The organism is Rahnella sp. RcJ3 (assembly GCF_009498575.1).
Classification (GTDB): Bacteria; Pseudomonadota; Gammaproteobacteria; order Enterobacterales; family Enterobacteriaceae; genus Rahnella; species Rahnella aceris.
This window is the reverse complement of the sequence record NZ_QSNX01000015.1, coordinates 1-55771: the sequence shown is the minus strand read 5'-3', so window position 1 is coordinate 55771 and position 55771 is coordinate 1. Positions and strand designations below refer to the sequence as shown.

Sequence of the window (55771 nt, the reverse complement as noted above, 5' to 3'; positions counted from 1 at the left end):
TGACTTAGGAAAACATCATGGAATACAAAATTTCTCCGTCGCTGATGTGCATGAGCCTGATCGACATTAAACAGCAACTCGAGGTGCTGAACCGTCGCGCCGACATGCTGCACATCGACATCATGGACGGGCATTACGTCAAAAATATCACGCTGTCGCCGTTCTTTATTGAGCAGATCCGCCCGCATACGCCGCTGGTTCTGGACGTGCATATGATGGTGGAAAACCCGGCTGACTTTATCGAGCCGATAGCCCTTGCCGGTGCCGATTTTATCTGTCCGCACGCCGAAACCATTAACCGCGACGCGTTCCGCATCATCAACCAGATCCGTTCGCTGGGTAAAAAAGTCGGCGTGGTGCTCAACCCCGCGACACCGGTGGAATACATCCAGCACTACATTCATCTGCTGGATAAAATCACCGTGATGACCGTCGATCCGGGCTACGCCGGTCAGCCGTTCATCCCTGAAATGCTGGAGAAAATCGCGCAACTGCGTGATCTCAAACAGCAAAAAGGCTACCGCTATCTGATCGAAATCGACGGGTCCTGCAACCTGCGCACCTATCAGGATCTGATGGGCGCGGGCGCGGAAGTGCTGATCGTCGGCAGTTCCGGCCTGTTCACGCTGGACAACGATCTGGATGTTGCCTGGGACAAAATGCTCGATCAGATGCGTCAGGCGCGTCACGCAGCCTGAGGGCAGGAGAGCCGTATGCCGCACTTTCTTGGAGTGGATGTCGGGGGCACCAATACCCGTTTAATGCTGATGGACAGCCAGCAAAATTTTCGCGGCTACCACAAAACCCCTACCCAAAGCTGGGCGGGGCAGTCCGATCCGTTACAGGGGCTGGAAAACCTGATCACGGCGTATTTGCAGGAACAGGACCCGCATAATCAGGTGGCGCAGGTGATGCTCGGGCTGCCGGGCATATTGTCCCGCGACCGCCAGACCGTGCTGTCGCTGCCGTTTATCTCCGCGCTGGATAATCAGCCGGTAGCGGCGCTGCTCTCGCAACGTTTACACCTGCCGGTGGCGATGGACAAAGACGTTAACCATCTGATGTGGTGGGATTTAATGCAGCACGGCGCATTGCCGGATGTTGCCGTCGGGCTGTATCTCGGCACCGGGCTGGGCAACAGTTTGTGGATCCACGGTGATTTTTACCACGGCGCGCACGGCGGTGCGGGTGAACTCGGCCACATTCCGCTGGCGGGGAATCCGTTGCTTTGTCCGTGCGGCAAAACCGGCTGCGTCGAAACGCTGACGTCCGGCAACTGGCTGACCGGCTGGGCGCGGCAACATGCGCCGCAAACGCCGTTCGCTGACCTGTTTGTACGTCATGCCGGGCATGTGGATTTAACTGAATTTGTGGCACGTCTGGCGCGCACCGTCGCCAGCGAAATGAACATTCTGGATCCCGAATATCTGGTGCTGGGCGGTGGTGTGCTGGCGATGGAAAACTTCCCGCTGGCCGAACTGGAACAGCAGCTACGCAGCCATCTGCGCAGCCCGTATCCGGCGAACGGTCTGACCATTCATTTCAGCGCCGTCACCGACGAGACCGGTTGTCGTGGCGCGTGTCTGGCCGCACAGCGCGTTTTTCCGTCGCAGCCAGCTCTGGCCGCCGGAACATTTTCCTTCAGGAGAGAGGCATGAACAAAGGCAAGGTATGCGTATTTGGGTCTTTCAACCTCGATATCGTCGCAGGCATGGCGCGTTTCCCCAAACCGGGAGAATCCCTGATTGCCCGCAACAGCATGATGGGCGCGGGCGGCAAGGGCGCCAACCAGGCGGTCGCCGCACTGCGTGCCGGTGCGCGGGTGCATTACATCGGTAAAGTTGGTCGCGATGATTTCGGCATGTTTGCCCGCCGCCATCTCGACAGCGCCGGTTTCGACGCCGTCACGTTGTTCTCCACCAGCGAATGCCCGACCGGCAACGCGCTGATTTATGTCGCCGGAGCCGATGCCGAAAACATGATTGCCGTTGATCCGGGCGCCAACCTGACGGTCACCGACGAAGAAGTCGAACAATGCCGTCCGGCCGTCGCCGCCGCTGATATCCTGCTGACGCAGCTCGAAAATAATCTGCCTGCGATTGAAAAACTGATCGGCATCGCGAAGGAAAATGACACCTACATTATCCTCAACCCCGCGCCGTTCCAGCCGGTGTCCGACCATCTGCTGTCGCAGGTCGATTTACTGACGCCGAACGCCACGGAGTGCACGCTGCTGACCGGCATTGAAGTCCGCGATATTCCCTCTGCCCAACGCGCCGCCCACGCGCTGCACGCCAAAGGAATACAGGCGCTGATCATCACACTGGGCACGCAGGGCGCATTGCTTTCAGTCAACGGCGAAACGCAGATTATCCAGGCCTGTCCGGCGACCCCGGTCGACACCACTGGCGCAGGTGACGCCTTCAACGGCGCGCTGGCCTCCCAACTCGCAGCCGGCGCCACACTCTCCGAAGCCGCACAATTCGCATCCGCGTATGCTTCTGTATGTGTGGAAAGAGCAGGCGCGGCGGCATCGATGCCGACGTATGAAGAAGCGCGGGAGAGGATGGGGGTTGTGGTGGTTTGAAGCGGGTTTTCTTTTGCTCCTGCGAAAGCTGCAGGTTTTTCTTTACTCCTCCCCCTGCGAAGGGGGAGGTTGGGAGGGGGTTTTAAGGGCTTATACCTTCTGTCAAAGCACACTTCAACTTTTTGATTTTGCTTTAATACCCCACCCCAACCCTCCCCTTCGCAGGTGAGGGAGTCGACCGGCGTTATTCCTGCGAGACATCTTCCAGATTTCAAAGTAACTCCCTGTAAATCCATCCAGCCCATTTCATTCGAAAAATGGCAGGAATATAGTCGCTTCGCTGCGGCAAAATCCGTAGCCGGACTTGGAACTCCGAACATCTGGAACTGAAAAAACTTGTGTTTTTTCAGGGGCTACGTGCACACTCAATTCGTGGCTTAGGCAGGGCAATCTTAATGGTTGGCCGGTCGCTAGATCCGGAGTTCCAAACCTGCCTGAGTCACACCTTTAGTTTGGAACCTGAAGGCGTGATGAAATTCAAAATCTAGTACTGGAATAATCATCATGACTGACATGAATACCGAAACCACCCATCCCGAAAATTCCCTCACCGTTTTCCGTGCCCTGATTGCCGATTTGGATCTGAGCCATTTCACCGATCCCCAGCTTTACGATCTCGGCGCTGTCGCGTCTGAATCCGCTGAAGGGCTTTGCCAGGGTTTGCTGTGCCTGAGTGAAGGGCTGGAAAATAGCGAACTGTTGCCGCCGGAAGGCGTTTCGCAGGTGAGCGCCTATCTGAAAGCCTCTGCGCATCTGCTTCCGGCACTGTTTGAGTTGTCAGAGAAGGCGGGGATTGCGTTAACGAAAGCGAAAATGGGGGGGTAATCTTTTGCTCATCCCCATGCAAAAGCTGCGGGTTTTTCTTTGCTCCTCCCCCTGCGAAGGGGGAGGCCGGGAGGGGGTTTTAAGGGCTAACTCTTTTCAAAGCACACTTCAACTTTTTGATTTTGCTTTAATACCCCACCCCAACCCTCCCCTTCGCAGGGGAGGGAGTCGACTGCGTTATTCCTGAGAGACATCTTCCAGATTTTATCTTGAACGTTATTACAACTTTATTTTAACCATATATATAACAATTTACTCACACGTCCAAAATCAATGCGGAGGCATTGGCTGGGATCTAATAAAGATATTCTCAATTTAGATAAAGATTTATTATATTAAATTTGATGATGGTTATTATTGCATATAGTTAAGCGAAAGCATTACTGTGTCAGGCGATTGATTTTTAAATTACAAAGAGGTAGTGTTTGTATGGTGAATTTATTATTTCAATAAGGATATTTAAATGGCAATTCCAGCTTGTTTATGGTTGAAAGATGACGGCGGTGCGGAAATCAAAGGGTCTGTGGATGTAAATAATAGAGAAGGTAGTATTGAGGTCACAGGGTTTTCACATAATTTACGATTGCCAACAGACCCTTTAACCGGAAGCATTACAGCAACGCGTAATCATTCTGCGATGATTTTCCAAAAAGAGTTTGATTCATCATCACCTTATTTATATAAAGCGGTTTCAAAAGGCCAAACTTTAAATTCAGCAGAATTTAAATGGTATCATATCAATGATGCAGGGCAAGAAGTTGAGTATTTCAATATATTTATCGAAGGCGTTAAGGTTGTGAGCATTTCCCCGCAGATGCATGATATTAAAGATCCAACCAAAGAAAAGCACAATCATCTTGAAGTTGTTGAACTCCGTTACGAAAAAATAACGTGGAAACATTGCGATGGGAACATCATGTTCACAGACTCATGGAATGAAAGGGCGTAAATTATGTCCAGACACCCTGTAGAAGGTGTAAATCAACATCCTCCTTATGATATATCTGCAATCATCCCCCCAGGCATATCTATGAGTAATCATATGATAACGGCTCGTTTACACAAAGGTCCATCTGCATTAACTTATATATGGTTCTATAATCAGGTCAGGAATCATGGACCCTGGGACTATAAACAGTTGGGTGGAAAATATGAAAATTTCGGGAATTTTCATTACGGGGTTGTAGGAACAGCAGCAGGTATTTCACCTGGTGTTTTATTAAGAGGTGCTGGCGTGGCTCAAAAATTTTCAGGTACAAATGATCCTGAATGGGATTCTTATGAGGGACCAAACTCCCATTGGGATGATCCTAAAGATCAGACATGGATAAGAGCAGGAATTGATTATGCCAAAAGAACGGGTTTTTAGGAAAATATATATTTTCATCGTGTTGGTTATAGCTTTCCTGGGATATTTAATTAAGGTGGTATTAGATTTTTCACCTTATGAACAAACTATTATACGAAAGGAAAGTATAGGCGAGTTTAATACCCTTTATGTGACTGAAGGTAGTGCGGGTGCAACGACCCAAAATACGTATAAATATTATCTTTATCCATCTGTAAAAACAGAGAAAGAGTTTCTGGCGGATGTCAGAGATTATCCTTCTGTTCTTTTTACTTCAGATTCAAATGTCCAAATGCAATTGAAGGGCAGATATCTCTATTTTACAGTTAAAGGAACTATTTATAGTTTTACCAACCAATCTGATTCTGTCTTTATATACCTCAACTCAACCCCATTTTAGTGGGGTTTTATCCGCATGTTACCGTTCAATCTTAAACCCGACCTCTATTTTGTTCAGTAACAATGCTCATATTTCATTCAAATAACCATCACATTCCCGCCATGTAGCTGACACAAATGCAGGACAGGATAGGCACCTTATTTCGCTGACCGGTACCCTGTAATGCGCCGCACGTTGTTCCCTTATCTGATTTTGCTGCCGACGCTGATTTTTCTGTTTTTATTCACCTATTACCCCTTATTTCAGTCAGCGACGGACAGCCTGTTTGACAGTCGTCTGTCGTCAGACGCGCCGCCGTTTGTCGGTCTGCAAAACTATCTGCGCCTGATCCAGGATTCAGTCTTCTGGCGCGCGCTGCTCAATAATCTGGCGTACATCCTGATGACCGTGGTGCCCGGCATTATTCTTGCGCTGCTGCTGGCGGTTGCGCTGTGGGAAAACACCTCGCTGAACCGCTGGCTGCGTACCGCGTTTTTCTTCCCGATGATTATCCCGCTGGTCAGTGCCGCCACCTTGTGGTTGTTCATTTTCATGCCCGGTATGGGGCTGCTGGATTACTACCTGGCGAAAGCATTCGGGCCGATGAATAACAATTATCTCGGTATGAGCAACAGTGCGCTGATTGCACTGAGCGTGATCGGCGTGTGGAAATTCGCCGGTTATTACATGCTGTTTTTCCTCGCCGGATTGCAGTCGATCCCCGCCTCTGCACGCGAAGCGGCATTGATGGAAGGGGCGTCGCGCCCGCAGGTTTTCTTCTATATCACGCTGCCGCTGCTGCGCCCGACCATCAGTTTTGTGGTCACTATCGCGCTGATTTATTCGATTACCCAGATAGATCACGTCGCAGTGATGACACAGGGCGGGCCGAATAACGCCACTACCGTCTTGCTGTATTACATCCAGAGTCTGGCGAATGACACCCATGATTTAGGCAAAGCTTCGGCGGCGACATTCCTGACGCTGGTGTTGCTGTTTGGTTTTTCGATGCTGAATCTGCGTGTGCTGGAAAGAGGAGCTCACTATGAGCGTTGAAACGTCTGAAGCGCCGGTGATGACCGGTAAAAAATTGCGGGCGGGCGTGCGTTCGCCATCGATGTTATTGCGCGGTGCGCGCCGTTCGACACTGCCGGTTTTACTGCTGTGCGCGGCCTTTTTATGGATGGCGCCTTTCCTGTGGATGCTGTCGTCAGCATTCAGTGAAAGCAGTTTTTCGCCGGATATGGCCTCGCTGTTGCCGCGCTTCCCGCTGACGTTGCAAAACTTCCGTGATGCGTGGGACAGCGCCGACTGGCTGCGGCTTTATGCCAATACTATTTTCTTCTCCTTCGGCACCTTTCTGGTTCAGCTGGTGACGATCACCACTGCCGGTTACGTGTTCGCATATCACGAATTTCGCGGCAAACAGACGCTGTTCTACCTGCTGCTGATCCAGCTGATGATCATGCCGGTGATTATGATGGTGCCGAACATGATGATCCTCAAACAGTTCGGGCTGCTCAATACATTGACCGGCGTGATGATGCCGTATTTCGCCTCAGCGTTTGGCGTATTCCTGATGCGTCAGGCGTTTCTCAGCATTCCCCGTGAAATCGAAGAAGCCGCGCTGATGGAGGGCTGCCGCTGGTGGCAGGTGGTGTTCCGCGTGCTGATCCCGATGTCGTGGCCCGCCATCCTCGCCTTTGCCACTGTCAGCATTACCTATCACTGGAATGAATACCTGTGGCCGCTGATGGTGCTTAACGATCCGGACAAACAGGTGCTGACCGTCGGACTGGTGTCTTTCGCGATGGGTGCGGAATCGGGCGGGCAGTGGGGCTTAATTACTGCCGGAACGCTGATGGTGTGCCTGCCGCTGATGCTGGCGTTCATTATTTTTCAGAAACAGTTCCTGAAAAGCTTCGGCTTCTCGGGCATCAAATAAAGGAGTCATCCATGTTTTTAGCTCAGATTTCTGACATGCACTTTCGCAGCCACGGCCGCAAACTGTATGACTTTATCGACGTGAACGGCTGTAACGCCGAAGTGGTCAGCCAGCTTAACGCGCTGGAAGAACAACCGGATGCGGTGGTGATCACCGGCGATATCGTTAACTGCGGTTTGCCGCAGGAATATGAGGTGGCGCGCCGCACGCTGGGCAACCTGCGCTATCCGTTGTTTATCATTCCCGGCAACCACGACGACAAAGCGCAGTTTCTGGAAGCGCTGCATCCGCTGTGCCCGCAGCTCGGTACCGACCCGCAAAATATGCGTTACGCCATCGATGATTTCCCGATGCGTCTGCTGTTTGTCGATTCCAGCCTGGCCGGAGAATCGAAAGGATACCTGACGCTCGAAACGCTGGCGTGGCTGGAAGGTCAGCTGGAGCAGGGCGGCGATAAACCGACGGCGGTGTTTATGCACCATCCGCCGGTGAAAGTGGGTTCGGCGCAGATGGACGCGATTTCCTGCGAAAACGGCGATCAGCTGCTGGCGCTGATCGACCGTTTCCCGTCGCTGGTTCGCGTGTTCTGCGGCCACACGCACCGCCTGATTTTCACCCAGTACAAACAGGCGATCATCACCACCATTCCCGGCACGGTGCATCAGGTGCCGTATTATCATCACAATCCGGCACCGTTTTATAACCTCGAACCGGCGGCCTGCGTGATGCACCGTCTGGTGGATAACACCGGGCTGGTCAGCTATCTGCATCCGCTGTCGCAATATCCGGGGCCGTATCTGTATGACGCGCAAATCAGTTGCCCGGCGGATGAGCAATGATGTCTGGCATTCGTCTGGAAAATATTACCAAACAGTTTGAAGGCAGCACGGCGGTGAATAAGCTGTCGCTGGAGATTGCCGACGGCGAATTTCTGGTGCTGGTCGGGCCGTCGGGGTGTGGCAAAAGTACCTTGCTGCGCCTGCTGGCGGGTCTTGAAGAGGTCAGCGACGGGCGCATTATGCTCGACGGCAATGACATCTCCGGGCTGTCGCCGCGCGAACGAAATTTCTCAATGATCTTCCAGAACTACGCGCTGTTCCCGCACATGACCGTGGAACAGAACATCACCTTTGGCATGCGTATGCGCAATGAGCCGAAAGATCAGCACCAGGCGCGGGTGGATCGTGTTGCCGGATTATTACAACTGGAGCCGTTGCTCAAACGTAAACCCGGTAAGTTATCCGGCGGCCAGCGTCAGCGTGTGGCGATGGCGCGCGCCATTGTGCGCGATCCGAAGCTGTTTCTGATGGATGAACCGCTGTCGAATCTCGATGCGCGGCTGCGCACGGAAGTGCGTGACGGCATCATGCAACTGCATCAGCAACTGAAAACCAGCACCGTTTATGTCACTCACGATCAGATGGAAGCCATGACCATGGCGGATCGGATCGCCGTGCTGGATAAAGGCCATCTGCAACAAATTGGCGCGCCGGAAACGCTGTACGCGCATCCGGCCAACCTGTTTGTCGCCGGATTTATCGGCACCCCGTCGATGAATCTGTTTTTGCTGCCGTGCGCCGCTGGCGTGCTGACAGTCGAAAACCAGCCGGTCCGTCTGCCGCAAACTGAACATGCGCAGGCGCTCGATGAGGTGTATCTGGGCATCAGACCCGAACATATCAGCGACCGGCCGGTGGAAGGCGAAAGCCTGCAATTGCAGGCGACGCTGACCTATCGCGAGCTGCTCGGCGCGGAGTATCTGTGCCATGCCGACACGCCGCTCGGGAAAATCCGTTACGTACGTAAAAACCAGCTGCGGGAAAACAGCGGGGACATTCCACAACCCGGCGACCGCATTACTTTGTATTTCTCTTTGCACGACCTTCATCTTTTTTCAGGCCAAAACCAGCAGAATCTGCACCGGGAGAATCACCATCATGCGTAAAGTATCTGTGCTGGCGCTCGCCATCGGCTTTATTGCCGCAGGTACGGCGTCCGCCAAAGAAAATATCGATTTCATGTTCCCTGCACCGGTTGACGGCAAGCTGACCATGGAAATGACCCGCGTTATCAAAGAGTTCAACCAGTCACAAAATGATGTGGAAGTGCGCGGGATATTTACCGGCAGCTATGACACCACCAAAGTGAAAGCTGAAGCGGCAGCGAAATCTGGCCAGCCACCGGCGCTGGTGATCATGTCCGCTAACTTCACGGCGGATCTGGCGATCAAAAACGAAATTCTGCCGATGGACGAACTGTTCAAATTCGGCGACCAGAAAGCCACGCCGTTCCTGACGCAAAACTTCTGGCCTGCCATGCGCCAGAACGCTCAGCTTAACGGCGTCACTTACGCGATCCCGTTCCATAATTCGACGCCTATTCTCTATTACAACAAAGACATGTTCGCCAAAGCGGGCATTACCGCGCCGCCGAAAGACTGGGATGAATTGCTGGAAGACTCGAAAAAGCTGACGGATTCGGCGAAAGGTCAGTGGGGGATCATGTTGCCATCGACCAACGATGACTACGGCGGCTGGATTTTGTCGGCACTGACCCGCGCCAATGGCGGCCAGTATTACAACGCCGATTATCCGGGCGAAGTGTATTACGACAAACCATCCACCCTGGGCGCGCTGCGCTTCTGGCAGAATCTGGTATACCGCGACAAAGTGATGCCGTCGGGTGTGCTGAACTCCAAGCAAATCAGCGCGGCGTTCTTTTCCGGCAAACTCGGCATGGCGATGCTGAGCACCGGTGCACTGGGCTTTATGCGTGAAAATACCAAAGATTTTGAGCTGGGCGTGGCGATGATGCCTGCCAAAGTGCGTAACGGTGTCACCATCGGCGGGGCGAGTCTGGTGAGTTTTAAAGGCATTTCCGATGACCAGAAAAAAGCGGCTTACACCTTCCTGCAATATCTGGTCAGCCCGAAAGTGAACGGTGCCTGGAGCCGCTTTACCGGCTATTTTTCACCGCGTATGGCGTCTTATGACACACCGGAAATGAAAGAATATCTGGCGAAAGATCCGCGTGCGGCGATTGCGCTGGAGCAGCTGAAGTACGCCTATCCGTGGTATGCGACGTATGAAACCGTGGCGGTGCGTCAGGCGATGGAAAATCAGCTGGCGGCGCTGGTTAATGATGAGAAAGTCACGCCGGAAGCGGCGGCGGCACAGGCACAGAAAGACGCCGACACCATCATGAAACCTTATGTGGAATCAACGGCACTGACTGTTCCAAAGTAGGTGATCTCGCTCCTTCCCCTTTACGAGGGGAAGGAGCAAAAAAATTACTTCAGCCAGCCCTGCTGGTGGGCGTTGTCCAGATGGCTGCGGATATGCAGCCACAGTTCAGGATGGATATCGGCGATAAAGGCATTACGGGCTAACACCTGCTCCAGACGGATATTGTTCTCCACCCAGCTCTGCCCCTGATTATTCAGGTTCATGATCATCGGCATCACGCGGTCGATCACCAGCGCAAAGCGCGCTTCCGGGGTTTCACCCGCTTCGTATTCATTCCACAAATCCAGGAATTGTGTGTTCAGCGGTGCAGGCAGCAGGCCGAACAGGCGTTTCGCGGCAATGATTTCCTGATCGTGAACTGCTGCGCGGGCAGCGAGATCGTAAACCAGCACATCACCGGCATCGATTTCGACGATGTCGTGGATCAAAGCCATACGGATGACTTTATTGATATCAACGCCTTCCGGTGCGAAAGGGGCCAGGGACATTGCTGCCACGGCGAAATGCCAGCTATGTTCTGCGGAGTTTTCCTGACGCTCAGTGCCTAACACTTTGGTGCGACGTTGCACGCTTTTCAGTTTGTCGATTTCCATCAGGAACTGAAAAACTTCGGTCATTGCGCCGAAATTCAGCGGGGTAGTGGCTGCAGACATACTAAAACCTTAGTCATATTGACGGCATGGTAAACGGCGTTATTTCACTTTTCCGCTACACCTTAGTCGCTTGATATAAAAAAATCATGTTTTTGGGTGCGGAAAATGCATGTGTCTCAAAAATGTAATCTGAATGAATTATAAACAAATTGAATGAATTGAAGGGCTTCACACAACGGGGTGAATGAAATGATGATCTGCCTAAGAGACTGTTACATCAGATAATACTCATTTTAAGCTTACAGATGTACACTGGAATGGTTCTCAGTTAATCTGATTCTGTTGAACCGTTTTATTAACAATCATTTTCCCTTTTTTGTCTTGAGGATTCTCAACGTATGGGTAAGTTGTCTCCATCCCCACAGGGATATCCGTGGGCCGAAGAAATTGCCAACAGCCTGAGTCACGGCGTTGGTCTGGTTTTCGGGATTGTCGGACTGGTGTTGTTACTGGTTCAGGCGACAGGCGATAACGCCAGCGCCATGGCGATCACCAGTTATAGTTTGTACGGCGGCAGCATGATTTTGCTGTATCTGGCCTCCACGCTGTATCACGCGATACCGCATCAGAAAGCCAAATACTGGCTGAAAAAACTTGATCACTGCGCGATTTATTTGCTGATCGCCGGAACCTACACGCCGTTCCTGCTGATCGGGCTTAACTCCCCGCTGGCAAAAGGATTAATGGCGGTGATCTGGGGGCTGGCACTGTTCGGCGTGATTTTTAAACTGGCATTCGCGCACCGTTTTGAGGTGCTTTCGCTGGTCACCTATCTGACGATGGGCTGGCTGTCACTGATTGTGATTTACCAGCTTGCGACCACACTTTCTCTTGGCGGTGTGATATTGCTGGCGCTGGGCGGCGTGATATACACGCTGGGCGTTATTTTCTACGCCTCGAAACGTTTTCGGTTCGGCCACGCGATCTGGCACGGATTTGTGCTTGGCGGCAGTGCCTGCCACTTTTTAGCCATCTATTTTTATGTCTGATGTGTTTAATTCAATTCAGTAAAGGAAAAGCGGAGCCTGATGCTCCGCTTTTTTGTGCCTGCTATTTCTTACCCGCGTCGTCCGACCACCATTGCACCAGTGAAGGCACCGGCCGCAGATCGTAATGCGCTTCGCCCAGCAGATGATTGAGAATTTTCGCCGATCGCCACGCAGTCAGTGTCAGTTGCCCCTCGGCGCTGCCGTGGCTGTGAATACCGGCATTCACCGCGTAAATGCGGTTCTGCTCCGGGCCGTCCCAGCGCAGATTGAAATTCGGCTGCAGCGGCAGATGCTGCTCGCGGTCATAAGGAATACGATCCAGCAATGGCTCGAGATAATCCGGCAAACCGGGACGGTAGCCGGTTGCCAGGATCACAATATCGGCACTGAAATGTTCCTCGCATTTTTCCAGCCCGTGTTTTGCCTGCAAACTGAAATCGCCGGCCGCATTACGCACGATATGATCCAGTGCACGGTGCGGCAACAAACGCACGTTACGCCGCTGATGCAGCACGTCGAAACGGTGATAAAGCTGCTTGTAGATGTCTTCCAGCGTGTGATAACTGATGCCATCAGAGGGCAGTTTTTGTGTTTCGATTTCCTGCTCGCGCACCTCTTCCGGCAGCGTATAAAAGTAATTCACATACTCCGGCGTGAAATATTCATTGGTGAAAATGGATTCATCCAGCGGCTGGAAGTTAGGGCGTCGTGATATCCAGCTCAGTTCGGTGAACTCGCCCCAGTGGCCGCTCAGCGCGTTGAGAACGATGTCGGCACCGCTTTGTCCGCCGCCGACAACGACCACACGTTTACCGGTGAAATCTGGCTCACGTAGTTCTATTTCTGCGGCGTGAAAACAGTTATCACCCAGCGCCGCCCGTGCCGGTTTTGGGATCCACGGCGCATGGCCGGTGCCGAGGCAAATATTGCGCGCGCGGTGCTCGCCTTTTTCACTCTGTACGATAAATTCCTGTCGCTTATCGTCGAAATCAATGCGCTCAACCGGTTCGGAAAAATGCAAACCCGCAATGCGGTCACACGCCCAGCGCAGATAGTCGGAAAACTCATCGCGGCTGATGATCAGCTGTTCCGTGGCCAGAAAACGGTAAATCTTCTTCTGATCAACCAGATAATTAATAAACGAAAATTCGCTGCGCGGCGCAACGGTAGTGACCAGATCCTGCAGGACGTAGGTCTGCATGGTCGCCGTGGGTAATAACATACCGGGATGCCAGCTGAATTCCGGGTTAGCATCAAAGAAAGCGGCGTTGAGTTTTTCTGTGTCTTTTGCCATGGCGGCGAGACTTAAATTAAAGGGGCCGATACCAATACCAATTAAATCCTTCACGGGCATCTTTCTGTTCCTTATGTTTTTAGGATATTTTGGAAACGACGTTATTAAGCATAGGTCAGCCGACAGCGGCTGACATTTTTCTCGATAACTTATCGAAATATTCCTAAACTCAGTCAGTTCGCCCTCTCTTTCTTAATGATTTAAAAGGATTTGCTATGACCCGCCTGCGCCGTTTTAAACAAGTTGATGTGTTCACCGCTGAGCCACTCAAAGGCAATGCATTGGCCGTGATATTGGATTCGGAAGGACTGACGGATGCCGAAATGTTTGCGATGGCCCGCTGGACCAATCTGGCGGAAACGGCGTTTGTGCTCAAACCGGTTTCACCCGAAGCGGATTACCGTGTGCGGATTTTTACGACCGACAAAGAGCTGCCGTTCGCCGGACATCCGACGCTGGGCACGGCGTACGCGCTGTTGCAAAGCGGGCTGAAGCCAAAAAACGCGGGATATCTGGTGCAGGAATGCGGTGTCGGGCTGGTGCAGGTGAAGCAACTGGCAGATGGCGGTCAGGTATTTTCCGCGCCGCCTGCGCAGATGAAACCGCTGGCGGCTGAACATCACACCTTGCTGGAAACCGCGCTGCGCGGCGGTAATATTCAGGCTGATGTCATGCCGGTTGCGGTTGATATGGGCATCATCTGGCTGGTCGTACGGATGGAAAGTGCGCAGGATTGCCTGAACATCACCGCCGATGCCGCGGCAGTCAGCCAGCTACAAAAACAACTCGGGATTAACGGTATCGCGGTGTACGGTTTACACGATAAAAATGGCCCGGCGGATTATGAAGTGCGGGCGATTATCGATGAGGACGGTGTGCTGAAAGAAGATCCGGTCACTGGCAGCGCCAATGCCTGTCTGGCCCGGGTGCTGAAAGCGGCGAATTTCCCGGATGGCGCTCACATGGCACAAACTTACCGCGTGCGTCAGGGCACCAAACTCCAGCGCGATGGCCGCGTGACGGTCACGTTTGTGGATGGCGAACCCTGGATCGGTGGCGATACCTGTACGCTGATCGACGGCACGTTAGATCTCTGATCAGCGGGGCGTCAGCCCGTGCTGTGCTGTCTGTAACAGATGAATAAATGCCTGCATGTACGGCGTGGCGTTCAGGTTATGGCGGTGCAGCAGCCAGGTGCGGTTTTTTACCGTCGCGCCGTCCACGTTAATCGGGCGGCGGTAAAAATGCTCCGGCAGCGGTAAATAAGTGGCGACAATCGCGTAACCCAGCCCGTGTTCCACCATCGCCATGCACACTTCCAGTTTGTCGACTTCCATCGTGACAGTCGGCGCATGGGAAAAGTTGGCATTCCACCAGCGCTCAATCAGTTGTGTCACGTGCGGGCCGTGATGAATTTTTATCTGCGGCATGTGCGGCAGCAGGGCGAAATCAAAATCCTGACTGTTGATCAGCACGTAATCATCTTCCTCAATCAGATGCTTGCCTTCCTTCCAGTTAAAATCGTCCTTGACCAGCGCCATATCAATTTCCCCGCGCAACAGTTTCTGAATGATTTCCTCGCTAAAACCACTCATCAGATTCACGCGGATCCCCGGATGCGTCTGCCGGAACTGGCTGAGTAATGGTGGCAGACGGTACGCTGCATAGTTGCTCGACACGCCCAGCGAAATCTCTCCCTGCTGTTCCTGATCCAGACTGTGCAGATTGAGTTTCAGTTGCTGTAAATCGTTGAGCACGGTCAACGCGTGTTGCGCGAGATATTCCCCTTGCGCGCTGAAAACCAGTCCTTTTTGTCCTTCTTCAAACAGACGGATCGCCAGCTTGCGTTCAATCTGGCGCAAACGGTAACTGAGTGCGGGCTGAGAGGTATAAAGCTGCTCTGCCGCCCGGGTAATGTTTTTATGCTGATATACCGCCCGCAATATCAGCCAGTCTTTCTCGTTCATCGTTTTCCGCTGCCAGTAAAATCCCTCAGTCATAAAATAATTTTTGCGTAAAAGACGCAACAGATAAAAAGGCTCAATTTGACCGAAAACGTCAAAAGCCCTATTTCTGTAAGGCACAGAGACGACTTATCGCAGTGCCAGATTGTATTCATCCGAAAATATTTTTTGGTTTTTTGCACCATCGCAGGGAATAAACATGTCGAATTGCACTACATCAGTTCATCACGCCGGGGAACAGAAAACTCAGATTATTGCGGCTGTGGATTCACTCGCCGCGCAGGCCAGCGCGCTGGCAATGAATATTCATGCCAACCCTGAACTCAGCTTTGAGGAAGTCGAATCCGCAGCGGCACTGATTGCACCACTGCGCGCGGCGGGGTTTGAGATTGAGGAACAACCTGGCGGCCTGGCGACGGCATTTCGTGCAACCTATGACAGTGGCAAGCCGGGTCCGGTGATCGCGTTGCTGGCGGAATACGATGCGCTGAAGGATCTGGGGCATGCCTGCGGACATAACCTGATTGGCACGGCATCCGTGACGGCCGCGCTGGCGCTGAAACAGCAATCGCATCTGCTGACCGGCAAGCTGGAAGTGATCGGCACACCGGCAGAAGAAGAGGGCGGCGGCAAAATTATTCTCAGCGAGAAAGGCATTTTCGACCATGTGGACGCCGTAATGATGTTCCATCCGCGCGACAAAACCATGGTGGTGCGCGGCGGGCTGGCGTGTGTCGATGCGGTGTTTAAGTTCTATGGCAAAGCGGCGCATGCGGCGTCGGCACCCCAAAATGGCATCAGCGCACTCGATGCGGTGATCCACACTTTCAACGGCATTAACGCCCTGCGTCAAATGTTCACCGACGATGTGCGCGTGCACGGCATCATTTCCGACGGCGGCAGCGCGACCAATATTGTTCCGGCTTATGCGGAGGCGAAGTTCCTGATGCGGGCCAGTACGGTCAGAGGGCTGAGCATTGTTAAACAAAAAGTGTTTGATGCGGCACAAGGCGCGGCGCTGATGGCCGGTGCGCGGCTGGAAGTTGAAGAAGGGCTGACCTACGCCGAGCGCAATAACAATCTGACGCTGGCGGAATACTTTAAACAGAATCTGGACATTCTGGGTGTGGAAGTGGTTCCGCCGCCGCTCAGTGGCGGGATCGGTTCTTCGGATATCGGCAATGTCAGTCAGATAACAGCGGCGATCCACCCGTATATCCGTATCGGTGATGTGCTGCCGCATACACCGGAATTTGCCAAAGCGGCCGGTTCCGGGGCCGGTTTGCAGGCCATGTTGCAGGCGGCAAAAGCGCTGGCGATGACGACAGTGGATTTGTGTCAGGACGGCGCAAAACTTCAGGCCGTGCGGGAAGAGTTTTTAAACTGGAAGTCTCATTTTTAACTTAACAATCAAAATAATAACCTTGGGTAAGAGGACAGGATAATGATGAAAAAAACACTGGCGGCTGCCGTTATGGCACTGACGTTTGGCAGTGCGCTGGCACATGCCGAAGGCGAAACTTTGCGTGTCGGCGCAGATTTAAGTTATCCGCCATTCCAGTTCCGTGATGCGGCGGGCACGCCGACCGGCTTTGAAATTGACGTCACCAATGCCATCTGCAAAGAGATGAAAGTGAAATGTGACTATGTGGTCAGCAGCTTTGACGCTGAAATTCCTTCGCTGATCGCCAAAAAAGTGGATTTCATTTCGCCGCAGGGTGCGACCGAAAAACGTCGCAAAGTGATCGACTTCAGCGATTTTGTGTATCACATCCCGACCAAACTGGTGGTGCAAAAAGGCAGTCCGCTGTTGCCGACGCCGGAATCGTTGCAGGGCAAGCGTATCGCGGTTCAGCAGGGGTCGATTCAGGAAATGTATGCCAATACTTTCTGGCAGCCGAAAGGGGTGGATGTGGTGGCATATGCCGATCAGGACACCATTTATCAGGATCTGGTGGCCGGTCGTTTAGACGGCGCGCTCAGCCCGGCGGTGGCGGTGACCTTTGGTTTCCTCAACAAACCGGAAGGCAAGAATTTTACCCTGACCGGCCCGGAAGTGCGCGACGACAAACTGTTCAGTATCGGTTCGTCGTACGGTCTGCGTAAAGGCGACGACCATATCAAAAAACTGCTCAATGACGGGCTGGCGAAAATCATTGCCGACGGCACCTGGGAAAAGATTAAGACGCAATACTTCGGTCCGCTGGATATATCCGTTCATCAGGAAAAGGCTAAATAATCATGAGTTTGTGCCCGCCTGTTCGTGAGCATTTGTTACCGCTGATGGATGACCTGTTGCGCGAGTTTTCCGGGTTGCACCGGCTTTCCGGCTGCGATGATGCACAACGGGCGGCGCAGCACATGGTGTCTGTGTTGCAGGATCACGGACTGGATGCGCGGCTGATGCAGTGCCCGCTGTATCTCAGCGATCCCCTGGCCGGAAGATTGCGGCTGCCTGAATTTCCGCAATGGCAGTGCGACGCCAAAACCCGTTCGTTCTCGGCCCATTTTCCGCAGGGCGTGGAAGCACAGGGTTATCACGATGACGGCGCCTGTCAGCCGCGTACCGATCTTGAATGGCAACGTTGGGCGCAGGACGTAAAAGGCAAAATTGTGATTGCGGGGCAGGGCTTTGAAGATTACGTGCAACGCCTGTGCGCTGCAGGTGCCGCCGGACTTATCCATATCTGGGGGTCGGCTGAAACCGCACTGCATGAAGAAACCGTCGGGCCGGTCTGGGGGACGCCGGAACCGGATGATTTTCTGCGTTATCCGCGCTTGCCGGTGATTTCCGTTAATCATCAGGATGGTCAGCGTTTGCTGGTGCAGTATCAGCAACACCCGCTGATGACGCTGGAAATCGCCACGGAACTGAATTTTCACGTTGCTGAATGCGGCATGCCGGTGGTGGAGATTCCCGGCCATTCGCCGGAGTTCGTTCTCCTTTCCTCACATTATGATTCCTGGCACGAAGGCGTCACGGATAACGCGACCGGTAATGCGCTTTGTCTGGCGATGGCAATTCATATTCATCAGCAACCACAAACGTTGCTGCGCGGACTGCGGATTATCTGGTGGCCCGGCCATTCCAACGCCCGTTATGGTGGCTCGGCCTGGTACGCTGACAACTACCGCCAGCAACTGAAACAGCATTGCGTGGCACATATTAACGTCGATTCACCGGGGTGTAAGGATGCGGTGAATGTTGTGCTCAATGCCAGTGGTGCGGAATCACAGACCTTTTTAAATGCGGCGGTGAAAGCCGTGACCGGTGAACCGGCGCAGCGCATTACCCCCCTGGGCAAAGGCGGCGATCAGTCATTCTGGGGGTGCGGTCTGCCACTGCATTTTGCCTTTCGTGAAGTCCCGCTGGAAAAAAACAGTCAGTCGCCGGGCAGCGGCGGCGGCTGGTGGTGGCACACGCAAGACGACACTTACGATAAAGTGGATCTGAATATTCTCTGGCGCGATACGCAAATCCACGCGCACTGGCTGGAAGGCCTGCTGACACAACCCGCGCTGCCGCTTGATCCGCTGGCTTACCTGAACGGTTTGCAGCAATCGCTGGCAGAACTCGCCGCCATAATTTCACCTGAATTTGATCTCTTTACCGTGGCTGAAAAATTACAACAATTACAGCCTGTTTTGAGCGAACTGACCACGAACTGGCAGGCGGATCCGCAGACCTGGCAGCGGCAACTGAAACAGGCGATCGCCGGTTTACATCGCCTGCGTTACAGCTCCGTGGATGACTTCCATTACGATCTGAGTTATCGCGGCGGTGCGTTCCCCGGTTTTCAGGAACTGGCTGCACGGCGGGAAGATACCTCGCCGGAAATGTGGCTGATGATGGCAACGCGCTTTCGCCGTCAGCGTGACCGTGCGCTGGCGCTGCTGGACAGCGTGGAGGCTATTTGTCGCTCATGACCAGCAGATACCGGCAGGGCTTGGTGCCGGGATTACTGAATGTGATGGGCAAATCAACGCCGAACGTCAGCGCATCACCCGCGGTTAACGCATATTTTTCATCACCATAATCAATCGTCAGCGACCCCTCCACCATCCATAAACGTTGTTTATAGGCCTGATGGCTCCAGCCCGGATAACTGACGCGAGCCGCCGCTGGCAGCGTAATTTCGACCAGTTCCGCGCCGCCGTTTTCCTCATGCGCCGTCACCTGACGGCGCAGATAACCGATATCCGGATCCTGCCAGACTTCCTGCTGCGCCAGCGGGCGCAAGGGTGCAGGCTGCTCGTTATCTTCTGACAGCAACTGCGCCAGCGACACGCCCAGACTGGCCGCGAGGCGGCCTAACAGACTGGCGCTCGGGCTGCTGTCCTGCCGCTCAATTTTCGAAATCATTGCCTTACTGACGCCCGAACTGCTGGCCAGTTGTTCGAGGCTTAAACCCTGAGATTTTCGCAAAGCCTGCAGGCGCGTGGCGATCAATTGGTCGATTGACATGAGGTAAGTTCCGTTGTTTACTTTTGTGGAAATAATTCTACTATAGTGGAATTAAACGCATAACGGAAGCCACCGGGGAACGACTGATGAAAATGATTACCTGCACTGAACGCCAGCATGCTGTCGCAATTTTGGATATCTTTAATGATGCGATTCTGACATCTACGGCGCTTTATGATTATAAGCCACGCCATATCGACAGCATGACATCGTGGTTTGCCACTAAACTGACCCATAACTTTCCGGTGATTGGGCTGGAAGACGCGCAGGGGACGTTACTGGGTTTTGCCAGTTATGGCACGTTCCGCGCCTGGCCTGCGTATAAATATTCGGTCGAGCATTCGATTTATATCCATAAAGATCATCGTGGAAAAGGGTTGGGAAAAATCCTGCTAAGCGCACTGGTGGAAGCTGCCCGTGAACGGGGCGTGCATACGCTGATTGGCGCCATTGATGCGGCTAACAGTGGCAGTATTGCCCTGCACGAAAAAAATGGATTCAGTCATACCGGCACGATTAAACAGGCGGCTTTCAAATTTGATCGCTGGCTGGATCTGGCTTTTTATCAGATGATCCTCGAAACGCCCTTAAAACCGGTTGCAGGCTGAGGGCGCCGCGCTGAATGAGAAAGCAAGAGCCGGAGGGCGCGGGTGTTCACGGCGATTTATGCTGGCAGTTATCCAGTCGCAAACGTGAGGCATAAAATGTCAGGTAAAACAGAAGTCATCAAAGATAAGGCATGGGGAAATATTGCCTGTGTGCAGAGCCAGGATCCTCGCTGGCAGGCGGTCGTCAACTGTGATGCGAATGCGGATGGTAAATTTGTTTATGCGGTAAAAACCACCGGAATTTACTGCGCACCGTCGTGTCCGTCGCGGCAGCCTAATCCGGAAAATGTTATTTACTTTGATGATGCCGAAGCCGCAGAACAGGCAGGATTCCGTCCCTGCAAGCGTTGCCGTCAGGGGCTGATTTCACTGGCGCAGTTTCATGCTCAGCGTGTGGCTCAGGCCTGCCGGTTGCTGGAACAATCAGCCGACATGCTGACGCTGAATCAGCTGGCTGCCAAAGTGGGCATCAGTGCATATCATTTTCATCGCCTGTTTAAAGCACAAACCGGCGTGACACCTAAAGAGTACCAACAGGCGCAGCGAGCACGCCGGGTACGTGAAAAACTGGCAGATTCTGCGACGGTCACCGAGGCGATCCACGCGGCGGGCTATCCTTCTGATGGCCGGTTTTACGAAACCTCCGTGGCGACACTGGGTATGACGCCGCAAAATTTCCGCTCCGGCGGCCGTGATGTACGCGTCTGGTTTGCCATCGGTAAATCTTCTCTCGGCGATATACTGGTCGCCGAAAGTCAGCGGGGGATCTGCGCCATTTTGCTGGGAGATGACCCTGAAAAGCTGATTAACGAACTGCAAAACAGTTTTCCGCAGGCAGAATTACTGGGCGGTGATCCGGATTTCGAGCAGCGTATTGCCCTGGTCGTCGGCTTTGTGGAAGCGCCAGAGATGGGTCTGGATTTGCCGCTGGATATTCGCGGCACGGCTTTCCAGCAGCGTGTCTGGCAGGCATTGCGTGATATTCCGCCGGGAACAACAGCCAGCTATGCCGAGATCGCCAACAAAATTGGCTCGCCGAAATCCGTCCGCGCAGTGGCCGGGGCCTGCGCCGCGAACCTGCTGGCGGTCGCCATCCCCTGCCATCGGGTGGTGAAAACCGGTGGCAATATTTCCGGTTACCGCTGGGGGGTAGAACGAAAACGCAGTTTGCTGGCGCGGGAAGAGAAGGGCTGACTATACTGAGCAGACTTTATGATCTCATGAACTTTTTTATAACGAGGGATGCCGTGCCAGCCTGCACTTTACGGATTGCTGAACCCAAAGATATCGATGCTCTTGCTCAATTACATGTTGCCATCTGGCGTGATACTTATCGTGAGCTTGCTCCTCCGGAGGCTTTTGTGGCTCTCGATGTACCGCGTCGGCAAGCATTCTGGCAGGATAAATTTGCACATCCTGCTGACGGTCAGGGCATTTTTATTGCGGAAACTGATGGAGCATTCGCCGGATTTTGTCTGGCTTCGGCTTCCTCAAACCCGGAATTTGGCGACATGGCAGAAATCAAATTTCTGTATGTTTCTCCGGCATTTAAACGTCGGGGAATTGGCCGACTGTTGATCGCCAAAGCCGCAAAGCATCTTTCCGCTGAAGGTTTTCGCAGCGCAGGGTTGGGCGTTGTCGAAGGAAACGAACCGGCCATTCGTTTTTACCAGGCTTTAGGTGGCCGCGAAGCCGGACGATATACCGATGCCGGGCCACTCTGGCGCTCGCCTAACATAATCTATGCGTGGCCTGATATTACCGTGCTGACTGCACTGTAAATTCCCCTGGCGGTCAAACCCCCGCCTGCGTCAGTGAATAGCGCAGGCAATATTCACCCACGCAGTGTTTCCAGCCGTTGTTTTTGCTGACCTTCCGGCGTGAAATTATCTGCGCTTAACCAGCGTTCAAACGCAGCTTTCGACGCTGGCCATTCATAGTCGAGAACGGAATACCAGCAGGTGTCACGGTTGTGGCCTTTATTGATGATGGCCTGACGGAACATACCTTCATAGTGGAAACCAAAACGCTGTGCGGCCAGTTTTGATGGCTCATTCAGGCTGTGGCATTTCCATTCGCAGCGGCGATATTTCAGCGTATCGAACAGATAGCGTTGCAGCAGATAAATTGCTTCAGTGCCAAAACGCGTGCGTTTCATCAGCGGAGACCAGTTCACCCAGCCAATTTCGGCAACGCCATTCACCGCATCAATGCGCATCAGAGAAACGCTGCCGACTGCGCGTTGTGTCTGCATATCGACAACCGCAAAGAACAGGGGATCCTCACTTCTGGCCTGTTGAGAAATAAACAGATCGCAATCAGCCTGGGTCGCAGGACGATCGACGGAGAGATATGTCCAGTCGCGATTATCATCAATGCTGTGCCAGGCCCTGAAGAGATCCTGACTATGGCGTTCAACGTTCAGAGGCTCCAGACGACACCAGAGGCCGTCAAGCTGAACATGAGAAGGTCGTTCGCGGGGTTGCCAGTCGGGAAGGGCATCACCAATGGGTTGGCCGAAGTGGTTAAGGGTGGTCATAGCGTTTCCATTTTACTCTCAATGAACTTCCATAAAATCAGAATGGAATGACGCCTGCAACCGGCGCTTTAATAAAAATCCGGAAAGCGGGCGCTTAGCCCGCTTCGTTAATACAGGCCAGTTATAAGCATCCGGCACTGCCACAGATCCTGATTTTTTCCTCAACAACTTTTTGCATCGCCAGTTTTCCAGGCACGATGTATTTGCGGGGATCATTAGCATCCGGATGTTGTGCAAAATACTCTTTTACCGCGCCGGCAAATGCGATTTTCAGCTCGGTCGCAACATTGACTTTGCAGATCCCAAGTTCTATTGCCTGACGGATCATGCTTTCAGGAATACCGGACGCACCATGCAGGACCAGCGGGACATCGACCTGCTGACGGATTTGCCCAAGGCGGCAGAAGTCCAGTTTCGGTTCGCCCTGATACAGACCATGCGCGGAGCCAATCGCAACGGCCAGCGAGTCAATGCGTGTGGATTCAACAAAGTGCCTGGCCACAACGGGATCGGTGAAAAAACTGTCGCCTTCGTCTACCACCAGATCGTCTTCCTGCCCGCCAAGACGGCCGAGTTCTGCTTCGACACTGGCATCAAAGGCATGACACAACCGTACAGTTTCACACACGTGTTGGATGTTTTCTGCCAGCGGGAAATGTGAAGCATCAATCATTACGGAGCGGATCCCCGACCGGACTTTGTTTTCGATATCGCCCTGATCTTCATGGTGGTCCAGATGCAGCGCCAGTGGAATGCGATACTTCCGCGCAGCCTCATGGCATATCGAGATCAGGTAGTCTGTACCTGCATAACTGAATGTCCCCGGCGTTCCGGCAAGGATCACCGGAGAACTCATGGCTGCCGCCGTTTCTGCCACGACTTGTACCGTCTCGAGGTTGTGAACGTTGAAAGCGGGGACGGCGTAACCTCCGCGCTGAGCTGCGAGCAGCATTTCCCTGTTTGAAATCAGATACATTTTCTTAGCCTCCCGTCATATCCAGCAAAATCTTTCCCGTCATCGGCTTGCCAGCCAGTGCCGTGACGTCCCTGACAAACTCTGCGGGACGGGCAACACTGGCGATCAGGGGGGCCAGGTTTAGTTTATTCTCAGCAAAAAGCTGTATGGCAAGTCGCCACTCACTGCCCGGCCACGGAGAGGAATAGTTCATCCAACTGCCGAGCAAGGTCAGCTCTTTGCGCAGGATATGGCCGAAAGTAGTGACGTCTAAAGTCAGGTCTTTGTGTAAGGTGCCGACCAGCGCGATTTGCGCTTTGGGGCCTGCGATATTGAGAGACAAGGCCACGGTTTGCGCTGTGCCTGCTGTTTCAATAATCAGCTGATTAAAGCGCCGTTCATGAGTTTGCTGGCGGATTTCATCGGCGTTGCATATTGCGCTGTTATAAACGTGGCTGGCACCTGTTTCCTGCGCCAGGGAAAGGCGCTGCGGATTGATATCGATCGCTGTCACCGATTTAGCCCCCAGGGCGCTGGCTGCCTGAATAAGCAACTGCCCGATGGTGCCGGCTCCAATGACTATCACTTCTTTACCCTCACAGCCTCCTGCCAGCTTCAGGGCATGCAAGCCAACGGTGAGCGGTTCCAAAAAAGCGCCTTGCAGAAGTGAAAAATTCTCCGGCAATTTAAATAAGTTTTTACGCGAAACCACGATAAATTCAGCATGGCCGCCACTCCGTCGGGAGCCAATAAATTGATAATGCTTACATTGGGAATACGCTGTTTTGCGGCACTCTTCGCACTGAAAGCATGGCAATAAAGGTACGCAGGCCACGGCATCCCCCTCATATAAATCGCTGACTTCTTCTCCGGTGCTAACGACGTGACCACTGAATTCGTGGCCTAATGTGATGGGATAAAAATGTGAACTGCTGGCGAAAATACGCGGGATATCGGATCCGCAAAGCCCGGAGTAGGCAATGCGAACCAGAACCTCATCGGGTGCACTCAGCGTGGGAGCCGGTTGCTCTTCAATAGTTATCCTGCTGTCAGCATGTACAACAACTGATTTCATAGTCAGATTCCTTAAGCGGGGGATTTCCCCCCGCCGGGATGAAAAGTTAAGAGTTAGCCAGTGAAGCGGCTACCCGCTTTTCTGTTTGTGTGAATTGACGGGCGCGACGCCATGTCAGGAATACACCGATGGCGTAAATAACGCCGATGATGGTGAGCCCGGCGACGTTTTTGAGCGTGCAAAGTTGGATGAGTAAATACGTGATCGGCGAGCCGCCCTGATCCATTGAAGCTACTCTTCCTCCAGCCGTGAGTGCACCCGCATTTGCAGCCAGTTGGGTATGTAAATCAATGGTCTGCGTCGCTATCCACAGTGTGATGCTCATGATGATGCAACCCGAAATCAGCGTGCGGAACAGGTTGCCCTGATGCACGGCCACCGCGATGGCAACGAAGAAGCCGATAGTGGCGAGGTCACCAAATGGCAAGACCTGATTTCCCGGGACAAGCACGGCGATAAGGATTGTCAGAGGAATAAAAATCAGGCTGGCTGAAACAACGGCGGTATGACCGAGTAATAAAGCCGGATCCAGACCAATCAGGAACTCCTGTCCACCAAAGCGGGCTTGCAGACGTGTACGGGCATGGCGGGCAATGGGCGTTAAACCGTCCATTATCGGTTTGATGACTCGTGGCATCAGAAGCATAACCGCAGCGGTTTTAACGGCCAGCTGCAATACGCCTTTGACGTCGTATCCCGCGAGGTAACCAATAATCAGCCCCATCACGAAACCGACGGTGACGGGTTCACCGAACGGACCGAAACGCTTTTGCACATCATCAGCGCTGAAGTGAATTTTGTTCAGCCCTGGGATCTTCTCAATGAGGGTATCAACCAGTACCGCAATCGGGCCGAGATACGCCGAGGAACCATGGGGGATGGCAATACCGTCCAGATTAAAGAAGTCACGCGTATCCTTTGCAAACCAGTCGCCCAGCTTGTAGATGAATGCCGCATGCAAAACGACCCCCATGATCCCCAGCCAGTAAGAACCGGTGGCGAGGTGCAACATGGCACCGGTGAAAGTCATGTGCCAGATATTCCAGATATCCACATTGACGACACGTGTCATACGCGTCAGCAACATGACGATGTTCACACCGATCGCAATCGGAATAGCGACCAGCGCGATTTGTGATGCCCAGGTCATTGGCGACGAACCCGGCCAGCCAATATCGACGACCTGCAGGTTAATTTCGAAATGCTCTGCCATGGCTTTTGCCGCAGAGCCGATGGAGTCGAGCATCAGGCCAATGACCAGACCGATCCCGACAAAGCCAATACCAATATGAATCGCAGATTTAAATGAATCCCCCAGTTTCATCCCTAATATCAGAGAGAAAACGATGATCACCCCAGGCAGCATGACTGTCGGGCCGAGATCGAGGATGTAGCGCATGATGTCGGTAAACATGACTTACTCCTGTAACAGGGTCAGTATTTGCTGACGTAACGTATCCATACCCACGCCGGAGATAAACGGCATGCCGTGCACCACCGGAATGTTGCCAAATGTCCGGTCAACTTTGGCGGTGGTACAAATCAGATGGGCACCGTCCATATAGGTTTCGATTTCCGTTACCCGGCACTGAACGAGATCCACATGTATGCCATGCGCCTCACACAATTCTTTGATTTCCTCCGCTGCCAGCGTAGAGGTGGCAACGGCTCCGCCACAGGCGACTATAATTTTTCGCTTCACGGTAAGGCTCCTTAACAGATTGTTTTAAATATTATTTTTTTAGGTAAGACGTCGGGTTTATTGCTGAGAACATTTTCAGGTACAAACGGCGGATCGTTTCTCAGGTGCCGGGATAAAAATGTGCCGTTCAAAAAGCGCGGATAGCTGTTCTTCAGGCGCTGTCAGTAAGCTTTCGAAAAAAACAGGATCCTGTAGCTGGCTGAATAACTGACGTAACAACATCAGCTGTTCAGAAGGATGAGTGACAATCAGGGCAATAATGAGTGTCGCGGGAATCGTTCCCTCATCATCAGCCTGAAAGAATTCCACCGCTGTATCTGGCCTGATCAGATAAATGGCCGGGCTGCGGGCATGGGTGGCTTCGCAATGAGGAATGGCGACGGCGTGGTGTTCAAGCTGAATGCCGGTGGGATATTCAGCCTCGCGATTGACCAGCGCCTGCGGATACGTCGATTCCACCACGCCCTCCTGCACCATGCGCTCACCGATATGCATGAGTGCTTCGTGATAATCCGCAAAGCTGATACCTGTTTTGACGAAGATTTCGCAATTATGCATGGCAGGCTCCTTCGCATGTCGTTTGCAACGGCGTGCAGCCGAAGTGATATGCGCGTAAAACGTCCTGAATTTTATCGATGATAAGTTCATGCGGATCGCTGGCGAGTTCGCCGTTCATCACCCGTTCAAACTGAGCAGGAAGATATTGGCTCAGCAGACCAAGCGGGATATCTGTTGAACGCAGGTTGGCTATTAAAACGTCCATCGCCCGGTTGATGCGTGTATGAGGCCAGTAGTAGCGAATTCGATCGGATAAGCTGAAATGCAGATCGATAAGCGAAAGGCTGAATGTTGGGTTGTAATACTTTTTCCAGTAACCGGGTTCATCCAGCATGACGCCATCAATGACCGTGAGGATCTGGCTACGGCATTCGGGCGCAATCAATACCTGTTCAATGTTGGCCAGGGCAAAGACGGCTTCCCGCAAAGCGAAAGTCAGCGCGGGACCCACTTTCAGGATAGCGAAGTGATCTTTCACCAGGTTGCGGTAGGAATCCCGGGTCTGGTAATCGGTGGAATGTGCCTCATAAACCAGCGGTGTAGTCGCAATATAAGCTGACAGATCCTGAGCAAGATCAGACTGATAGTGAATCACGCGGCTGTGATCGAATTCAACGCCGGGCTGAACCACGATGGCGACGATCCGATCTATGGCATCATTGAGCCCGAGTTCACGAAATGCCTGATGGTGCATATCCAGAGTCGCTTTTGCATCTTTGGCTTCAGTGACATGAACGTGCTGAATCGCCGATGACTCACCGCCTGGAACCGGAACTTCAGTACCGATCACATAGGTCAGCAACGCTTTCTGCTGTGCAGTTGCCACTTCTTCTGCGACCTGACATAAACGCGCCGCGCGCTGAGCCACGACGAAAGGATCCAGAGGAACAGGATCGTCTGCACAGGACATGGATGCATCCAGATGAATTTTGCTGAATCCGGCTTCGACATAACGCGCGATAAGCTCTTGTGCTTTTGCCATCGCTGTTTCGGCGTTTTCGTGCTGCCAGCAGTTTGGCCCCAGATGATCGCCCCCTAAGATCAGACGTTGTAATGGAAATCCGATTTTCTCGGCAATGGCGAGAACGAAATCCCGAAAATCAATTGGCAGCATGCCGGTATAGCCGCCAAACTGATTTACCTGGTTGGAGGTTGCCTCGATGAGCACTTTTCGGCCAGTGTGTAAGTCTTCCCGTAATGCAGCTTCAATCACCAGCGGGTGCGCAGAGCATACTGAGCAGATCCCGATCCTTTCGCCTGTCTTGTGTTTAGCAATAATGTCTTTCATTTTATGCCTCCGTTTATTTCCGAAGAGGATCATACCTTTCCGAAAGGCAAACAATAGCGTTTTCTGCATTATGTGATGGCGATCGAAATGTTTCGTAAGTTTATTGCATTCGTTTTCTTTCGTTTTAGGGGCGTCTCGGGGATTGAAAAGATAACGTCTGAGAATGCAGCAAAGGCACATGCGGAGTTGCTATGCTTCACAGCGCAGGGAATTTTTACTCCTCATTAAGGTGCCTTTTGTTTACACTGTGAGGAATATGACCTTTCGGATTACTCATAATGAATACTTATGAACGTCGCAATAAAATCATTGATTTAGTGAATGAAAATGGCAGTGTTCTGGTCACTGACCTTTCGACTGCTTTCGAAGTTTCAGAGGTGACAATTCGGTCAGACTTGAGTTTGCTGGAACAAAAAGGTGCGCTCAGTCGTTTTCACGGAGGGGCGGCAAAGTGGATCGCAAAGGAAACGCCTGGTCACGAAAAACCACTGGATGAAATGGTTCTGGAAGAGCGTTATCTTCACGCCAGCGACCCGAAAAAACGCATTGCTCAGACCGCCGCGGGGTTGGTTAAACCGGGGGATACCGTGATCCTCGACAGTGGCAGCACGACCATGCTGCTGGCTGAGGAGTTAGTGAAAGCGGGTGATATCACTGTCATTACTAACAACTTACCGGCTGCGTTTGTATTATCAGAAAACCCGGATATCACTCTGGTCGTTTGCGGCGGAACACTACGCCACAAAACGCGCTCGCTACATGGCAACATCACGGAATATGCGTTGCAGGGCATCGTCGCTAACCTCATGTTTGTCGGCGCTGATGGCCTCGACGCGGCCACAGGGATCACCACATTTAATGAAGGCTATAGTATCAGCGGTATTATGGCTGATGCCGCTCAGCGTGTTGTCGTGGTGACTGATTCCACTAAATTTGGCCGACGCGGATATAACCTGGTGCTGCCTATGGAAAAAATCGACACCATCATTACTGACTCCGCTATCAGCGATGATGTGCAGCAGGCGCTCCAACAAACATCGACAGAGATTATTGTTGTTTAATCTTTATCCGGTTTCTGGCTTCAACCTGTGCTGACTTTATGGCCGATGATGATTAAAAGATACTGGCAGAACAGAGGGTTGCGCAGACGCGCAAGAAAATTTTTATCTGTTTCAGTAACAGCTATTGATAAGTGGAAGCGGTATTCAAAAAAGGCCGCAGAGCAAGATCCCTGCGGCGACGGAAAAGTAATCAGGATTTTTTGTTATAAACTTCAAAGGTGAAGTATTTCTTTTCCAGCGTCTTATAAGTGCCGTTTTTGTGTATTTCTGCCAGTGCATTATTGATCAGTGTCAGATGTGCCTGATCATCCTTACGCAGTCCGATGGCCGTGCCTTCACCCAAATAACGGGTGTCGTTTAATGGCTCCCCGGCGAAGGCATAACCTGTGCCTTCCGGGGGTTTCAGGAAGCCCGTTTCTGCGGCGGCGGCATTGGTCAGCGTCACGTCTATGCGACCTGATGCCAGATCCTGATTCACGAAATCCTGATTCTGATAGGAAACCACATCCACGCCTTTTTTCTGCCATTCGCCCTGGGCGTAGGCTTCCTGCGTAGTGCCCTGAGCAACACCCACCGTTTTTCCTTTCAGTGAATCGGCTGTGGGTTGCAGGCCGCTCCCTTTCTTCGCGATCAGCACACTTGGCACGTGGTAAAGCATGTCGGAGAAAGTGACCTGCGTTTTACGTTTTGGTGTCATGGACATTGCAGAAAGTACCGCATCAAACTTTTTAGCATTCAGCGCCGGGATAATGCCGTCATAGGCGGTTTCGACCCACTCACATTTCACTTTTGCCTGCTGACAAATGGCGTTACCTAAATCGATATCAAAACCGACCAGCTTGCCATCTGGCGCTTTTGATTCAAAAGGTGGAAATGACGGATCCACACCGAAACGCAATGTCGTCTCCGCATGTGCCAGCCCGCTGGTGGCATCAGCAAGGAGATTTTATTCACAATTGTTCTCCGGTGGTGCCCAATAAAAACAAACCCCCGCCCGGCTGCGGCGAGGGTAAAGGAATTATTCATATTTTGAATATGACGATTGCGATATCTAGGGTCAAGCGCCAATCTTATCGTCAAAATGGTCATTAGCGTGACATAGGGGGTATTGGTTTTTGGGCAGAGTAAGTGAGGGTTTTACCGGGTCTATAGCGGCAGATGGGCTGCGTTTATTCTTAAAAACAACAGGATAAATATTCCAATGTCTGAAGATATCAGGCAAAAAAATCGCCTTTACCCACAGGAGTAAAGGCGATTGAAGGTCTGCATTTGACTTAAGATGACATTGTCAAAGACCGTTCATGGAAGATTACTTGGCTTTATCGATGAAGACTTTTAATGAAGAGGCTTTGTTATCAAATGACACTGCGCTAAGGTCGGGAATCTTTTGACCTGATTTCACATCAACATAAGACCCTTGATAGTCACGCTCAGAATACAGGCGGACGGTATAACCCTCAGCAACCTCTATTTGGGAGATGACATTATCGTAAGTATCTCTATAATCGCCCCTTTTTTCGGCGCTGAGCCGTGGAATATCCCCGTAAATCTGTAAGAACCCGCCACGATCATAGCTTGCTTCACGAGCTTCTGCTTTAACGACCTGAACAGAGGAGACTGCTTTGTTCATTTCGCTGAGATACCTGGTCAGATCATATTGAGATGAAGATGGAAATAGGTTCGAAGTTCCTTTGAATTGACATTCTGTGAATAAACGCACCCCCAACGAACTTTCTGGTATCGTAAAGGACGACACTTGATCATTGGCGTCAGTACCGTTTTTCATCTTAACACCGTTTAAGCAATCGATGTCCCCAGTGACTTCCAGGCTATCGCCAGTATAACCAGCGTTCTGGAACAGGGTGACTTTAAGACCGGTCACAGGCTCTGGCTGCGGTTCTGGCTGCGGTTCTGGCTCAAAGCTGGTGACCACCATTTGGGCCACAACTGCCGGATTAGGTGACACACGCTGAATGACAATGGTTTCACCGATAGAAATGTCTTTTTCATCCGACTTAACGTGTGAAATAGCGCCATCTACAGTCTCGGTACTGTAATCACATTTGCCATTATCGCAGTTGAAAATATAGTTGCCTCTCTTGCTATCATTAACGATTTTAGCAACATAAGAAGAACCATCTGCGCTGTGGAGTTTTTCTTTATCAAAATCAACGAAAATATACGGCACGTTATTGATTTTCGACACACTCATCGACTTCACGCTGCCATCAGAGATCACCGGGTTATTACCGTCGAGCATATCCTGCGTGACCGTAATCTGACCAAGAACAGCCTGATTCGGGTACTCACGTTTGACCGAAATGACAGAACCTACTGCCAGGCGGCTTTCAACATCCCCTGTACGGAATGAAGCTTCTTTACCTAAACTTTTCTTGTTGCTGTAGTAATAGTGAGTGCCTTCTGTGCCGAAAAGATATTTCCCGTCAACATAGGCTGTATATGCCGTGCCACTCGTAATTTTGCTGGAATCGAGATTCATGTAAACACGTGTTTGACCATCATCCACGCTGACCAGAATAGCTTTCAGATCGGTCTTATCGATAACCGGATCTTCATCTGGTACTGGGACATCGGAATCATCCGGAAGCGGCGTGTTTTTCACTTCTTTAACGATATTACCCAGTTCGTGTTCCGGAGTATCGCCACTGATATCCCACAGGATCGCACCACCGAAGCCCTGATCGAGAATGTAATCTACTTTTTCATCAATGGACTGCGGATCGTCATAGGTCAGGAATTCTTGCTTGGTTTTGCTGTAGAGATACGGAACGTGTGACTCTGGGTCCCAATAGCGCGTGTATTCGCCACTGGCCAGTTTTTGCTTGAGCACATACCACGGGTTGGTACCTGTAAACTGATCCGCATCATCCCATGCACCTTTTACGGTTGCCGCGCCGGTGTTAAACATGCCCGGCAAACCCGGAATGAGTTCTGTACCCGGCACATGGCCCCAGCCACGACCATAATATGGGATTCCCATCATCAGCTTGGTTTTCGGCACATTCCAGGTTTCGACATAGGCCGTCATGGTGTCAGCCACGTTCAGATCTTTATCTTCATCATGGCTGTTTTCATACAGCGGTGCGTTATGACCGGTTAGCGGATCGAAGGCACCGTGGATGTCATACGCCATCACGTTCACGCTATCCAGCAATGGCGTGGTTACCGCCGGGTTGATGAACTGAATGTTGTTGTGATTAGTGGTGACCGCCGCAGAAAGTTGATAATACTTATCATCTTTCAGACCTTGCGCATCCAGTTTGGTACGCAGCGACTGGATTAGTTTAGTGAACTGGTTTTTCTCAGCTTCGGTATTCGGATATTCCCAGTCAATGTCGAGGCCGTCGAAATGCCATTGTGCCATGTAGCTGACCATGCTGTTGGCCAGTTTCTCAATACCTGCATCCGTGGCGGTTGCCGCTTCGAAGACACCTTCCTGGGAGTTATTCCAGCCACCGACAGAAATCATATGCGCCACGTTGGCCGCTTCAGTCCGTTTATCCAGGTCTTTAATCAGTCCTGGGGCTTTATCGGTGTCATGCATGGTCACCACACCGTTTTTCACCACCGCAAAACCGTAGTTCAGGTGGGTCAGACCAGAGTAGTCCACTTTATCAGGGGTAAAGAAGTTATGGGCTTCATACACGCCCCATTCCGGGAAGTAACCAATCACTTTACGCTGTGCAGCTACGTTGGCTTTTTCACGGTTCTGCAGATCGATAGCGTCCTGGCCGGTATACGGCGTGAACTGGAAGCTGATGTAAGGCTTGATGTTAATAGCATCACCGGATACCCATACTGGATCGGTTCCCGGGCTAATACCCTGGTCAACCCACCATTGTGCAGTCCAGTAGTATCCCAGGAAGCGAACGGTATCGCCGCCTTTATAGGTGCGGTTTGGATCGTAATCCTCAGAAATAATAGCCAGTTCCTGTTTTGGCGCGACTTGCGCTAAGACAGTACCTGGGAAGTTGTTTTGCGATGCGTTGGTATACGCAGTCCAGGTGTGACCACCATCTTTGGTGATCATCATTGAGTAATCGAGGCCGGAGAAGGTGTTAGTCTGATCGCTTGCCGTCACAGTGGCGGCAGACGAAATTATTGGGAATCCAATAGCAGAAAACAGGATTGCTTTAGTTAATTTATTTAAGCGCATAGGTGACTTCCTAATTTGTCTATAAACTCGTTTATTAACAAGGATACAAGAAATACGCGCCTTTATATCATTTGCATTATTTGCATAGTATTTAATTATATATTAAGAATGAGTAAATTAAACTTACCCTTAATCATGTGTATTTAAATAATAAAGGTACTCGCATCATTTAAATAAATGTTTTGGCTGCCAATTATAAATAAATGTGATTATTGGGGGGGCTGAACTCACGATCAGCCTCTCGCCATCCCACCAACTGACTCCCTCAAGACCTTGTTTTTGGAAACGTTGGGCCAAAGCGGGGAGGTTTTGGGTTCATCCGGTCATAAATTGTGGATCTGGAAAGACCCATTTTGAGCGCGACAGCGGGTAAGCGGAGAACCTTAACATTAGATGATGTCATGGCTTATTCTCCTGAATCATATTGGTTTGGATGCAGGAAGATTAGGGATGTGGTGGTTTTTAAAAATATTTTTGCTTTCTCATTTTTTTATTGAAAGCCGCAAGTACTTAATTTTTTATTTTAATGAAAATTAATTTCAAAGGAACTTACGGTTTTTTGATTAAAAGCTTCGACGATGTACGTGGGATCATACCAGATTGGGTACAAAATACGCCATGGGAATCAGTGAGGTCCATGTTGGACTATGAAAATACTGATATTCAGCTTTTATCAGAACAGCTCACTGATGAATTCACCCCGACGGACCTTTTTTCAGCGTGTAACTTTCATTCACTCCAGCTTGTCCAGTCATTGCCGGGTTTCCGTAAAAAATTGAATTCAATTTTTGTTTGTATACCTAAACGTATACCCAATCTTTAATTTTTAAGCTTGTTCCATGGCATTTTGGAAAGCAAAACTGCCATTCCGCACCAACCACTTACACCAGCAAAAAGCAGGCCTGCACCGACGAATCCCGACAATAGAAAGAAGCTTTCATCTATTGCGTATCCCATCAATACCCCTGCGAGGATAAGTATTCCAGCTACAATCTGAACTTGCCTCATGATTGGAAGAGGATATTTCTTGTCTTCAATCGTCGGAAGATTTGCATTTTTCCAGGCATTAATGCCGCCAGACAACAATAAAACTGTTGCCGGGTCTGCTGTTCTGACCAGCGCATCTTCATTTTGAGCTGTGCGTGAACCCGCCAAACAGTGAAAAATAACAGGATGATTTACAGGCAGGTCCTTGATTTTTTTCCCCAACAAAATATCGGATAGTGGAAAAGAGATAGCTCCAGGAACGTGCTCTCGAAGAAATTCAGCAGGCTCCCGAATGTCGATCAGAGTGCTGCCATTTTTCATGAGTTCATGTGCTTCTGCAGGACTTACAGTTCTTGTGCTCATTTTAAATCCTCAGGGCAGTAAATGTCCTTTAACGTTGCGATAACTTTTCTAATCGATTCATTTTTAATGAAATAATTTCTTCGTTGCTCATCTATGGAACATTCAATCAAATCCTCTTCCTTCATTCTCGCCAGGTGCTGCGATGTGGCTGAAGGACTTAATCCTGTCAGTTTACTTAGATTACCTGCTGAAGTTCCCGGTGAGTCAATGAGAGTACAAAGAATCAATAGTCGGTTAACGTTACTCATGGACTTGAGAAGCCTGGTCGCCTGAGCCGCACTATCTTGCAAAAATTCAAGGTCGGTATTTTTCATATTTTATTTTAGTCTTATCTAATTTAAGAAAAGTCTAAATCAAATGCAGGCATAGAGCAAAAAAATATTTATGAATAAAATGTTCAAACTGTCCATTACGTGTTTACTTTATTTTTCAAATGGTTAAATGGTGATGAGATTGCCCTGACTGGTCACTTACAATGAACCGTTGGCCAAAAAATGCAAAATTCCGGTTTGAACCGATTATTGAGGTGCTTCTCACGATGATTTTGGCTGCTCTGATTCTGATATAGGAGGCTGAGTGTTTAGTTTATTTCACTCTAATGGCTTACGTTGAATAAGGCATATTATTAGAAAGTCTTTATTGGTATCTAATGAAAGGAGTCAGATGATGGTATTTGAAGAAAAGAAGAAAAAGGCAATAGACCTGATGGAAAATAAAAAGATGTGGCGGAGCAATTATGCGCCCCCCATCTTACGCTTGTTTTGGAAAATGGGGAGTAAAATGCCACCGCCTCCGTTTGCCCCTTTCTGGCTTAATACGATGTTCTTCGCCGCCTGGTACAGCCCTATATGGGGCATTTTCATGTGGTTCACTATCTGGAAAAATCAAGGCTTCAGCGTATTGCATGCGGTATTCATCGCCCTCTTTGCCGGTTTGCTGTTTGGTTTATTCATGGCGTTATTCCACTATTGGCGCAAGCGGTCCAACAAGTTGCCTGACTGGAAGAGCCTCTAAGAAGGCAAAAATTTGAACATCAGAAAAAAGATTTATATAAAAACTGTTCACAGTGTTCACTTTTTGTTTTTTTGTTTAATTTCATTATGTTATGTGGTGATTGGTTTGCCCTGAACTGCCCATAACTCATCACTTCAAGTGACCAGTTACTACTTCTCAATGAAAAAAACCGGCCTGAGCCGGTTTCTTTTTAAGCATTCTTGATTTCGCACATTGGCAACCAGTCTGTCTCGCAGTCTTCACTTAAGATCAGATTGGTTTGCAGACCCGGATTGGTCTTTTTCTTCAAGAATTCAATCTCATACTCTTTCAACGTTTGCGGCACAGCCCGACCTTTCGGCTAGGGAAAACGTGCTGACGATTCCCGCTAATTGGAGGCATGATTTCCAGCAGCTCTAAAGCTTGTTCTGAGAGAGGGGCTATATGATCACGTTTTGCCTTCATACGTTCCGCTGGAATACACTACTGCTTGTTCTCGATATCGGTCTCTGACCAAGCTATTGCTGAGGCTTCTGCAGGGCGTATTGTAGGCATGTGCTGCTTCTTCGGGCGTTCGAAAGCATTACCTATACCTGAAGCTGGATTCGCCTCAATCAATCCCACATTCACCGCATAAATCATTATCTCATTGATGCGCTGAACTAACCTTCCGACAGCTTCTAACGCTCCACGTGCTTTGATTGGCTCTAACACCTGAATAAGTGTGCATGCTTTCAGCTCCTGAACAGGAATGTTCTCGATCTCGGACTTCTACAGACACAAAAAAGCCCGCAAACCTAGAAGGGATGCGGGCTTTCAGGACTTCTCCGGACTTATCTGGTAATAACCGGATCATTATTTGGTGGAGCTGGGGGGATTTGAACCCGCGTCCTAAATTCTCTAACTAACTAAATAAAAGAGGAGAATTTTATTTCTAATTTTACGCGTATCTTTCACGGCTCCTTTGCGGTCTTCTCAATGCCCAACTTCTGACGTTGCCTGAGTGCCATCCAGAATTCGTGTAAATTAATCAACTAAATTCAGTTGACATTGTGAACTAGGTTTTGGTAGTATGCTAACTGGCAACCAAATGGTTGTCTGTTCTTTGCAATGAGGTGACATATGTTAACGCCGTTCGGTAAGGCAATAAGGAAAATGCGAATTGATGAAGGCATGTCTTTAAAGAGCATGGCTGATTCTCTGGGCGTTTCTTCGTCATACCTGTCAGCGGTTGAAACTGGGAAACGAGCTGTGACAAAGCCGCTCTTAGATGGAATCAGTAATGGAATGAACATTTCTGAAACTCAAAAGGTGGAGCTAATTAGAGCAGCGAAAATCTCTCAGCAGTCTGTTGAACTCAATCTGGCAGGTCGTGGTGAGAAAGCGCGAGAAGTAGCTATTGCTTTTGCCCGAAGCTTTGAAGAGTTAAGTGATTCAGACATCCAAAAGCTTAAGCAACTTTTAAACAACGACAAGTAGGGGTTCACGTGAGCGGTCAAGATTATCGAGTTCCAATACAAAGCCGCAAAAATATTCGGGACCTTACTCGCTCCTTGCGTTCTATAGCGGGTATTCGGAGTATCCATTTTCCCATAATGAAATTTATGGAGATGGTATTACCATTGAGCATGCCGAATTTCGAGCTGCACATAGAAGAAGTGGGACGAATGCCTGGAACTCATGGAATCACTTATCCAGGTGAGCATCTTATTATACTCCGAGAAGATGTCTATGAAGGGGCAATAGCTGGTAATGGGCGGGACAGGATGACTGTAGCTCATGAATTAGGGCATTTACTCCTTCATAAAAACATTGCGTTTGCTCGCTCTCAACCTGAGCTTAAGATAAAGCCTTTTGAAAGTAGTGAGTGGCAAGCAAAGTGTTTCGCTGGGGAGTTAATGGTGCCGGCAACACATGCGGCCAGCTTGAAGATTATGAGTGCTTTGGAACTGTCCGAAGCTTGCGGGATCTCTGTTGAAGCAGCAGGTTACCAATTGAAAGAGTTAAACAAAATATAAAGCCTCTTGCTGGCGCCAACCAGACAAGAGGCTTATTTAGGTGACGAAACCAAGAGCGTCATCACCCTGAACTTCTCAATCGCATCCCGAAACTAACACCTTCGGAGAGATTGTTCAAGGCAAAAATCTCTCTGGTTAAGGAGGTGTTTAATGAGTGAGTCTCAAATCAGTAGTTTCGAAAGCGGCCCCTAAAGGGTTTCGGTGGATTTTTTGCCGATATCGGAAAGTGCGTGGGAAGTCAGGTAAAGTTCTTGATGCGCATGATTACGGTTATGAAGCGTGGGCGTTCTTGGTCCGCTGCTAATCTCTAAGCGCCCTCTGGGGCGCTTTCTATTTTCTATGTTAATTAAGTTTATTGAGGGAGTAAAAGGGAGTGATAATCGGGTTGTGTTGATCAATATCAAAAAGTAACAACTTGATTCATTCTAGATTGTTTTGTAGAAGTAATTCATAACAAAATAATTTAAATTTTGGATATCGAAATGACTATACAGCAAGAAGTTGAGAGAAGAGGTATAACTAGAGTCTTTCATTTTACTCATATTGATAACTTACCATTTATTTTGGATAATGGAATTCTTACGAGGGACTCCTTAACTGAACCTCCTGCTAAATTCAATGATGACGTCAGGCTTGATGGTCACTTAGACGCTACATGTCTATCGATTAGTTTCCCAAATTCTAAAATGTTTTACAAATGTCGTATGAATCGACCTGGAGACTGGGTGATATTATCCTTAGATCCACGAATTTTATGGGAAAAAAACTGCTCATTTTACAAATGCAATGCTGCTTCTGCGAGCGTAAGCTCTTTAGATCCTGCCACTCTCACAGGTCTAGAGGCTTTTAAAGATATGTTCTACGAGACCCCTGAGCCCAACACCCGAGAAAGCAATAATTTAAAACCCCGCCATACAACCGATGTTCAGGCTGAGGTGCTAGTCTTCAGTGATATTGATGTTTCCTACATAAATAGTGTTTTCTATACAAATAAAAAAAGTGCTGATGATCACTGCGACTTAGGACAAAACATAAAACATCAATATTATGCTACTATTACAGGCTCGGGTGCTACATTGTTTTCTCAAAGAGATTATTTTTTAAGGTAAATTATGGCTACTAGACCGGTGTTTATTCCTATTTTTGAAGGACCTGATTTTTCGGTCACAAAGGACATCGAGTTCCAGTGGTATCCAGGCATGTCAAAAACTCAAAAGCAAAAATCCGTTCGTTCACTTCACGAATCGGCGAAAAATGAAGGCTGTGGAAAGATATTAGAAATATCTAGTAAATCCGAAGACCCATTAGGAATAGCCTTAAGTGCTTTTAATTTGAAGATAGAAACAAAAAAATTGAAAAAAAATTTTACAGTCGAAACAGCTTTTCAGGCAAGTAAAGTTTTTGAGATGGGTGGTCCGTATGTTGATTTACTCGGTATGGATTCTTTAGCAGCAAAAAGAGATATGAGGCTTAAAGAGTCTGGGGCTTTAATTAATTTTAAATTTTATGACACGGTATGGGATTTGAAGCCAAGAACTGCTTTTTACGACTGGATATATATGAGCGCGCTAAGGCAAAATGAAATTCTTGCAAATCAACTTGTGTCTTTTGCTGGGTTCACAGATATAGAATTTAACCCTGAAAAATCAATAAACTGCCAAGCTAGATCCGCCGCTTTATATGTTAGCCTCAAGTTTAGAGAAGTCTTAGATGAGGCTCTGAGTTCGCAAGAGAATTTCTTGAAAGTTCTTTCTCATCATTATGGAATGTATAATCGTCCTGTGCAAAATACATTAATTTAACTTTCCCCCTATGCATATGCGAAAGGGGGAAACTGCTAAACTTTTTCATTTCCTTTGTGAGAAATCTGGGTATCATACTCCTTAAGATACCCACCATAATGTCTGAACAGCATTTCTGGCCCCTTATGCCCCATCTGTCCGGCCAGCCAAAACAGGTTTGCGTTCATGCTGATATGCATGGTCGCGAACGTGTGGCGGGTCTGATAGGGATTGCGGTACCGGACGCCAGCTTTCTTCAGCGCCGGTAACCAGGCTTTCTTCCTGATTGCATCGGCACCAGCCCAAGGTTCCCCCGTTTTCGGATCCAGAAAAACAAACTCGCTGTGCATAAAGGAAAATGGCTTTTGCTCTTTCAGAGCGCGCAGCGCTTCACCGTCCAGTTCCACTTTCCTTTTACCCGCCCGCGTTTTCGTTCCTTTCGTCACACCCTCAACACTGGCCGTCTGTATGTGTGCCGTTGCGCCTACAAAGTCGATGTAATCCCATCGTAGCGCGCACAGTTCTGAACTGCGAAGCCCTGATCTGAATGCAAAACGGAACAAGTTTTCTTCCTGTGGTGATCTTGCTGCAGAGAGTATGGCCGTCACTTCAGCTGGCTCGAATGGGTCAACAATGTATTCACTCTCGGCTGTTTCTGTATCGTTTTTATAACGCGATGCTGACACCAGAGAGACCGGGTTTGTAGCCAGGTAACCATCTGTGACAGCCTCGTCTATCGAAAGCCCGAGGAACGACAGCCGGTTCCGCGTAGTTTTTAGTGTTGTGGTCTGGTTCTTGATCCAGCTTTTCACTATCGCGGTGGTTATGTCAGAGACCTGCATTTTGTGCATGCCCTTTAGCGCGGACCGGCATTTTTTATAACCGGTGATAGTTGATGGAGCGAGCCCCCTTAATTCGCAAAGAGTTATATATTCGTCCATATAGTCTTTTACAGATTTAGAACTCTGGTTATTTCCAAAAAGTTTTAACCTCGTGGATTTCGGGAACTGATCTGCGTAATTAAAAATGCCACGCTCAATTTTATTGTAAATCTCTCCCAGAAGCCTTTCGGCATATTTAATATTTTTTGGGTTCACATCGATATTAGAAAGGGGCTCGCGGCATTTCACCCCTTTATATGTGAATGTGATATTGATGGTTTGGCCTGATTTGTGACTGCGTAATGTCACGCCTCTTGGCAGTTTTGCCGGTTCCCTCTCGCCCACTTTGTTACCTCCGCAAGATCAATCCAACGTTCTTTTACGCCGTCAACTTTTAACACCTGAACACCTTCCTTCCAGACGCCGCGCTGAATACGCTTGTTGATGGCTTCAATGGTTTCCCCGGTAGTGCTGCAATAGGCACTGACTGGGATACAGTCCAAACTGATCATGCGAACCCCCACACATTGTTATCCGGCTGCACACCGGTTTACTGACTGACCCGAAATCGGCCGTAATATCTCCCAGCTCGCCACCAGAGCATTTTCTCCCCCGGTGGCACTGCTGGCGCAAACTCAACCGGAACAAACCACAGATTCAGCATTCTTTTCACGCAAAACCGCCTGACGAAATGTGAACGGGTTGTCTCAGTCATGGCTTCTTTCCCTCTGTTCGATTACTTCCAAACCCAACTTTAAGGCCAGCGCATGTTCTGCTCTGGCGCCTGCGCTGAATTGCCAGCCGGTCAGCAGGTATATTGCTTCGGCGCGCTGCAGCATTGTCAGACCGATAGCCATGTAATCAGCTTCCGTCAGACCATCCGGCAGGATCGCCGGATTCAGTGGCACATGCTTTTCAAATGACAGGTTTATAGCTGCCCGTTTGAAAGCAGGGCGGTTGAAATGTGGCAGGCCTGTCATTGGCCCGGCAATATAAACTTTCATTTCAGCCCACCCTCGTAGCCGTGCGCAGTACCTGATAAATCTGGTGTGCGATAGTGCGTTCATTACCCACAGGGCAGGCTTTGAAATATTCATAAGCGGCGGTGATCGCCACCTGGTGCTTTTCCAAAAAGTCGGTTTTAAGGCGCGCAATTTCGGCTTGTTCTTCAGTATTGCGGCGGAACCAAACGCTATAAGGGCCGTCCTCGGTATCGTGAATTGAGGCAAGGAACCAGCCTTCACCGATTGGCGGAGTAGGGTTCCAAGCAGAAACATCAGCTTCGCCTACTTCATAGGCGGCCTGAATATCGTCAGCTGCTGGATCGGCATCAAGTGACAGGGTATAAACCTCGACACCCTGAGCTTTTGCCCACGCTTCAAATTCGCCTGGCGCTGGGTATTCGTTACCGTTGGCCGGTTCGAAGAAATCAGGGTGAGTCCAATATCCCAAGTTATCGGCATTGCGTTCTGGTGTGACCGGTTGAATAAGTTTCATGGCTGCATTCCTAAATAAGTAATTTCCAGATTTCGGCGTGAGCGAATCCCTTGCCAGTGATGGCAATTAAATTTCAGTAATAACGATTCACTAAATGCCCCGGTGGGTCAGGGCATTTAAGGCCGCGCTATCAGGCTTTGAACTCACCGATGAATGTTTCGACTTCAACGTCGGTGAAGTTGGCTTCCAGCAGTTCGCGGAACTCGGTCGCCATATGCTCTTCTTCGGTTTCAAGCTGGACAATACGCAGAACCAGCACCGGAGCATTGCCGCCGGTCAAGACGCTGTAGCGAAGGCGGAAGCGGCGATCACCCAGACCTTCATACGGCACGCACTTAAATTCAAAAGCCGCTGGCATGACTTCTTTGCTTTTCGCTTCCACGCTTTCCATTACTGACCGTTTGGCACCGAAATCACTGTCTTCATGATCCGCAGAACTGGATGCTTCGATGGTGATTTTACGGACGCCGCCGATCGCTTTCTTGATGTCCAGCACTTCGCCGTCAGCGGTGAAAGCCATCAGGAATTCAGACCAGTCTTCGAGCCACTCGGCCAGGTCCTTCTGTGAGTTTTTATCGCCATTGATGTTCAGCAAAGCCTGGAATGGCGCAGTGCGTTTCAGTTTCAAAACTGCGATGTTATCTGCGTGACCTGGTGCAGCCAGCGTGCCGAGGTTAAACACGGTAACCGCCGCCATGTTGTCAGCATTGATGAAGCTGCGGACGCCTTCTCCTGCATAATCTTTGCAGTAGCGGGAGAAATCCTGAATGCTGGCTGTTTCCATTTTCCCGCGGAACCGGAACCGGCCATCCTGCAGGTTTTCCAGCGAATGAATGCGTACTGATTCTGGCAAGGCAACAGCAGGGCAGTCAGCTGAAGACAGGCGTTCTTCCAGCAGATTAGAAAGGGACATATCCCGGACTTCTTTGATTGCTGATGCGTCTAAAACTTGAGACATAACAATTTCCTTTTATCGGAGAGGTTAAACGATGTTTATCGCGCGTCGCGGAGCTTGCCGTCAGGATCGCCGCCGATGGTGAACAACTGGCCCTGATCTTCCTGCATGATGGTCAGCTTGCCGCCTTTGCCCACATACATTGGGGTTTCGGTGGTGTCTTCCTCAGACGTTTTCCCGCGAGGCGTAGGAGCTGAGAACTTCAATTTGTGAGCCAGCATCACGCGTTTTTCTTCCATCGAATTACTGATCCGGGAAACATCAATCTCGATGGTCACTTTGCCTTTACCGCCGTTATTCAGAACACCCAGAGCGGCAGTATTCAGCGCTGCGGCAATTTTGTTTTCGAAAATACCGGCGTCCAGTTCGGAGAGAAACTCCGGGACGTTGGTCATACGACTTTCAGCCATTTGCATTTCCTCAGTTTCACAATGCACTTTGTGAACCATTGATGCGGGCCGAAACCCGCACTATAAAACTCAGGACTTCTTACTAATCACCGGCCAGATAACCACCAGTAGAGCCACAACCAGAAAACCATCGGCGACGGTTGACATAATGCGGCTGGTGAAGTCCACAGCGACGACCAGAAACAAGATCAGGCCAGCACCGACCAGACGGAGTTTGCCGATCATAAGTACTGGTCTAAAGACAGTTGCAGGGACTGAGCGATTTTCTTCAGAGTGACTTCTTCTTCCTCGCCGATGCCGTCCTGATCGGCGATGTCCAGACACAGGCACAGGACATCTACAGCATCAGAGGTGCCAGCGACATCAGACAGTTCACGGTCACCTGGTCTTTTGAAAGATAAATAGAGCCCAGTATCAGGATCCTGACCAGCCCCGTGTTATTGGGGGTTCCCGAAGCACTCCACGTTTGAATACCAAAGTTCGCCAATCAGAATACCCCCGTCAGTTCCCCGATCTGCACGCGCAGCACGCCATTGCCATCAGCAACGCTGATCGTTGTGTTGGTGGTTTTCATCTTGCCGCCGCTCCCCGTGCCGTAGTTAACAAAGGTGCCGCCTTTATCCAGCCTCCAGCCGGAGACGTTAGCCACGTAGTTCGTGGACTGAATGAAGTTGCCGATCTTGGCGTTGGTAATTGTTCCGTCCTGAATGAAGCCCTCATCAATGAACGTCTGTCCGCTGCGGATAGCGAAGAATGCTTTCGGCGTGCCGTTGACGTCTGACATCACCACAAAGTTATTCGCCAGAAAGGCCACCGTAGACTGCATGCCTTCAGGTGTGTTCTCCAGCCCAATCCCCATACCCGCTGCGTAATACTGGCCGTTGCTGGTTACCCCCAATTTGATGCTGTACTGGGCTGAGACATTGCCTTCAAGGTCGGCCATCGCGCTCGCTGTTGTCTGAACCACAGCGTTGGTTTCGTTGAATTGAGCTTCTACAGTTTGCTGATATTCCGCAAAAGCACTATTTGCATTAGCCTGCGCTGTCTCGGTGGCGGTTACCCTTGCCCTAATTAAACCGGACGCTACCCGTTGTCCGGCCGCGTCTTTATCGTTAGAGAGCGCGTTCTCAATGGCGGCAATAGCGAAACTGTCAAAAGAGGCTTCTGTTACGCTGGTAAGATTTGCCAGGGCCTGTTCAGTGGTCGTCTGTGCTGTTTGCAATGATCCGATAGATGCTGCATTCCCATCAGTTGTCGTTTTGACGCTATCAATCCTTGTTCCCAGTGCGGTATCCGCAGTGGATCGCGCCGTTGCTTCAGACGTGATGGCCGTAGTGTTATTGCCGACAGTAGTTGTCAGGTTATCAATACGGGTACCCAGCGCCGTATCAGCTGTTGCGCGCGCCGTTGTTTCACTGGTGATTGCAGTCGTATTGTTTCCGACAGTTGTTGTCAGATTATCAATGCGAGTACCCAGCGCGGTATCCGCTGTTGCACGGGCTGTGGTCTCCGTCGTGATAGCAGTTTTATTCTCACCGACCTGAGCATTCGTTATATCGATCCGGGCGCCCAGCGCAGTATCAGCCGTTGCGCGTGCGGTAGTTTCGGTGGCAATTGCCGTTTTATTACCGTTCGCAGTGGTGGTTACCGCAGTGATCTGCTGGGCCTGATTAACATCATTCTGCTGAAGGATGGTGACCTGAGATACAACCTGAGCGATTGAAGAAGTGCTACCGTCGGTTATGGCATCGACCTTTCCCTGCAGGTCAGTATTTACCTGGTTGATATGGTCGTTGGTATCTGTGATAGATTTCTCGGCGGCGGCAACAGAGTCATTCAGTTCACTAACCGATTCTTCAACTGAGTCAACTCTTGCGACTAGTTGCTTACCCAAGTCAGAATTAAGGACTTCTTCAGCAATATCACCGAGAATTTCAGAAACATCGACCGATGAGGTTCCCATGACAAAATCGGTCCAGTCACCAACATTGCCAATTCTGTCAACCAGTCGGGCGCGGTACCAGCGGCGCACACCTGCTGGCATCGGACCATGTTGATAGGAGGCTCCGGGGTAAGGGACGGTGACCAGTAAAGTCGGGTTTTGATGGTCGTCAGTGGTTGACTGTTGCAACTCTGTGTAAGCCGTGTCGCCACTGCCCGCGGGGAACGCCCAGGTTACGTTGATATTCCATACGATATTATCGCTGGCGAGCAGGTTGGTCGGCATCCCCGGCTTACCCACCTTGCCATTCAGCGTGGTTGATTCTGCATACCCCCATGGTGATGACACATCGACCGCATTAATCGCACGGACGCGGACGTCGTAAACACCGGCATATATCCCCTGAATGGTAAAACCCTGCGCGCTGGTCTTGCCAACGTTTACCCAGTCGCCGTTGTCTTTACGCCATTGCGCAGTGTAATTTATCGCACCCTCCACTTTATTCCAGGATGCCTGAAGCGATGCCACCGTGAGGCCCTGCGCAATGTGGTCAACTTCGGTGATCAGGATATTGGCCGGTGCTTTCATCACGTTGGTTGGCGTGACAGTAATCGGTGCTGCATCTACTTTCACGCCGTCATCGATGTACCGGTACTTATTCGGGTCATGCTGTACGCCGGCCACCGTAAAGGTACCGTCATCATTAGAGGAAATTGAGGTGATGCGATAATACTGAATAGCCAGGTTATCGCTGTCGATGGCCCACACTGCGCCAGCGACCGGTGTCATGCGATATGCCATGGCCACGGTGTACGTTTTCTTATCGGCGCTCACGGCACTGATTGTCCGTGTCTGCGCGGTTCCGTCTGGCAGATTCACCACAAGACGATCGCCGATGCCGTAATCTGCGACACGGTCAAGGGTGACATTTCTGCCGTTCACCGCACTGATGCGGCCGCCGTTGGCTTTCCCTGCCCTGAAAGGGTCAGCAATGCCAATGATCTCCGCCGGCATCGGGATATAGCCATCGAGACCGACACCAAAAGAAACCGTGCCGTCTTTGGCATTGGATAAGAGCACCCAACGCCCGCGGCGGTGTGCCTCACTCTGCGACGTGCAACCAATTGCCATAAGTTGGGTTTCATTCCAGTTGTATCGCTCAACCAGATCAGGCTCATAGACGCTTTCAGGGGTGTCAGAAAAGTGATTTCCCGGATCAGACCAACTGACCAGACAGGAGGAAAACCGGTTTTTATAGGAGCCGCCAGCGTAGGTAAAAAGGCCGTCGACTACGTTCGCGCTGTGATAAGTAAAATCTACGTCATCCTGCGGCACATCGGCCCGCACGAATATCTGATCATTACCCCAGAAGGTAATGCCACGAAAGACAGCCGCCAGATCCCGGAGTACCGTGTAAGCATCCTGCTGGCTCTGGATGAAAACGTTACAAGTAAAACGCGGCTCGGTACCTCCGACCCCGTTGGAAACCGGTTCGTCGCAATACTGCGCAATGCTGTAAAGCTCCCATTTATCGATCATGGTCGCGTCAACCCGGCCGCCCATGCCATAAATCTCATCGAGCACCAGGTCGTAAAAAATCCACGCAGGGTTGTTACTGTAGGCAATTTTAAAATCCCCTGCCCAGGTCCCGCTGTACGTTCTTGTATCCGGGTTATAGGTTGAAGGCACCCGGATCAGTTTGCCCTTAGGCTTGCAGGTGGTTTTTGGCACGCTCCCGTTAAACTGGCTGGAGTCGAGCTCGATATAAAGCAGCGCCGTGTTCGGATAGCGCAGCTTGCTGTCGATCACTTCGGCAAAGGAAAATACCTTGAAGGCGTTAATCAGTTTGGTAGAGGTCGAATCAGCGGTGATACGCCGGACGCGAATAGCCCAGCCAGTGGTGGCGGACGGCAATCCGGGCTGAACCATGCCAGACCGACAGGACGCCCAGCGGTTGCCGCGATAGGGTCAACATCAAACACTGATTCGCAATAGTGAAGAGTTTCAGGGTGATTGGTGCTGTGCATAGCAATGGCGTTCTCGTCATGATTGATCGCGATATCCACGCTGCGACCCGTTGCCATTTCAATACCGGTACTCGCACCGCCGCCGCCTGCAAAATTGTCTACGATGATTTCTTTCACGCTGTTGCTCCCATTTTGCGGGCAAGTGTGCCGGCGGTATCAATGATCTGGTCGACCGGCATTCCGTCCATTTTCAGGCGGTTGATGTGGTGACGAAGTTTGTTCTGCAAATGCGCGTCGAGATTTGAAGACTCGGCGACCTGGTCAAAGAGATGATTCACTTCGGCTGGCCATACGCGGTTGTTGGTTTCCGGTACCGGAATAATTTCTGGAATATTTTGCTGTTGGATATGTTGTAACGCGCCAGCCGGAACAGCCAGATAATGACCTGCCAAAACCTTCACGCGAGAATTGCGCGCTGGCGGAATCGTGGTAAAGGTCGCTGGTACCAGCTCGATATCGTTGAACGGGGTTTCATTGCCCCAGTGATGCCAGCCAGCAGCTTCACCGCGACTGAAAAGCTCGATGCGGGAAACCTGACCGTAAAGCTCTTCAAGACGGAAGCGAACTTCGGCAGGCTTTTCGCTATGTTCGCCACGGCAGCTGTAAACGACCTGCTTAACGCTGGCGCTGAGGCGTTCAAGCCCGGCGCCGCGTGTGGCGATCAGAACATCTTCGCTATTGCCACGGGTGTAATTGCCGCCGTTCATCACCGTTTCGGTGCTCAGCGCATCAAGAAAATCTTCAAAATCGAGCATGGTCTGATCTGCCAGCGCCCTTTCTATACGTCCGCGCGCCTGCTCGTAGAGCTTGACCCAAGTAAAAGCTTTCATGGTTTTGACCTTGAAGCCCCAGGCCTGCGCCAGCTCAACCGCTTCTGAGGCGAAGTTTCCGGTGTACCACATCGCAAGAATCGCGTTTTCATCAGCAATTGACCAAACCGGCAGGCGCTTCATTTCTTCGGTTGGCATAGTGCTGTAATGGTCACCCGCTGCGCCATTGCTTACTTTGTTGGAATACTGCCAGGCCGGATCTGCATAAATCAGTTGATAGCTCATGCTTTCACTCCCTGCTGGCGCTGGGCGCACTCTTTCCAAATCTTGGCCCACGTCGTAATGGCGAAATCTGCGCGCATGCTGCGAACGCTGGCTTTGCTGGCCTCTGTACACACCATTTTTTCCAATGCACTCGGTGCTTTAGTCGCCGCAACGCCGCTGATGAACCGGCGGTATGCCGCATCCCGCTCAGCCGTATCAACTTCTACTCCACCTTCAGCGGTCCATTTTCCGTTCACACATACCGGACGCCCGCTCTTCGCCCATTTGGTCGCGCTGAGCAGGTAGCCTTCAAACTTGGCTGGCTGGAACAGAGTTGCCGGGCGCAGATATTCAGCCATTTTTGGAGAGTCGCCCCAGTGAACCTGCTTGTATTCGATAACCAGTTGCAGTTCTTCCAGCGTGTGGCCTTCACGGAGACGGGCACGCATGTTTTCCAGTGAGCTGTTAGCGGGCTGATACCGTGTCAGGGGCATGGTCGTATGCTGTGCCCTCTGGTTATAAGGTGGCCGTGATGCAGTCTCCGGTCATGGGGGCTGCGCTTTCATCGGCCCGGCGAAAAATCACCACGACGACGACCGGCGTGTCCCTCTCAAACGCCGGATCCGATTATTCAACCGGGACGTTCACGGCGGCAGAAGGCTGGCTGATCGTCTACTTAGTGAAGCAATAACATGGCTAATTATGGGGCAATGTTGGTCGATGAGTTCGGGATACCGTTCTCTACGCCAGATACGACGCCGATGAGTCTGGTTTCAAAGAATGTGTACAACTTTGGCGGAAGCGGCGGCGTGATTAACTTAGCCGTATCAGTATCTAGCCCCTTTGTTGTCGCCTTTAAATCTGACGTAACCGGCGTATATGGACGGCTGGATAATAACGGTGGAGCGTACACGCTTACGGTAGGAACATTGGCCGGCGGAGGTGTTGGGAATGTTACCGTCTATATATTTGGCATCGTCATCCCTCAGCCGAAGCCAGCGTGGGGAATAGCGATCAATAACGCGCAGGGCCAGTGCATACTGACCAATGAAACCAAAGTGATGAATCCGCCCGTTGCAGTTGGGACGCCGGGTAACCCTGCTGATCTTGGATATAACATTGATACTACGCTCGGCGGTAACTACGCGGTAATGCCGCAGATGACGGGCCTCATGGTCGGCGTTATTCATTCTGGAGGAGCAACCAGACCCTTTCAGTCTCCGATCCAGACGTATGCTTATTTCAACGGAGCAACCACCCGCGTTTCGTCTTCTCAAACAACCAGCCCGGGCGGTGATCAGCTTGAAAATGTGGGGTATGCGAATTCTAACGATCTGATATACGTGATAGATGTATCTTCTTATTAATCAATGGATTGAATTCAACGATCGTTTTGAACGATCAATTTCACGTAATTGATCTGTTTAACCAATTATCCCTCTCCAAACATCGTTGTTATCGTCCCGATATCCAGTATCGAAGGGACATAAAAATGACAAAGATTTTATTGGTGATTGCACTGGCGGGAGTGCTTACGGGATGTTCAGGCGTGCTTGAGAAGCAGCAACCCGTTTGTAGCGGTACCGCGCTCATCGGTGGACAGGAAACGTCCGTGCAAATTTATGGCGTCCGTAAGGTAGCCAGTCAGACCCAATATAAAGCCGGAGACCCTTTTGGCTGGCGCTGGGTCAGCAGATCAAACTTCACATCGACGACGTGTGAAAAATAAATTACCCAACCTAAACAGACCCGCTTCGGCTAATGCCAGTCACTTAAGCATTTTTATGAATACAAATTCATTTTTGTGCTTCAAAGGATAATGAAGGAATCAGGCTTATAGCGCTATTTTTCTTCATCGAAGGCCCAAATTCACGGGCCTCATTTCCTTAAGTGACCAGCATTACCCGCTTCGGCGGGTTTTTTATTATCTGGAGTAACGTAAAAATGGCTTGGTATAAAACAGGCACGGTTGCAGTAGCGGCAACAAAGGTTACCGGCACCGGTACAAACTTTTTGGATGCCAAGTTCGGCATCGGACCGGGGCAAGCCTTTCTGCTTCCGGCATCAGGTACCGTTAAAATCTATGAGATTGCCAGCGTCGAAGATGCCACCCACCTGACGCTAACTACATCTGCCGGAACCGTAGCGGCTGGCGCTGCTTATGCGGTGATGAGCTTCTATACGGACTCCGTGCCTGACTTTTCCAAGCGCCTGGCAGCTCAGCTGGGTTACTACCAGTCCCAGATGGATGGCTGGCAGCAGATCATGACCGGTACTGGCACAATCGCTATTGTCGCGCCGGATAATACCGTTGTTAACATTTCCAGCTTCTCCAAGCTGACATCAGATATAGCGAAAGCGTATGCAGACGGTGGGAATTTAGGATCGACAATTTTCCCCAATAATCTCGGGAATACCACAGATTTTAATATTTATTACCAGACGGCCAATGCTAACGCGATAATTGCGAACGGCTATCCAATTGGGAAAGCCGGGACATTATTCGTGACCAAATCTGCGTATGGTTGCCAGCAGATGTATATCACGTTTCAGGGTGAGGCTTTTGTTCGTGGCCTCACGGGTAATTTTACTCCTGCGACGCCTAACTGGTCCGACTGGTGGCCCATTTTCACAGGCAAGAGCATCATTCCTGTGGCAAATGGCGGTACCGGCGCAGCTACTGTCGCAGCGGCTCCCTTCGCGCCCAAAGCATCACCAGCATTTACAGGTAACGCATCGGTGACAGGAAACTTAACTGTGGGAGCGCAAGTTACAGCGGGGCCTGCGGGGTTTTACACTCAAGGAATAAGCAACCCAGCCATTCAAGGTTCGTGTGTAGGATGGAACGGAACAGGCATATCGGGCGGGACTGACATTGTTAATAACCGGGGCCTCGGAGATGGCGGCTTCCGTTTCCGTATTGTGAATAACACTAACACCGCCGTTATTGCAGATTTCACGATGAACAATGCAGGGGTAGGCCAATCCTCCGGAGGATGGCAGGCGGTATCTGACATTGACGTTAAGCACAATTTGCAGGAGATAGACCCTGAGAAAGCACTGTCAGTTCTCACCTCGTGGCGGACTTGCTCATGGGATTACTGCGATGTCCCGAGCGAATACGACGAAGCCGGAAAAGTAATTTCGGTAACAAAGGGCGCTAAAGGTTTTGGTTTCATTGCGCAGGACGTCCAGAAAGATTGTCCTGATGCAGTCACATTGACTAAAAACCCGCAGCTTTATATCGACGAGGAAGGGGAGCTCTTCGCAAAAGAGGATACATTATCGCTCAACACATTAGGGGTATCAGCTGCATATTCTGGTGCCGCTATTAAAGCATTAAAGAAACGCAATGAAGACCAGGCAGAACTTATCGCGGTTTTGTTGAAGCGTTTGAAAGCGGTCGAAACAAATCTCGGGATCAACGGCGAACCGGCCTCATAACTATCTTTCCTTGTCGATCAGCGGCATAAAACATTCACCCGTTTCCTTACTTCACAATCAAAAAACCTTATGATTATACTGTATGCATGAACAGTGTTTCGTGAGGTCTATATGGCAAGAAATTCAGACATCAATGTCGCTTTTCGCAACAGTATTACGCGAGTTCCGAAGAGAGGGAATGTAGTCACCACGGTTCGTTTCGTTCAGGAACTGGCAAAGGTCAATCACTTCTGGTCAAAGCAGGAGGCGAACGACTGGATAGTGCGCTATCAAACGTGCTTTCGTGATTACTCGGATCACCACGGCGACGATAAGTGTTTTTTCATGATGAACATGGGTTATGTGATGTGAGGAGGGGAGTATGGGATTTCCAAGTCCAGCGAGTGATTACGTCGAGTCTCGCATTGACCTGAATAAGGTGTGCTCCTTCGGTGGTCCATCTGTGCGCATATTTACAGCTGAGCATTACCACGGTGAGCACATAAATTCAGGAACAATGCTGCTTGTTGATAGTGCAATAAAACCCGTAGACGGCCACATACTGCTTATCCAGATCGATGGTAAGCATGAGGTTTACAGGCTGGTGACAATTGTCCGGAGCGGGCTGGAGTCGCTGATCGATAAAGATGACTTCATTGCTTTCGGTGATGAATTTTTAGATGACGGGATTGTTGTTGAAGGTGTGGTGACGTTCATTATCAATGATGCTGGTAACCAGGTGTTTGATGATACACCGTGCATCTGAAATGCATGGGCACCAATGGGACATAGATATTTCACGGAGGTGCATTGTGGTGAGCAGTAGCAGTAAATCAATTTTTCTAAGTCACTGAAAAGTAACGCATGTGCATTGATGTGCATTGTTTGAAAAAGAGGCTCAGTACCGAATATGAATATTGAGCCGACTCAGCCAAACTCAATCAATTAGAAGCAGTAAAATGGGAGATCAAATCACTTGTTTTCAGATAACAACCAATGACAATTACAAGGATGCTCATAAGCGTGAGCAACCAATGTTCTTTCACAGAAGATAAAATCCATAATGGATGGTAACTTCTGAATTTATACCATTTGTTGTTTGTTTTTAGTGACTTATCATTAACTCGTTCAGCAATGTTGCATAAGATATCAACTTTACGCATCGTCGACATCTCTAACTCACGGTACTTAGATTGTGTATAAGCGGCAGCTTCTTCCTCTCCCGTCATAACATCTTTGTCCGCGATGTTATTTTTCTCGACAAGAGCTAACATTCGTCCCTTTCTGCCATTTTTTGCCATATGCCCGATATAGTTTCGGCCGTATATGGATACAACTAGTCTCGCTAAATCAACTTTATGATCATCTTGAAGTATAAACGGGATTCCACCTAAAACGGCGTAACGATGCTGCAAAGCCTGGAAGCCGTAGTTATTATCGCGCATGTTCCAGTGCAAGTATGTAAGGTTGCTGTTTTGCTTGATAAAATCAAAATAGTTAGTAAGTAGATGAATCTCCAAGGCATCCAAATTTACAGGATCGTTAACATCTAGCTTCAGTAACTCTGCAGACCTGTTTAAAGCCCAATGGTGTGTCTGAGCATTTCCAAGGTTACGAAGAGCTATGGAAGTTATACGCGTAGAATTGCCACTGGCCTGATTGTAGAAAGATTCACACGAATAATGGATAACATAGCATTGCAATTTGTTCGCAAAAGCTTTGTTAATGATTTCAATGCTTTCCTTTCTATCCTTTATCAACTGCTGAATAGCCGACGCCATGTGATTTCCTCGACAAAAAAAAACCCGCAAAAAGCGGGTTTTAAAGTTTTCGTACAGGATCCGCGTATCTTTTACGTATCCTTTTCTGTCTTGATGGTGTCAGTGCTGAGTCCTAACTATGCTCATATGTTGCTGGTTTCTAAGAGCTTGTCCTGTCACTGTCCTATCTAAATTGGTGGAGCTGGGGGGATTTGAACCCCCGTCCAGAATTACTACACCGTCGGCACTACATGCTTAGTCCAATCTTTACATTCGCCGGTTAGCTGCGGATGGACACGCCACTAACAAACTATCCTGATTGGGTTTAACGCTTTCACCCCAGGCAAGGTGTCCACGCGATCTCTTTTGGGTTTGACCTCTCTTGATCCCCGTCCTAAGAGCGGAGGCTAGGGAGAGAGGGCTCTAAGCAGGGTATTAAGCTGCTAGGGCGTAGTTTTCGTCGTTTGCGACTATTTTTTTGCGGCTTTTTACGAGGCCAACCGCCCCTCGGCATGCTCCTTGGGCTTCGCAAATCCTGTCGAATCCAGAATCAGCCCCAAGTACTATTTCGTAGTATACCAGCAAAACACCAAGCTAAGCCAGAGGCTTAGCGATTTGCGTGCTTCATGATACGTGCTTTGTCTACTTTCCATTCACGATCTTTAATGTCATCGCGCTTGTCGTGCTCTTTCTTACCTTTAGCCAGACCGATCTTCACTTTCGACCAGGCATTTTTCCAGTACATGGAAAGCGCGACGACGGTGTAACCATCGCGACTGACTTTACCGAACAGCGTTTCTAACTCACGCTTGTTGAGCAGTAATTTTCTTGTACGGGTCGGGTCACACACAATATGAGTGGACGCCACGTTAAGAGGTTGAATGGTTGCGCCAAACAAAAAGGCTTCACCGTCGCGGAATGTGACGTAGCTGTCAGTGATGTTTGCTTTACCAGCGCGCATCGATTTGACTTCCCATCCCTGCAAAGCAAGCCCCGCCTCAAATTCATCTTCGATGATATATTCGTGGCGAGCGCGTTTGTTCATCGCGATAGTCGCGGAACCGGGTTTATGTGCTTTTTTCTTTGTCATAGTGATACTTATTATACTGTAAGCGATGCCGATTGAAATCCCCACGCAGTGAGAGTCGGGAGTTTTTCCTGTTTGTGGCAGCCTGTGCTTCGTTGTTTTTATTACCGCGCGGATAAATGGTATTATCTGTACGTTTTATGACACCTGGAAAATGATATGCCACAGATAAGTCGTTCTGCGCTTGTGCCGTTCAGCGTGGAGCAGATGTACACCTTAGTGAATGATGTCGACGCCTACCCGCAATTTCTGCCTGGTTGTACCGGCAGCCGTATCCTGGAAAACAGCGATACGTCGATGACCGCAGCGGTTGATGTTTCCAAAGCGGGCATCAGTAAAACTTTTACCACCAAAAATACGTTAATCAGCAACAAACGCATTGATATGCAACTGGTGGATGGTCCGTTCCGTAAGCTGACCGGAGGATGGGATTTCATCGAACTTAGCCCGGATGCCTGTAAAGTTCAGCTCAGTCTTGATTTTGAATTTACAAATAAATTGATTGAATTAGCATTCGGTAAAATCTTCAAAGAACTTGCTGGCAGCATGGTTCAGGCATTCACTCTACGCGCGAAAGAGGTCTACAGTGTCTGAGATCCGCGTTGAAGTGGTCTACGCGTTGCCGGAACGTCAGTATCTGCGAACGGTAAAACTGGCGGAGGGGAGCAGTGTCGAACAGGCAGTGAAGGCTTCCGGTTTACTTGAGTTGCGTCAGGATATCGATTTAAAACAGAATAAATTAGGTATCTATAGCCGGCCGGTGAAGCTTGCCGACGTGGTCAGCGACGGTGATCGCATTGAAATCTACCGGCCCCTGATTGCAGATCCGAAAGAGTTACGGCGTATACGCGCCGAACGTTCTAAAAAATAAGGCGCCTCAGGCTAATGCCGGTCACTTAAGGTGACCGGCATTGTTTTTTAAGGGATATTTCGACCTTTTTTCTCTCACTTCCCTC

Annotated in this window: 61 protein-coding genes, 1 other RNA gene and 4 pseudogenes; 33 read left to right on the top strand and 33 right to left on the bottom strand. The window is 50.2% G+C overall.

Annotation, left to right across the window (positions count from 1 at the left end; translation table 11 throughout):
- Window positions 1-17 precede the first annotated feature (17 nt).
- From alsE to DXU84_RS18685, 12 genes are all read left to right on the top strand, one after another.
- A complete protein-coding gene (gene alsE, locus DXU84_RS18740; RefSeq protein ID WP_131638266.1) occupies window positions 18-698 on the top strand; it encodes a D-allulose 6-phosphate 3-epimerase in 681 nt (226 codons plus the stop codon).
- Window positions 699-713: 15 nt separating this feature from the next.
- Window positions 714-1658, top strand: coding sequence for an allose kinase (alsK, locus tag DXU84_RS18735; protein ID WP_153376504.1), 945 nt, complete (start codon window positions 714-716; stop codon window positions 1656-1658).
- The gene (rbsK, locus tag DXU84_RS18730) at window positions 1655-2587 is read left to right on the top strand and encodes a ribokinase (protein ID WP_037036693.1); all 933 of its coding nucleotides are present in this window, start codon (window positions 1655-1657) and stop codon (window positions 2585-2587) included. The genes alsK and rbsK overlap by 4 nt, the downstream gene beginning before the upstream one ends.
- 504 nt (window positions 2588-3091) lie before the next feature.
- A complete protein-coding gene (locus tag DXU84_RS18725) occupies window positions 3092-3412 on the top strand; it encodes a hypothetical protein (RefSeq protein ID WP_153376503.1) in 321 nt (106 codons plus the stop codon).
- A 463-nt stretch (window positions 3413-3875) separates the two neighbouring features.
- Entirely contained in the window at window positions 3876-4361 is a 486-nt protein-coding gene (locus DXU84_RS18720) for an Hcp family type VI secretion system effector (RefSeq protein ID WP_153376502.1), read from the top strand.
- Between the two features lie 81 nt (window positions 4362-4442).
- Window positions 4443-4781: a polymorphic toxin type 44 domain-containing protein gene (locus tag DXU84_RS18715; RefSeq protein WP_228389026.1), complete on the top strand. Its 339-nt coding sequence runs from the start codon at window positions 4443-4445 to the stop codon at window positions 4779-4781.
- A complete protein-coding gene (locus tag DXU84_RS18710) occupies window positions 4759-5160 on the top strand; it encodes a hypothetical protein (protein ID WP_112150859.1) in 402 nt (133 codons plus the stop codon). Before DXU84_RS18715 ends, DXU84_RS18710 begins: the two co-directional genes overlap by 23 nt.
- 162 nt (window positions 5161-5322) lie before the next feature.
- On the top strand, window positions 5323-6195 hold the full coding sequence (locus DXU84_RS18705; protein WP_013576769.1) for a carbohydrate ABC transporter permease: 873 nt from the start codon (window positions 5323-5325) through the stop codon (window positions 6193-6195).
- The gene (locus tag DXU84_RS18700; protein ID WP_112150858.1) at window positions 6185-7084 is read left to right on the top strand and encodes a carbohydrate ABC transporter permease; all 900 of its coding nucleotides are present in this window, start codon (window positions 6185-6187) and stop codon (window positions 7082-7084) included. Before DXU84_RS18705 ends, DXU84_RS18700 begins: the two co-directional genes overlap by 11 nt.
- An 11-nt stretch (window positions 7085-7095) precedes the next feature.
- Entirely contained in the window at window positions 7096-7923 is an 828-nt protein-coding gene (locus DXU84_RS18695; RefSeq protein WP_013576767.1) for a phosphodiesterase, read from the top strand.
- Complete coding sequence (locus DXU84_RS18690; protein WP_015690330.1) at window positions 7923-9029, top strand: ABC transporter ATP-binding protein; 1107 nt, start codon at window positions 7923-7925, stop codon at window positions 9027-9029. The genes DXU84_RS18695 and DXU84_RS18690 overlap by 1 nt, the downstream gene beginning before the upstream one ends.
- Window positions 9022-10329 carry an ABC transporter substrate-binding protein gene (locus DXU84_RS18685; RefSeq protein ID WP_037036703.1) on the top strand — a complete coding sequence of 436 codons (1308 nt, stop codon included), beginning with the start codon at window positions 9022-9024 and terminating at the stop codon, window positions 10327-10329. The genes DXU84_RS18690 and DXU84_RS18685 overlap by 8 nt, the downstream gene beginning before the upstream one ends.
- A gap of 44 nt (window positions 10330-10373) precedes the next feature.
- Here the strand turns inward: DXU84_RS18685 and DXU84_RS18680 are convergent, their stop codons facing one another.
- The gene (locus DXU84_RS18680) at window positions 10374-10982 is read right to left on the bottom strand and encodes an HD family hydrolase (RefSeq protein ID WP_013576764.1); all 609 of its coding nucleotides are present in this window, start codon (window positions 10980-10982) and stop codon (window positions 10374-10376) included.
- Between the two features lie 338 nt (window positions 10983-11320).
- On the opposite strand from DXU84_RS18680, the gene DXU84_RS18675 reads away from it, so the two are divergent.
- On the top strand, window positions 11321-11971 hold the full coding sequence (locus tag DXU84_RS18675; RefSeq protein WP_013576763.1) for a hemolysin III family protein: 651 nt from the start codon (window positions 11321-11323) through the stop codon (window positions 11969-11971).
- Window positions 11972-12032: 61 nt separating this feature from the next.
- Here DXU84_RS18675 and DXU84_RS18670 read toward each other — a convergent pair whose 3' ends face one another.
- Window positions 12033-13325, bottom strand: coding sequence for a lysine N(6)-hydroxylase/L-ornithine N(5)-oxygenase family protein (locus DXU84_RS18670; RefSeq protein ID WP_013576762.1), 1293 nt, complete (start codon window positions 13323-13325; stop codon window positions 12033-12035).
- 155 nt (window positions 13326-13480) lie between these two features.
- Here DXU84_RS18670 and DXU84_RS18665 point away from each other — a divergent pair, with 155 nt between their 5' ends.
- Entirely contained in the window at window positions 13481-14362 is an 882-nt protein-coding gene (locus tag DXU84_RS18665; RefSeq protein ID WP_153376500.1) for a PhzF family phenazine biosynthesis protein, read from the top strand.
- Here the strand turns inward: DXU84_RS18665 and DXU84_RS18660 are convergent, their stop codons facing one another.
- Window positions 14363-15232: a LysR family transcriptional regulator gene (locus DXU84_RS18660; RefSeq protein ID WP_112151093.1), complete on the bottom strand. Its 870-nt coding sequence runs from the start codon at window positions 15230-15232 to the stop codon at window positions 14363-14365.
- A 196-nt stretch (window positions 15233-15428) separates the two neighbouring features.
- Between DXU84_RS18660 and DXU84_RS18655 the strand changes: the two genes are divergently transcribed.
- From DXU84_RS18655 to DXU84_RS18645, 3 genes are read left to right on the top strand one after another with little or no spacing between them, the layout of a single operon-like run.
- On the top strand, window positions 15429-16631 hold the full coding sequence (locus tag DXU84_RS18655) for a M20 family metallopeptidase (protein WP_153376499.1): 1203 nt from the start codon (window positions 15429-15431) through the stop codon (window positions 16629-16631).
- Between the two features lie 42 nt (window positions 16632-16673).
- Window positions 16674-17468, top strand: coding sequence for a transporter substrate-binding domain-containing protein (locus DXU84_RS18650; protein WP_013576758.1), 795 nt, complete (start codon window positions 16674-16676; stop codon window positions 17466-17468).
- Window positions 17469-17470: 2 nt separating this feature from the next.
- Complete coding sequence (locus DXU84_RS18645; protein WP_153376498.1) at window positions 17471-19156, top strand: M28 family peptidase; 1686 nt, start codon at window positions 17471-17473, stop codon at window positions 19154-19156.
- On the opposite strand, the gene DXU84_RS18640 is transcribed toward DXU84_RS18645, so the two are convergent.
- Window positions 19140-19694, bottom strand: a complete 555-nt coding sequence (locus tag DXU84_RS18640; protein WP_013576756.1) for a helix-turn-helix domain-containing protein — start codon at window positions 19692-19694, stop codon at window positions 19140-19142. The two genes, DXU84_RS18645 and DXU84_RS18640, sit on opposite strands and share 17 nt — an antisense overlap.
- A gap of 86 nt (window positions 19695-19780) precedes the next feature.
- On the opposite strand from DXU84_RS18640, the gene DXU84_RS18635 reads away from it, so the two are divergent.
- The 3 genes from DXU84_RS18635 (at window position 19781) to DXU84_RS18625 (ending at window position 22083) form a co-directional block, all read left to right on the top strand.
- Window positions 19781-20302, top strand: a complete 522-nt coding sequence (locus tag DXU84_RS18635; protein WP_037036720.1) for a GNAT family N-acetyltransferase — start codon at window positions 19781-19783, stop codon at window positions 20300-20302.
- Window positions 20303-20398: 96 nt separating this feature from the next.
- A complete protein-coding gene (ada, locus tag DXU84_RS18630; protein WP_153376497.1) occupies window positions 20399-21496 on the top strand; it encodes a bifunctional DNA-binding transcriptional regulator/O6-methylguanine-DNA methyltransferase Ada in 1098 nt (365 codons plus the stop codon).
- A gap of 53 nt (window positions 21497-21549) precedes the next feature.
- Window positions 21550-22083 (top strand): GNAT family N-acetyltransferase, encoded by a 534-nt coding sequence (locus DXU84_RS18625; RefSeq protein ID WP_013576753.1) that lies wholly within the window; start codon window positions 21550-21552, stop codon window positions 22081-22083.
- Between the two features lie 53 nt (window positions 22084-22136).
- Here the strand turns inward: DXU84_RS18625 and DXU84_RS18620 are convergent, their stop codons facing one another.
- From DXU84_RS18620 to gatZ, 7 genes are all read right to left on the bottom strand, one after another.
- On the bottom strand, window positions 22137-22841 hold the full coding sequence (locus DXU84_RS18620; RefSeq protein WP_037036722.1) for a GNAT family N-acetyltransferase: 705 nt from the start codon (window positions 22839-22841) through the stop codon (window positions 22137-22139).
- 121 nt (window positions 22842-22962) lie between these two features.
- Window positions 22963-23817, bottom strand: coding sequence for a tagatose bisphosphate family class II aldolase (locus DXU84_RS18615; protein ID WP_037036724.1), 855 nt, complete (start codon window positions 23815-23817; stop codon window positions 22963-22965).
- 4 nt (window positions 23818-23821) lie between these two features.
- Window positions 23822-24871 (bottom strand): alcohol dehydrogenase catalytic domain-containing protein, encoded by a 1050-nt coding sequence (locus DXU84_RS18610; RefSeq protein WP_013576750.1) that lies wholly within the window; start codon window positions 24869-24871, stop codon window positions 23822-23824.
- A 46-nt stretch (window positions 24872-24917) separates the two neighbouring features.
- Window positions 24918-26285 (bottom strand): galactitol-specific PTS transporter subunit IIC, encoded by a 1368-nt coding sequence (locus DXU84_RS18605; RefSeq protein ID WP_153376495.1) that lies wholly within the window; start codon window positions 26283-26285, stop codon window positions 24918-24920.
- 3 nt (window positions 26286-26288) lie between these two features.
- Complete coding sequence (gatB, locus tag DXU84_RS18600; protein WP_013576748.1) at window positions 26289-26573, bottom strand: PTS galactitol transporter subunit IIB; 285 nt, start codon at window positions 26571-26573, stop codon at window positions 26289-26291.
- Between the two features lie 75 nt (window positions 26574-26648).
- Window positions 26649-27131, bottom strand: coding sequence for a PTS galactitol transporter subunit IIA (gene gatA, locus DXU84_RS18595; RefSeq protein ID WP_013576747.1), 483 nt, complete (start codon window positions 27129-27131; stop codon window positions 26649-26651).
- Window positions 27124-28419: a tagatose-bisphosphate aldolase subunit GatZ gene (gatZ, locus tag DXU84_RS18590; protein WP_112150848.1), complete on the bottom strand. Its 1296-nt coding sequence runs from the start codon at window positions 28417-28419 to the stop codon at window positions 27124-27126. Before gatZ ends, gatA begins: the two co-directional genes overlap by 8 nt.
- Before the next feature lie 278 nt (window positions 28420-28697).
- On the opposite strand from gatZ, the gene DXU84_RS18585 reads away from it, so the two are divergent.
- On the top strand, window positions 28698-29480 hold the full coding sequence (locus tag DXU84_RS18585; RefSeq protein WP_013576745.1) for a DeoR/GlpR family DNA-binding transcription regulator: 783 nt from the start codon (window positions 28698-28700) through the stop codon (window positions 29478-29480).
- A 190-nt stretch (window positions 29481-29670) separates the two neighbouring features.
- On the opposite strand, the gene DXU84_RS18580 is transcribed toward DXU84_RS18585, so the two are convergent.
- The 5 genes from DXU84_RS18580 to DXU84_RS18560 all read right to left on the bottom strand — a co-directional run bounded on the left by DXU84_RS18580 (window position 29671) and on the right by DXU84_RS18560 (window position 35321).
- The gene (locus DXU84_RS18580) at window positions 29671-30399 is read right to left on the bottom strand and encodes an ABC transporter substrate-binding protein (protein ID WP_153376493.1); all 729 of its coding nucleotides are present in this window, start codon (window positions 30397-30399) and stop codon (window positions 29671-29673) included.
- 390 nt (window positions 30400-30789) lie between these two features.
- The gene (locus DXU84_RS18575) at window positions 30790-33657 is read right to left on the bottom strand and encodes a glycosyl hydrolase family 18 protein (protein ID WP_013576743.1); all 2868 of its coding nucleotides are present in this window, start codon (window positions 33655-33657) and stop codon (window positions 30790-30792) included.
- A gap of 265 nt (window positions 33658-33922) precedes the next feature.
- Window positions 33923-34060: an AlpA family phage regulatory protein gene (locus DXU84_RS18570; RefSeq protein ID WP_081481102.1), complete on the bottom strand. Its 138-nt coding sequence runs from the start codon at window positions 34058-34060 to the stop codon at window positions 33923-33925.
- 416 nt (window positions 34061-34476) lie between these two features.
- A complete protein-coding gene (locus DXU84_RS18565) occupies window positions 34477-35007 on the bottom strand; it encodes a rhodanese family protein (RefSeq protein ID WP_153376492.1) in 531 nt (176 codons plus the stop codon).
- Complete coding sequence (locus DXU84_RS18560; protein WP_015690325.1) at window positions 35004-35321, bottom strand: helix-turn-helix transcriptional regulator; 318 nt, start codon at window positions 35319-35321, stop codon at window positions 35004-35006. Before DXU84_RS18560 ends, DXU84_RS18565 begins: the two co-directional genes overlap by 4 nt.
- Before the next feature lie 352 nt (window positions 35322-35673).
- Between DXU84_RS18560 and DXU84_RS18555 the strand changes: the two genes are divergently transcribed.
- Window positions 35674-36021 carry a DUF6404 family protein gene (locus tag DXU84_RS18555; RefSeq protein ID WP_013576740.1) on the top strand — a complete coding sequence of 116 codons (348 nt, stop codon included), beginning with the start codon at window positions 35674-35676 and terminating at the stop codon, window positions 36019-36021.
- Window positions 36022-36357: 336 nt separating this feature from the next.
- Here the strand turns inward: DXU84_RS18555 and DXU84_RS25195 are convergent.
- A pseudogene (locus DXU84_RS25195) lies at window positions 36358-36762 on the bottom strand (integrase); the annotation flags it as partial.
- Between the two features lie 360 nt (window positions 36763-37122).
- Here DXU84_RS25195 and DXU84_RS18545 point away from each other — a divergent pair.
- From DXU84_RS18545 to DXU84_RS18530, 4 genes are all read left to right on the top strand, one after another.
- Window positions 37123-37479, top strand: coding sequence for a helix-turn-helix domain-containing protein (locus tag DXU84_RS18545; protein WP_153376491.1), 357 nt, complete (start codon window positions 37123-37125; stop codon window positions 37477-37479).
- Window positions 37480-37487: 8 nt separating this feature from the next.
- A complete protein-coding gene (locus DXU84_RS18540; protein ID WP_370461813.1) occupies window positions 37488-38018 on the top strand; it encodes an ImmA/IrrE family metallo-endopeptidase in 531 nt (176 codons plus the stop codon).
- A 482-nt stretch (window positions 38019-38500) separates the two neighbouring features.
- Window positions 38501-39127: a DarT ssDNA thymidine ADP-ribosyltransferase family protein gene (locus tag DXU84_RS18535; RefSeq protein WP_153376489.1), complete on the top strand. Its 627-nt coding sequence runs from the start codon at window positions 38501-38503 to the stop codon at window positions 39125-39127.
- A gap of 3 nt (window positions 39128-39130) precedes the next feature.
- Window positions 39131-39820: a hypothetical protein gene (locus DXU84_RS18530; protein WP_153376487.1), complete on the top strand. Its 690-nt coding sequence runs from the start codon at window positions 39131-39133 to the stop codon at window positions 39818-39820.
- 35 nt (window positions 39821-39855) lie between these two features.
- On the opposite strand, the gene DXU84_RS18525 is transcribed toward DXU84_RS18530, so the two are convergent.
- The 13 genes and pseudogenes from DXU84_RS18525 to DXU84_RS18470 form a co-directional block, all read right to left on the bottom strand.
- A complete protein-coding gene (locus DXU84_RS18525) occupies window positions 39856-41025 on the bottom strand; it encodes an Arm DNA-binding domain-containing protein (RefSeq protein ID WP_370461812.1) in 1170 nt (389 codons plus the stop codon).
- Window positions 40986-41192, bottom strand: coding sequence for an excisionase (locus DXU84_RS18520; RefSeq protein WP_153376485.1), 207 nt, complete (start codon window positions 41190-41192; stop codon window positions 40986-40988). Before DXU84_RS18520 ends, DXU84_RS18525 begins: the two co-directional genes overlap by 40 nt.
- A gap of 195 nt (window positions 41193-41387) precedes the next feature.
- A complete protein-coding gene (locus DXU84_RS18515) occupies window positions 41388-41684 on the bottom strand; it encodes a DUF4406 domain-containing protein (protein ID WP_153376483.1) in 297 nt (98 codons plus the stop codon).
- 1 nt (window position 41685) lies between these two features.
- Complete coding sequence (locus DXU84_RS18510; RefSeq protein ID WP_013577811.1) at window positions 41686-42177, bottom strand: hypothetical protein; 492 nt, start codon at window positions 42175-42177, stop codon at window positions 41686-41688.
- A gap of 130 nt (window positions 42178-42307) precedes the next feature.
- On the bottom strand, window positions 42308-43135 hold the full coding sequence (locus tag DXU84_RS18505) for a YfdQ family protein (protein WP_153376481.1): 828 nt from the start codon (window positions 43133-43135) through the stop codon (window positions 42308-42310).
- 35 nt (window positions 43136-43170) lie between these two features.
- A complete protein-coding gene (locus DXU84_RS18500) occupies window positions 43171-43542 on the bottom strand; it encodes a hypothetical protein (RefSeq protein ID WP_129952704.1) in 372 nt (123 codons plus the stop codon).
- A 69-nt stretch (window positions 43543-43611) separates the two neighbouring features.
- Window positions 43612-43767, bottom strand: coding sequence for a DUF3927 family protein (locus DXU84_RS18495; RefSeq protein ID WP_153376479.1), 156 nt, complete (start codon window positions 43765-43767; stop codon window positions 43612-43614).
- Window positions 43764-43919, bottom strand: a pseudogene (locus tag DXU84_RS18490) (tellurite/colicin resistance protein); the annotation flags it as partial. The pseudogene DXU84_RS18490 and the gene DXU84_RS18495, both read right to left, overlap by 4 nt.
- Before the next feature lie 110 nt (window positions 43920-44029).
- Window positions 44030-44509, bottom strand: a complete 480-nt coding sequence (locus tag DXU84_RS25190; protein ID WP_370461815.1) for a DUF1983 domain-containing protein — start codon at window positions 44507-44509, stop codon at window positions 44030-44032.
- A 918-nt stretch (window positions 44510-45427) separates the two neighbouring features.
- Window positions 45428-47398 (bottom strand): annotated as a pseudogene (locus tag DXU84_RS25185) (host specificity protein J); the annotation flags it as partial.
- A pseudogene (locus DXU84_RS18480) lies at window positions 47392-47628 on the bottom strand (DNA cytosine methyltransferase); the annotation flags it as partial. The pseudogenes DXU84_RS25185 and DXU84_RS18480, both read right to left, overlap by 7 nt.
- Window positions 47625-48566, bottom strand: a complete 942-nt coding sequence (locus DXU84_RS18475) for an MT-A70 family methyltransferase (RefSeq protein ID WP_153376475.1) — start codon at window positions 48564-48566, stop codon at window positions 47625-47627. The gene DXU84_RS18475 and the pseudogene DXU84_RS18480, both read right to left, overlap by 4 nt.
- Window positions 48563-49039, bottom strand: coding sequence for a conserved phage C-terminal domain-containing protein (locus DXU84_RS18470; protein WP_228389025.1), 477 nt, complete (start codon window positions 49037-49039; stop codon window positions 48563-48565). The genes DXU84_RS18475 and DXU84_RS18470 overlap by 4 nt, the downstream gene beginning before the upstream one ends.
- A gap of 38 nt (window positions 49040-49077) precedes the next feature.
- Here DXU84_RS18470 and DXU84_RS18465 point away from each other — a divergent pair, with 38 nt between their 5' ends.
- The 5 genes from DXU84_RS18465 (at window position 49078) to DXU84_RS18445 (ending at window position 52734) form a co-directional block, all read left to right on the top strand.
- On the top strand, window positions 49078-49236 hold the full coding sequence (locus tag DXU84_RS18465; RefSeq protein ID WP_153376473.1) for a hypothetical protein: 159 nt from the start codon (window positions 49078-49080) through the stop codon (window positions 49234-49236).
- Window position 49237: 1 nt separating this feature from the next.
- The gene (locus DXU84_RS18460) at window positions 49238-49912 is read left to right on the top strand and encodes a hypothetical protein (RefSeq protein WP_153376470.1); all 675 of its coding nucleotides are present in this window, start codon (window positions 49238-49240) and stop codon (window positions 49910-49912) included.
- A 125-nt stretch (window positions 49913-50037) separates the two neighbouring features.
- The gene (locus DXU84_RS18455) at window positions 50038-50274 is read left to right on the top strand and encodes a cor protein (RefSeq protein WP_153376468.1); all 237 of its coding nucleotides are present in this window, start codon (window positions 50038-50040) and stop codon (window positions 50272-50274) included.
- A gap of 161 nt (window positions 50275-50435) precedes the next feature.
- A complete protein-coding gene (locus DXU84_RS25420; protein WP_153376466.1) occupies window positions 50436-51989 on the top strand; it encodes a pyocin knob domain-containing S74 family peptidase in 1554 nt (517 codons plus the stop codon).
- 361 nt (window positions 51990-52350) lie between these two features.
- Complete coding sequence (locus DXU84_RS18445; RefSeq protein ID WP_153376465.1) at window positions 52351-52734, top strand: DNA repair protein; 384 nt, start codon at window positions 52351-52353, stop codon at window positions 52732-52734.
- Between the two features lie 175 nt (window positions 52735-52909).
- On the opposite strand, the gene DXU84_RS18440 is transcribed toward DXU84_RS18445, so the two are convergent.
- From DXU84_RS18440 to smpB, 3 genes are all read right to left on the bottom strand, one after another.
- Window positions 52910-53749, bottom strand: coding sequence for a hypothetical protein (locus DXU84_RS18440; protein ID WP_153376463.1), 840 nt, complete (start codon window positions 53747-53749; stop codon window positions 52910-52912).
- A 173-nt stretch (window positions 53750-53922) separates the two neighbouring features.
- Window positions 53923-54286, bottom strand: a transfer-messenger RNA (tmRNA) gene (ssrA, locus tag DXU84_RS18435).
- Between the two features lie 49 nt (window positions 54287-54335).
- Complete coding sequence (gene smpB / locus DXU84_RS18430) at window positions 54336-54818, bottom strand: SsrA-binding protein SmpB (RefSeq protein WP_013576739.1); 483 nt, start codon at window positions 54816-54818, stop codon at window positions 54336-54338.
- A 156-nt stretch (window positions 54819-54974) separates the two neighbouring features.
- Between smpB and DXU84_RS18425 the strand changes: the two genes are divergently transcribed.
- Together DXU84_RS18425 and DXU84_RS18420 are read left to right on the top strand one after the other, a co-directional pair.
- Window positions 54975-55409, top strand: coding sequence for a type II toxin-antitoxin system RatA family toxin (locus DXU84_RS18425; RefSeq protein WP_013576738.1), 435 nt, complete (start codon window positions 54975-54977; stop codon window positions 55407-55409).
- Window positions 55402-55686: an RnfH family protein gene (locus DXU84_RS18420; RefSeq protein ID WP_013576737.1), complete on the top strand. Its 285-nt coding sequence runs from the start codon at window positions 55402-55404 to the stop codon at window positions 55684-55686. Before DXU84_RS18425 ends, DXU84_RS18420 begins: the two co-directional genes overlap by 8 nt.
- Window positions 55687-55771 lie beyond the last annotated feature (85 nt).

What these genes read in the sequence shown, in the direction of transcription:
- DXU84_RS18505 (WP_153376481.1), bottom strand. Translation starts at nt 43,135, where the DNA reads ATGTCTCAAGTTTTAGACGCATCAGCAATCAAAGAAGTCCGGGATATG.
- DXU84_RS18655 (WP_153376499.1), top strand. Translation starts at nt 15,429, where the DNA reads ATGTCGAATTGCACTACATCAGTTCATCACGCCGGGGAACAGAAAACT.
- DXU84_RS18660 (WP_112151093.1), bottom strand. Translation starts at nt 15,232, where the DNA reads ATGAACGAGAAAGACTGGCTGATATTGCGGGCGGTATATCAGCATAAA.
- DXU84_RS18425 (WP_013576738.1), top strand. Translation starts at nt 54,975, where the DNA reads ATGCCACAGATAAGTCGTTCTGCGCTTGTGCCGTTCAGCGTGGAGCAG.
- DXU84_RS18570 (WP_081481102.1), bottom strand. Translation starts at nt 34,060, where the DNA reads ATGACATCATCTAATGTTAAGGTTCTCCGCTTACCCGCTGTCGCGCTC.
- DXU84_RS18510 (WP_013577811.1), bottom strand. Translation starts at nt 42,177, where the DNA reads ATGAAACTTATTCAACCGGTCACACCAGAACGCAATGCCGATAACTTG.
- gatZ (WP_112150848.1), bottom strand. Translation starts at nt 28,419, where the DNA reads ATGAAAGACATTATTGCTAAACACAAGACAGGCGAAAGGATCGGGATC.
- DXU84_RS18725 (WP_153376503.1), top strand. Translation starts at nt 3,092, where the DNA reads ATGACTGACATGAATACCGAAACCACCCATCCCGAAAATTCCCTCACC.
- DXU84_RS18650 (WP_013576758.1), top strand. Translation starts at nt 16,674, where the DNA reads ATGATGAAAAAAACACTGGCGGCTGCCGTTATGGCACTGACGTTTGGC.
- DXU84_RS18620 (WP_037036722.1), bottom strand. Translation starts at nt 22,841, where the DNA reads ATGACCACCCTTAACCACTTCGGCCAACCCATTGGTGATGCCCTTCCC.
- DXU84_RS18695 (WP_013576767.1), top strand. Translation starts at nt 7,096, where the DNA reads ATGTTTTTAGCTCAGATTTCTGACATGCACTTTCGCAGCCACGGCCGC.
- DXU84_RS18530 (WP_153376487.1), top strand. Translation starts at nt 39,131, where the DNA reads ATGGCTACTAGACCGGTGTTTATTCCTATTTTTGAAGGACCTGATTTT.
- DXU84_RS18670 (WP_013576762.1), bottom strand. Translation starts at nt 13,325, where the DNA reads ATGCCCGTGAAGGATTTAATTGGTATTGGTATCGGCCCCTTTAATTTA.
- DXU84_RS18665 (WP_153376500.1), top strand. Translation starts at nt 13,481, where the DNA reads ATGACCCGCCTGCGCCGTTTTAAACAAGTTGATGTGTTCACCGCTGAG.
- DXU84_RS18705 (WP_013576769.1), top strand. Translation starts at nt 5,323, where the DNA reads ATGCGCCGCACGTTGTTCCCTTATCTGATTTTGCTGCCGACGCTGATT.
- smpB (WP_013576739.1), bottom strand. Translation starts at nt 54,818, where the DNA reads ATGACAAAGAAAAAAGCACATAAACCCGGTTCCGCGACTATCGCGATG.
- DXU84_RS18470 (WP_228389025.1), bottom strand. Translation starts at nt 49,039, where the DNA reads ATGCCCCTGACACGGTATCAGCCCGCTAACAGCTCACTGGAAAACATG.
- DXU84_RS18675 (WP_013576763.1), top strand. Translation starts at nt 11,321, where the DNA reads ATGGGTAAGTTGTCTCCATCCCCACAGGGATATCCGTGGGCCGAAGAA.
- rbsK (WP_037036693.1), top strand. Translation starts at nt 1,655, where the DNA reads ATGAACAAAGGCAAGGTATGCGTATTTGGGTCTTTCAACCTCGATATC.
- DXU84_RS18690 (WP_015690330.1), top strand. Translation starts at nt 7,923, where the DNA reads ATGTCTGGCATTCGTCTGGAAAATATTACCAAACAGTTTGAAGGCAGC.
- alsK (WP_153376504.1), top strand. Translation starts at nt 714, where the DNA reads ATGCCGCACTTTCTTGGAGTGGATGTCGGGGGCACCAATACCCGTTTA.
- DXU84_RS18515 (WP_153376483.1), bottom strand. Translation starts at nt 41,684, where the DNA reads ATGAAAGTTTATATTGCCGGGCCAATGACAGGCCTGCCACATTTCAAC.
- DXU84_RS18605 (WP_153376495.1), bottom strand. Translation starts at nt 26,285, where the DNA reads ATGTTTACCGACATCATGCGCTACATCCTCGATCTCGGCCCGACAGTC.
- DXU84_RS18495 (WP_153376479.1), bottom strand. Translation starts at nt 43,767, where the DNA reads ATGATCGGCAAACTCCGTCTGGTCGGTGCTGGCCTGATCTTGTTTCTG.
- DXU84_RS18475 (WP_153376475.1), bottom strand. Translation starts at nt 48,566, where the DNA reads ATGAGCTATCAACTGATTTATGCAGATCCGGCCTGGCAGTATTCCAAC.
- DXU84_RS18700 (WP_112150858.1), top strand. Translation starts at nt 6,185, where the DNA reads ATGAGCGTTGAAACGTCTGAAGCGCCGGTGATGACCGGTAAAAAATTG.
- alsE (WP_131638266.1), top strand. Translation starts at nt 18, where the DNA reads ATGGAATACAAAATTTCTCCGTCGCTGATGTGCATGAGCCTGATCGAC.
- DXU84_RS18610 (WP_013576750.1), bottom strand. Translation starts at nt 24,871, where the DNA reads ATGAAATCAGTTGTTGTACATGCTGACAGCAGGATAACTATTGAAGAG.
- DXU84_RS18500 (WP_129952704.1), bottom strand. Translation starts at nt 43,542, where the DNA reads ATGGCTGAAAGTCGTATGACCAACGTCCCGGAGTTTCTCTCCGAACTG.
- DXU84_RS18465 (WP_153376473.1), top strand. Translation starts at nt 49,078, where the DNA reads ATGCAGTCTCCGGTCATGGGGGCTGCGCTTTCATCGGCCCGGCGAAAA.
- gatA (WP_013576747.1), bottom strand. Translation starts at nt 27,131, where the DNA reads ATGCATAATTGCGAAATCTTCGTCAAAACAGGTATCAGCTTTGCGGAT.
- DXU84_RS18455 (WP_153376468.1), top strand. Translation starts at nt 50,038, where the DNA reads ATGACAAAGATTTTATTGGTGATTGCACTGGCGGGAGTGCTTACGGGA.
- DXU84_RS18685 (WP_037036703.1), top strand. Translation starts at nt 9,022, where the DNA reads ATGCGTAAAGTATCTGTGCTGGCGCTCGCCATCGGCTTTATTGCCGCA.
- DXU84_RS18560 (WP_015690325.1), bottom strand. Translation starts at nt 35,321, where the DNA reads ATGAAAAATACCGACCTTGAATTTTTGCAAGATAGTGCGGCTCAGGCG.
- DXU84_RS18535 (WP_153376489.1), top strand. Translation starts at nt 38,501, where the DNA reads ATGACTATACAGCAAGAAGTTGAGAGAAGAGGTATAACTAGAGTCTTT.
- DXU84_RS18555 (WP_013576740.1), top strand. Translation starts at nt 35,674, where the DNA reads ATGGTATTTGAAGAAAAGAAGAAAAAGGCAATAGACCTGATGGAAAAT.
- DXU84_RS18645 (WP_153376498.1), top strand. Translation starts at nt 17,471, where the DNA reads ATGAGTTTGTGCCCGCCTGTTCGTGAGCATTTGTTACCGCTGATGGAT.
- DXU84_RS18565 (WP_153376492.1), bottom strand. Translation starts at nt 35,007, where the DNA reads ATGAGCACAAGAACTGTAAGTCCTGCAGAAGCACATGAACTCATGAAA.
- DXU84_RS18640 (WP_013576756.1), bottom strand. Translation starts at nt 19,694, where the DNA reads ATGTCAATCGACCAATTGATCGCCACGCGCCTGCAGGCTTTGCGAAAA.
- ada (WP_153376497.1), top strand. Translation starts at nt 20,399, where the DNA reads ATGTCAGGTAAAACAGAAGTCATCAAAGATAAGGCATGGGGAAATATT.
- DXU84_RS18440 (WP_153376463.1), bottom strand. Translation starts at nt 53,749, where the DNA reads ATGGCGTCGGCTATTCAGCAGTTGATAAAGGATAGAAAGGAAAGCATT.
- DXU84_RS18575 (WP_013576743.1), bottom strand. Translation starts at nt 33,657, where the DNA reads ATGCGCTTAAATAAATTAACTAAAGCAATCCTGTTTTCTGCTATTGGA.
- DXU84_RS18680 (WP_013576764.1), bottom strand. Translation starts at nt 10,982, where the DNA reads ATGTCTGCAGCCACTACCCCGCTGAATTTCGGCGCAATGACCGAAGTT.
- DXU84_RS18720 (WP_153376502.1), top strand. Translation starts at nt 3,876, where the DNA reads ATGGCAATTCCAGCTTGTTTATGGTTGAAAGATGACGGCGGTGCGGAA.
- DXU84_RS18715 (WP_228389026.1), top strand. Translation starts at nt 4,443, where the DNA reads ATGAGTAATCATATGATAACGGCTCGTTTACACAAAGGTCCATCTGCA.
- DXU84_RS18460 (WP_153376470.1), top strand. Translation starts at nt 49,238, where the DNA reads ATGGCTAATTATGGGGCAATGTTGGTCGATGAGTTCGGGATACCGTTC.
- DXU84_RS18520 (WP_153376485.1), bottom strand. Translation starts at nt 41,192, where the DNA reads ATGATCAGTTTGGACTGTATCCCAGTCAGTGCCTATTGCAGCACTACC.
- DXU84_RS18710 (WP_112150859.1), top strand. Translation starts at nt 4,759, where the DNA reads ATGCCAAAAGAACGGGTTTTTAGGAAAATATATATTTTCATCGTGTTG.
- DXU84_RS18635 (WP_037036720.1), top strand. Translation starts at nt 19,781, where the DNA reads ATGAAAATGATTACCTGCACTGAACGCCAGCATGCTGTCGCAATTTTG.
- DXU84_RS18445 (WP_153376465.1), top strand. Translation starts at nt 52,351, where the DNA reads ATGGGATTTCCAAGTCCAGCGAGTGATTACGTCGAGTCTCGCATTGAC.
- DXU84_RS18545 (WP_153376491.1), top strand. Translation starts at nt 37,123, where the DNA reads ATGTTAACGCCGTTCGGTAAGGCAATAAGGAAAATGCGAATTGATGAA.
- DXU84_RS18615 (WP_037036724.1), bottom strand. Translation starts at nt 23,817, where the DNA reads ATGTATCTGATTTCAAACAGGGAAATGCTGCTCGCAGCTCAGCGCGGA.
- DXU84_RS18585 (WP_013576745.1), top strand. Translation starts at nt 28,698, where the DNA reads ATGAATACTTATGAACGTCGCAATAAAATCATTGATTTAGTGAATGAA.